The sequence below is a fragment of the Halosimplex carlsbadense 2-9-1 genome (assembly GCF_000337455.1).
Lineage (GTDB): Archaea > Halobacteriota > Halobacteria > Halobacteriales > Haloarculaceae > Halosimplex > Halosimplex carlsbadense.
Window position 1 is genome coordinate 1 of record NZ_AOIU01000025.1, and the last position, 47590, is coordinate 47590.

Annotated in this window: 55 protein-coding genes; 30 read left to right on the top strand and 25 right to left on the bottom strand. The window is 69.6% G+C overall.

All coding sequences use genetic code 11. From position 1 onward, the window contains the following. The coding region (locus C475_RS10315) for a hypothetical protein (protein WP_006883765.1) at positions 1-1003 on the bottom strand (1003 nt) is incomplete at its 3' end. Positions 1004-1131: 128 nt separating this feature from the next. On the opposite strand from C475_RS10315, the gene C475_RS10320 reads away from it, so the two are divergent. Next, positions 1132-1815 carry a hypothetical protein gene (locus tag C475_RS10320; protein ID WP_006883766.1) on the top strand — a complete coding sequence of 228 codons (684 nt, stop codon included), beginning with the start codon at positions 1132-1134 and terminating at the stop codon, positions 1813-1815. Here C475_RS10320 and C475_RS10325 read toward each other — a convergent pair. From C475_RS10325 to C475_RS10360, 8 genes are all read right to left on the bottom strand, one after another. Further along, a complete protein-coding gene (locus tag C475_RS10325) occupies positions 1812-2441 on the bottom strand; it encodes a HemK2/MTQ2 family protein methyltransferase (RefSeq protein ID WP_006883767.1) in 630 nt (209 codons plus the stop codon). The genes C475_RS10320 and C475_RS10325 overlap by 4 nt on opposite strands. Beyond that, on the bottom strand, positions 2438-3358 hold the full coding sequence (locus C475_RS10330; RefSeq protein WP_006883768.1) for a 16S ribosomal RNA methyltransferase A: 921 nt from the start codon (positions 3356-3358) through the stop codon (positions 2438-2440). The genes C475_RS10325 and C475_RS10330 overlap by 4 nt, the downstream gene beginning before the upstream one ends. After that, on the bottom strand, positions 3355-3939 hold the full coding sequence (locus tag C475_RS10335; RefSeq protein ID WP_006883769.1) for a DUF655 domain-containing protein: 585 nt from the start codon (positions 3937-3939) through the stop codon (positions 3355-3357). Before C475_RS10335 ends, C475_RS10330 begins: the two co-directional genes overlap by 4 nt. A 66-nt stretch (positions 3940-4005) precedes the next feature. Continuing rightward, the gene (locus C475_RS10340) at positions 4006-4362 is read right to left on the bottom strand and encodes an RNA polymerase Rpb4 family protein (RefSeq protein WP_006883770.1); all 357 of its coding nucleotides are present in this window, start codon (positions 4360-4362) and stop codon (positions 4006-4008) included. Continuing rightward, on the bottom strand, positions 4359-4649 hold the full coding sequence (locus tag C475_RS10345; protein WP_006883771.1) for a 50S ribosomal protein L21e: 291 nt from the start codon (positions 4647-4649) through the stop codon (positions 4359-4361). Before C475_RS10345 ends, C475_RS10340 begins: the two co-directional genes overlap by 4 nt. Positions 4650-4821: 172 nt before the next feature. Then, complete coding sequence (locus C475_RS10350; protein ID WP_006883772.1) at positions 4822-5088, bottom strand: elongation factor 1-beta; 267 nt, start codon at positions 5086-5088, stop codon at positions 4822-4824. A gap of 2 nt (positions 5089-5090) precedes the next feature. Beyond that, positions 5091-5270 (bottom strand): HVO_2753 family zinc finger protein, encoded by a 180-nt coding sequence (locus tag C475_RS10355; RefSeq protein WP_006883773.1) that lies wholly within the window; start codon positions 5268-5270, stop codon positions 5091-5093. Positions 5271-5356: 86 nt separating this feature from the next. Continuing rightward, positions 5357-5986, bottom strand: coding sequence for an FAD-dependent oxidoreductase (locus C475_RS10360; RefSeq protein ID WP_006883774.1), 630 nt, complete (start codon positions 5984-5986; stop codon positions 5357-5359). Between the two features lie 263 nt (positions 5987-6249). On the opposite strand from C475_RS10360, the gene C475_RS10365 reads away from it, so the two are divergent. The 11 genes from C475_RS10365 (at position 6250) to C475_RS10415 (ending at position 18225) form a co-directional block, all read left to right on the top strand. Then, positions 6250-8028 (top strand): 2-oxoacid:acceptor oxidoreductase subunit alpha, encoded by a 1779-nt coding sequence (locus C475_RS10365; RefSeq protein ID WP_006883775.1) that lies wholly within the window; start codon positions 6250-6252, stop codon positions 8026-8028. After that, on the top strand, positions 8025-8888 hold the full coding sequence (locus tag C475_RS10370; RefSeq protein WP_006883776.1) for a 2-oxoacid:ferredoxin oxidoreductase subunit beta: 864 nt from the start codon (positions 8025-8027) through the stop codon (positions 8886-8888). Before C475_RS10365 ends, C475_RS10370 begins: the two co-directional genes overlap by 4 nt. Before the next feature lie 319 nt (positions 8889-9207). Next, on the top strand, positions 9208-9912 hold the full coding sequence (locus C475_RS10375; RefSeq protein ID WP_006883777.1) for a DUF4129 domain-containing protein: 705 nt from the start codon (positions 9208-9210) through the stop codon (positions 9910-9912). A 31-nt stretch (positions 9913-9943) separates the two neighbouring features. Further along, positions 9944-10624, top strand: coding sequence for a DUF4129 domain-containing protein (locus C475_RS10380; protein WP_049930428.1), 681 nt, complete (start codon positions 9944-9946; stop codon positions 10622-10624). After that, the gene (locus tag C475_RS10385) at positions 10621-11235 is read left to right on the top strand and encodes a DUF7269 family protein (RefSeq protein WP_049930430.1); all 615 of its coding nucleotides are present in this window, start codon (positions 10621-10623) and stop codon (positions 11233-11235) included. The genes C475_RS10380 and C475_RS10385 overlap by 4 nt, the downstream gene beginning before the upstream one ends. After that, on the top strand, positions 11228-12595 hold the full coding sequence (locus tag C475_RS10390; RefSeq protein ID WP_006883780.1) for a DUF58 domain-containing protein: 1368 nt from the start codon (positions 11228-11230) through the stop codon (positions 12593-12595). The genes C475_RS10385 and C475_RS10390 overlap by 8 nt, the downstream gene beginning before the upstream one ends. Next, positions 12592-13092, top strand: coding sequence for a DUF7519 family protein (locus C475_RS10395; protein WP_152436384.1), 501 nt, complete (start codon positions 12592-12594; stop codon positions 13090-13092). Before C475_RS10390 ends, C475_RS10395 begins: the two co-directional genes overlap by 4 nt. A gap of 127 nt (positions 13093-13219) precedes the next feature. Continuing rightward, a complete protein-coding gene (locus tag C475_RS10400; RefSeq protein ID WP_006883782.1) occupies positions 13220-14449 on the top strand; it encodes a digeranylgeranylglycerophospholipid reductase in 1230 nt (409 codons plus the stop codon). Positions 14450-14602: 153 nt separating this feature from the next. After that, positions 14603-16414, top strand: a complete 1812-nt coding sequence (locus C475_RS10405) for a hypothetical protein (protein WP_049930432.1) — start codon at positions 14603-14605, stop codon at positions 16412-16414. 113 nt (positions 16415-16527) lie between these two features. After that, complete coding sequence (locus C475_RS10410; RefSeq protein ID WP_006883784.1) at positions 16528-17319, top strand: aldo/keto reductase; 792 nt, start codon at positions 16528-16530, stop codon at positions 17317-17319. Between the two features lie 159 nt (positions 17320-17478). Further along, entirely contained in the window at positions 17479-18225 is a 747-nt protein-coding gene (locus C475_RS10415) for a hypothetical protein (RefSeq protein ID WP_006883785.1), read from the top strand. A gap of 24 nt (positions 18226-18249) precedes the next feature. Here C475_RS10415 and C475_RS10420 read toward each other — a convergent pair whose 3' ends face one another. Further along, the gene (locus C475_RS10420) at positions 18250-18972 is read right to left on the bottom strand and encodes an acyl-CoA synthetase family protein (protein ID WP_006883786.1); all 723 of its coding nucleotides are present in this window, start codon (positions 18970-18972) and stop codon (positions 18250-18252) included. Positions 18973-19202: 230 nt separating this feature from the next. On the opposite strand from C475_RS10420, the gene C475_RS10425 reads away from it, so the two are divergent. The 5 genes from C475_RS10425 (at position 19203) to C475_RS10445 (ending at position 24996) form a co-directional block, all read left to right on the top strand. Beyond that, entirely contained in the window at positions 19203-20897 is a 1695-nt protein-coding gene (locus tag C475_RS10425; protein WP_049930434.1) for a choice-of-anchor I family protein, read from the top strand. A 205-nt stretch (positions 20898-21102) separates the two neighbouring features. Continuing rightward, positions 21103-21723, top strand: a complete 621-nt coding sequence (locus tag C475_RS10430; protein ID WP_006883788.1) for a YIP1 family protein — start codon at positions 21103-21105, stop codon at positions 21721-21723. Positions 21724-21809: 86 nt separating this feature from the next. Beyond that, positions 21810-22073, top strand: coding sequence for a hypothetical protein (locus C475_RS10435; protein WP_006883789.1), 264 nt, complete (start codon positions 21810-21812; stop codon positions 22071-22073). Positions 22074-22205: 132 nt separating this feature from the next. After that, on the top strand, positions 22206-24419 hold the full coding sequence (locus tag C475_RS10440; RefSeq protein ID WP_006883790.1) for a DHH family phosphoesterase: 2214 nt from the start codon (positions 22206-22208) through the stop codon (positions 24417-24419). 40 nt (positions 24420-24459) lie between these two features. Continuing rightward, on the top strand, positions 24460-24996 hold the full coding sequence (locus tag C475_RS10445) for a cupin domain-containing protein (RefSeq protein WP_006883791.1): 537 nt from the start codon (positions 24460-24462) through the stop codon (positions 24994-24996). A gap of 1 nt (position 24997) precedes the next feature. Here C475_RS10445 and C475_RS10450 read toward each other — a convergent pair whose 3' ends face one another. Next, on the bottom strand, positions 24998-25387 hold the full coding sequence (locus tag C475_RS10450; RefSeq protein ID WP_006883792.1) for a cupin domain-containing protein: 390 nt from the start codon (positions 25385-25387) through the stop codon (positions 24998-25000). A gap of 88 nt (positions 25388-25475) precedes the next feature. Next, positions 25476-25610 carry a hypothetical protein gene (locus tag C475_RS25135; protein ID WP_006883793.1) on the bottom strand — a complete coding sequence of 45 codons (135 nt, stop codon included), beginning with the start codon at positions 25608-25610 and terminating at the stop codon, positions 25476-25478. 127 nt (positions 25611-25737) lie between these two features. Between C475_RS25135 and C475_RS10455 the strand changes: the two genes are divergently transcribed. Next, a complete protein-coding gene (locus C475_RS10455) occupies positions 25738-27420 on the top strand; it encodes a tRNA uridine(34) 5-carboxymethylaminomethyl modification radical SAM/GNAT enzyme Elp3 (protein WP_006883794.1) in 1683 nt (560 codons plus the stop codon). Then, positions 27421-28080, top strand: a complete 660-nt coding sequence (locus C475_RS10460) for an RNA ligase family protein (RefSeq protein WP_006883795.1) — start codon at positions 27421-27423, stop codon at positions 28078-28080. It abuts the gene before it with no gap. Between the two features lie 38 nt (positions 28081-28118). Here C475_RS10460 and C475_RS10465 read toward each other — a convergent pair whose 3' ends face one another. After that, positions 28119-29057 (bottom strand): hypothetical protein, encoded by a 939-nt coding sequence (locus C475_RS10465; protein ID WP_006883796.1) that lies wholly within the window; start codon positions 29055-29057, stop codon positions 28119-28121. Between the two features lie 120 nt (positions 29058-29177). On the opposite strand from C475_RS10465, the gene C475_RS10470 reads away from it, so the two are divergent. From C475_RS10470 to C475_RS25325, 4 genes are all read left to right on the top strand, one after another. Beyond that, entirely contained in the window at positions 29178-29867 is a 690-nt protein-coding gene (locus C475_RS10470; RefSeq protein ID WP_049930436.1) for an MBL fold metallo-hydrolase, read from the top strand. A 76-nt stretch (positions 29868-29943) separates the two neighbouring features. Further along, positions 29944-32133, top strand: coding sequence for a ribosome rescue protein RqcH (gene rqcH / locus C475_RS10475; RefSeq protein WP_006883798.1), 2190 nt, complete (start codon positions 29944-29946; stop codon positions 32131-32133). Positions 32134-32200: 67 nt separating this feature from the next. Then, complete coding sequence (locus C475_RS23845) at positions 32201-32356, top strand: hypothetical protein (RefSeq protein ID WP_161625184.1); 156 nt, start codon at positions 32201-32203, stop codon at positions 32354-32356. A 63-nt stretch (positions 32357-32419) separates the two neighbouring features. Further along, positions 32420-32497 (top strand): DUF7577 domain-containing protein, encoded by a 78-nt coding sequence (locus C475_RS25325; RefSeq protein ID WP_394295279.1) that lies wholly within the window; start codon positions 32420-32422, stop codon positions 32495-32497. A 14-nt stretch (positions 32498-32511) separates the two neighbouring features. Here the strand turns inward: C475_RS25325 and C475_RS10480 are convergent, their stop codons facing one another. The 7 genes from C475_RS10480 to C475_RS10510 form a co-directional block, all read right to left on the bottom strand. Continuing rightward, a complete protein-coding gene (locus C475_RS10480; protein ID WP_006883799.1) occupies positions 32512-32925 on the bottom strand; it encodes a DUF5778 family protein in 414 nt (137 codons plus the stop codon). Between the two features lie 189 nt (positions 32926-33114). Further along, positions 33115-33309 (bottom strand): cold-shock protein, encoded by a 195-nt coding sequence (locus C475_RS10485; protein ID WP_006883800.1) that lies wholly within the window; start codon positions 33307-33309, stop codon positions 33115-33117. Between the two features lie 2 nt (positions 33310-33311). Further along, positions 33312-33506: a cold-shock protein gene (locus C475_RS10490; protein WP_006883801.1), complete on the bottom strand. Its 195-nt coding sequence runs from the start codon at positions 33504-33506 to the stop codon at positions 33312-33314. 2 nt (positions 33507-33508) lie between these two features. Continuing rightward, the gene (locus tag C475_RS10495; RefSeq protein WP_006883802.1) at positions 33509-33703 is read right to left on the bottom strand and encodes a cold-shock protein; all 195 of its coding nucleotides are present in this window, start codon (positions 33701-33703) and stop codon (positions 33509-33511) included. A gap of 67 nt (positions 33704-33770) precedes the next feature. Continuing rightward, positions 33771-36911 (bottom strand): FAD-binding and (Fe-S)-binding domain-containing protein, encoded by a 3141-nt coding sequence (locus C475_RS10500; protein ID WP_006883803.1) that lies wholly within the window; start codon positions 36909-36911, stop codon positions 33771-33773. A 511-nt stretch (positions 36912-37422) separates the two neighbouring features. Beyond that, positions 37423-38109: an RAD55 family ATPase gene (locus C475_RS10505; RefSeq protein ID WP_449404413.1), complete on the bottom strand. Its 687-nt coding sequence runs from the start codon at positions 38107-38109 to the stop codon at positions 37423-37425. Continuing rightward, a complete protein-coding gene (locus C475_RS10510) occupies positions 38096-38677 on the bottom strand; it encodes a HalX domain-containing protein (protein WP_006883805.1) in 582 nt (193 codons plus the stop codon). Before C475_RS10510 ends, C475_RS10505 begins: the two co-directional genes overlap by 14 nt. Before the next feature lie 214 nt (positions 38678-38891). Between C475_RS10510 and C475_RS10515 the strand changes: the two genes are divergently transcribed. Beyond that, positions 38892-39467: an MBL fold metallo-hydrolase gene (locus C475_RS10515; protein WP_006883806.1), complete on the top strand. Its 576-nt coding sequence runs from the start codon at positions 38892-38894 to the stop codon at positions 39465-39467. A 126-nt stretch (positions 39468-39593) separates the two neighbouring features. Here C475_RS10515 and dnaJ read toward each other — a convergent pair whose 3' ends face one another. From dnaJ to C475_RS10540, 5 genes are all read right to left on the bottom strand, one after another. Next, a complete protein-coding gene (gene dnaJ / locus C475_RS10520; RefSeq protein ID WP_006883807.1) occupies positions 39594-40754 on the bottom strand; it encodes a molecular chaperone DnaJ in 1161 nt (386 codons plus the stop codon). A 26-nt stretch (positions 40755-40780) separates the two neighbouring features. After that, complete coding sequence (locus C475_RS10525; protein WP_006883808.1) at positions 40781-41068, bottom strand: hypothetical protein; 288 nt, start codon at positions 41066-41068, stop codon at positions 40781-40783. A 222-nt stretch (positions 41069-41290) separates the two neighbouring features. After that, complete coding sequence (locus C475_RS10530) at positions 41291-41944, bottom strand: cupin domain-containing protein (protein WP_006883809.1); 654 nt, start codon at positions 41942-41944, stop codon at positions 41291-41293. A 69-nt stretch (positions 41945-42013) separates the two neighbouring features. After that, positions 42014-42613: a DUF5789 family protein gene (locus C475_RS10535; protein WP_049930440.1), complete on the bottom strand. Its 600-nt coding sequence runs from the start codon at positions 42611-42613 to the stop codon at positions 42014-42016. A gap of 61 nt (positions 42614-42674) precedes the next feature. Continuing rightward, positions 42675-42953, bottom strand: a complete 279-nt coding sequence (locus tag C475_RS10540; RefSeq protein WP_006883811.1) for a hypothetical protein — start codon at positions 42951-42953, stop codon at positions 42675-42677. A 134-nt stretch (positions 42954-43087) separates the two neighbouring features. Between C475_RS10540 and C475_RS10545 the strand changes: the two genes are divergently transcribed. The 6 genes from C475_RS10545 to C475_RS10570 form a co-directional block, all read left to right on the top strand. Continuing rightward, positions 43088-44851, top strand: a complete 1764-nt coding sequence (locus C475_RS10545; RefSeq protein ID WP_006883812.1) for a Rieske (2Fe-2S) protein — start codon at positions 43088-43090, stop codon at positions 44849-44851. A gap of 190 nt (positions 44852-45041) precedes the next feature. After that, the gene (locus C475_RS10550) at positions 45042-45650 is read left to right on the top strand and encodes a GAP family protein (RefSeq protein WP_006883813.1); all 609 of its coding nucleotides are present in this window, start codon (positions 45042-45044) and stop codon (positions 45648-45650) included. An 87-nt stretch (positions 45651-45737) separates the two neighbouring features. Continuing rightward, positions 45738-46265 carry a type IV pilin gene (locus C475_RS10555; RefSeq protein WP_006883814.1) on the top strand — a complete coding sequence of 176 codons (528 nt, stop codon included), beginning with the start codon at positions 45738-45740 and terminating at the stop codon, positions 46263-46265. 145 nt (positions 46266-46410) lie between these two features. Next, complete coding sequence (locus tag C475_RS24340; protein WP_006883815.1) at positions 46411-46617, top strand: DUF7331 family protein; 207 nt, start codon at positions 46411-46413, stop codon at positions 46615-46617. A 79-nt stretch (positions 46618-46696) separates the two neighbouring features. After that, positions 46697-47146, top strand: a complete 450-nt coding sequence (locus C475_RS10565; protein ID WP_006883816.1) for a DUF7322 domain-containing protein — start codon at positions 46697-46699, stop codon at positions 47144-47146. Between the two features lie 25 nt (positions 47147-47171). Next, the coding region (locus tag C475_RS10570; RefSeq protein WP_006883817.1) for a DUF7346 family protein at positions 47172-47590 on the top strand (419 nt) is incomplete at its 3' end.

The window sequence follows — 47590 nt, forward strand, 5'->3', positions numbered from 1 at the left end:
CCTCCGCGCGCTCGACGGCGCCAAGCGCCGCCAGCTTCTCCTCGAACTTGCCCGAGGGAAGGTAGAACGTCGGCGTGTTGATCGTCGCGTAGGCCGTCTCGAAGTCGACGCCGTGGGCGTTGTCGAGCGTCCACTCGACGCGCTCGGCGATCTCCGAGGCATCCTCGACGAGCGTGTTCTGCCCGTCGACGATCCCCAGCGCGATGTCGTCTTTGGCGCCGTACTCGCTGAGGACGTAGGCGTTGTCCTCGTGGTTGGCGACGAAGTCGAAGCCGACCGCGTCGACGTCGGCGTCCATGAGGTGGGCGTACACCTTCTCGTCGATGCCGCCGTCGCCGCCGTGGGACTCCCAGTAGGTGTGGGCGACCACGTCGGCGTCGGCCGCCTGTGCGACCGTGTCGATGGCCTCGCTGGCGCGCTCGTCGGCGCCGTCGCCGGGCGGCGACTCCAGCAGGGAGGGTTCGAGCAGGAACAGCGTCTCGACCTCGGGGAACCGCTCGGCCTCGCTCGCGAGGAAGTCGGCCAGCGCCGAGAGGAAGGCGCTCTCGTCGCCGTAGTGGTCGTCCGTCGCGAGCTGACTCAGCGTGTACGGCCCGGGCAGGACGGCGCTGAGCGACTCGTCGGTGAGCTCCGCGGTCGCTTCGAGGTCAGTCGCCACGTCACCGGTCGCGCTCAGGTCGCCGGTCACGACCGGCTCGCGGTAGAAGTTGTTGTTGTCGAAGTAGCGGACGATCCCGCGGGTCTCGACGGCGTCGGCGACGGCCAGCGGGTGAGTGAGCATGTCGTCCCACCGCAGCTGGCCCTCGACGACCAGGTCGAGGCCGGCGTCGGTCTGGAGGCCGACGACCTCCTCGCGCGCTCGGTCGTAGGCGTCGCTGATCTCTGCGCTCTCGTCGCCCGAGACCAGCCCGCCCTTCTGTCGTCCCTTCAGGTTCGCGAGTTCGTCTTTCGCCCAGTCCGGTACCGGAAACAGGCCGGGCGTCGTTGAACGTACCTGCGTCATTGGAACGCCCTACGAAATGACGCCCTATAATATTTCTTATCTCGTTTGATGCGCTGTGGTAATTTCCATCGCGGTCCGCGGCGGTTCTGGCCGGAAGCGTTATCGGTCACCTGCCTGGATCGAGAGCCGTGCGACCCCTCCGTCGACCCGGATCGAACGCCGTTCGCCTCTTCGGCGCGTTCGTCGCCGTCGCAGCCCTCGTCCCGCTGTTCGCCTATCAGTACCACATGTACGTCCACTACGAACCGCCCGGTGGCGTCGGTCACTACGGGCTGGTCGCGACCGCGTGGTTTCTAGGGATCGGCTGGGCGAGCGCCGCCGCGTGGGGCGTCGCAACAGCCTGGACCGGCCGGGTCCAGTCGCTGACGCCCGCCCGTGCCGTGATCGCGGTGATCCTGGCACCGCTCCCCGCCGCGGTCGACACGTTCCGGCGGCCGCTGACAGACGTGGCACCGCCGCCACGCATCGCCGAGTGGACGTCACCATCGGGCCCGATCGACGTGGTCGGGCGAACGCTCTCGAGCGTCGGATTCTGGCGGCTCGGCGCCGTCCTGTTTCTCGTCGCCGGCGTCGCCTGGGCTCGCCGCGAGCGCCGATGGCTGCGCGGAACCGCCCTAGCGCTCGTCTGCTACGGTGGCGTCCACGGCGCGGCCACCACGAGTGTGCTGCACGGGATGATATTCCGTCCGCTCGTCGCCGCGCTCCCGGGGTCCGTCCTGTTCATCCTCGGCGCCGTCCTGGCCGCCGACACCGGGCACCCAGACGCGGAATCGGGTGACGACTGGCCGCCCGGCGTGCGAGCGACCGACTAAGCCTCTGCGCGCTCGAACCGCATCACCAGCAGCGTTTCGAAGGGATGGGACTCGCTGGCGACTTCTTCACCAACGAGTCCGTTCGCCGCCGCCCGTTCCCGGACGGCGTCGGGGTCGGTCAGCGAACTCACGAGCAGGTAGGCCGCACCCGTCGGCCGCAACACGCGCGCCACGTCGTCGAGGAACGGGTCGATGGCCGCGCGGCCGTCCTCACCGCCCGATAGCGCGCGCTCCATCCAGTCGTCCCACTCTTTCTCGGGCTCCGTGGGCAGGTACGGGGGATTGAACGTCACCACGTCGAAGCTCTCGGCGTCGAACGCCCCCGTCAGGTCCGCTCGAACGGCCGGAATCCCCGCCTCGGTGGCCTGCCGACAGGCGTGTGGGTTCAGGTCCGTCCCGACCGCCTCGGCGCCCGCCTCACGCATCCGCGCGGCGACGTAGCCCGACCCCGTTCCAACGTCCAGCGTGCGGTCGCCCTCGCCGACGCGCTCGACGACGGCGTCGGCCAGCAGTTTCGAATCCTCCGCCGGCTGGTACACCTGCTCCATGTCGCGCTGTGCGGCCAGTCCCGGTTTGCCGTCGGATCCGTCCCCAGTTTCGTCCCCCGCGGACTGCTCTCCGCTCATTGGGGATCGCCGGGTTCGCCGACCTCGTACGCCAGCGTCGCCAGGTCCGCGAACTCCGCGGGCGTCACGTTGCCGGCGCGGGCGCTCATCAGGTCCTCGTCGGCCGCTTCGACAACGGCGTCGGGGTCACCCAGCCCGGAGATGTGGGCGGTGTTGCGGACGGCGTTGCGCATCGTCTTCCGGCGCTGGGTGAACACGGCCTTCAGGAACGCCATGAAGAAGTCCTCGTCGTCCACTTCGTAGTCCGGATCGCGGGGCGTCGTCCGCACGACCGCGCTCTGGACCGCGGGCGGCGGCGAGAACGCTTCTTTGGGGACCGGCTCGACCACCTCGGCGTCGGCGTAGTGGCCCGCGGTCACCGACAACCGGCCGTAGTCGTCGGTCCCCGGCTCGGCGGCCATCCGCTCGGCGAACTCCCGCTGGAACATGAGCACGAGCGGCCGCTTCTCCGGGAGCAAGCGGAAGGCCAGCTCGCTGGACGGACCGTACGGGAGATTCGAGACGGATGCGGTGAACTCGGGCAACTCGACTTCGAGCGCGTCGCCTTCGACGACGGTGAGTCGCCCGTCGTCGATCTCGGCGGCGAACTCATCGCGGAGGAACGCCGCCAGGTCGGGGTCGCGTTCGATGGCCGTCACCCGTTCGCCGGCGGCGAGCAGGCGGTCGGTCAGCGCGCCGGTCCCCGCGCCGATCTCCAGCACGTGCGAGAGGTCGACGTTCGCCTCCGCGGCGTACTCGGGCAGCCGGTCGAGCACGCGGTCGTCCACCAGGAAGTGCTGGTCGCGGTTCGGGTCGCCCCGGACGCCCGCCCGTCGGAGCAGGGCGTCGGGGTCGCGCGCTCCCGTTTCGGGGGCGTCGCGGCGGGGCGTGGCGCCGTTGCTCTCTCCCTCGCTTTCCCGCGTGCGCTCGCCGTTCATTCCTCGTCCCTGCGGGCGAACGTGCGATACTTCAGGTCGTCCTCGCGGATCTCCTCGAGGATGCGCTCGACGACGACCTCGCGGGGGTTGTGCAGCCCCTCGACGCGCTCGCCCAGGTCGTCGAAGCTCTCGAAGGGGCCGCGCTTGCGCTCGTCGAGGATCGAGTTCCGGAGTTTCTTCCCGATGCCCGGCAGGAGGTTCAGCTGGTGCAGGCGCAGTGTGATGGGCTGGGCGTCGTTGTAGAAGTCGACGAACCGGCGCTCTTCCTCGTCGACGAGGTCCTCGACGGCGTAGTCGAGTTCGGACTGGGCGCCGCCGGTGAGGTCCTCGTACTCGACTTCCCCGGTGCGCTCGATCGCGTCGGCCGCCCGGTCGATGACCAGATCGTCACCGATCGACACGTCGGCCTCGGGCCCGAGAACCACCTCGAACAGACGGAAGTCCTCGCGCCCGAGCGCGTAGACGAGGGGCTGTTTCTGGTACTGCGGGCGGTCGTCCTCTGTCCGACCGTGTGCGAGAAAGTCGAGGACGACGGCCGTCGGTCCCCCCGGATCGTCGTCGTCGCGCTCGGTGTCGCTCATGACAGACGAGTAGGGCGAGACGGAACTTAAACCCCCGCTGTCGGGCGCTTGGGAAACGGAGACCGGTCAGGCGTACCTGGCGACGACTTCGAGGATGGCGTCGAGTTCGTCGCCCGAGAGGGTGAACCGCTCCTGGGCGTAGATCGACCGCAGCTCGTCGCGGTCCCGCGGGCGCAGGTTCGCGATCTTGTAGGCGGTCGGCTCGTCGACCTTGTCGAGCTCCTGCAGCTCGGCGACGAACTCGCGGGACTCCTCGGGGTCGAGGACGGCGAAGCGGTTGACGTGCTCGATGGCTCGCGCCAGCTCGTAGCGCATCTCCCGGTCCTCGTCGGCGGCCCGCTCGCGTTCGAGCTCCTCGAGGACCACCTTGGTCTCGGCGACCGTCAGGTACTCTTCGCCGACCTTCTCTTTGAATATCGTCATGCCTGGCTGCGGAGGTGGGCGGACTTGACGATCAGCGTCTTCTCGACACTGCCGTCGGTGACGGCGACCTTGTAGGCGGCGCCCTGCTCGCCGACGACCTCGCCGGTTCGACCGTCGAACCGCGGGTGGTAGCGCCCGTCCGGGACGCTCGGGTCGATCTTCAGGTGGACCTTCTCGCCGGTCTCGTACTCGGTGACCGCTCGCTGGGGCGGCGACGTGCCGCTTTCTCGAGGCTTGTTGCGGAGCTTCTTGCGCGACTTCTTCTGGGGTCCGTTGGAGTTAGGCATTCGTGCGGTGTCGTTCTCCGGTCACGCTTATAAATCGCACGTTACGCCGTCGTGCCCGCCGTGCGAGCGGGCGGCGCGGGCGGTCGGTGGACCCCGAGCGGGCTGGCACCCCGATCGCGCGGGCCGGTGGCGCGGCTCGGCGGTCGAAGCTGCTGAAAACGCGAGCGAGGCGTTACAGGCGACCGACGTCGCCGACTTCGACGCTCTCGACGCCTTCGACGCCGGAGAAGGCCTCTTCGACGGCCTCGGTGCCGCCCGCCTCGTCCGGGACGACGACGGTCGGGAGCAGGGCGACGAGGCCGAAGGCCACGTCGTCGCGCTCGAAGCCGTTGATCTTCGCGCCCTCGGGCAGCGACGCTTCGAGGCGCTCCTGGAGCGCGTCGAGGTCGACCTCGGGGTTCTGGGGCATGACCTTGATCTGGGCAGCTACTTTCCCCATCGTTACGGCCCCATGAACCCGCAATCCGGGCACTCGTAGAGGTTGCTCTGTTTGCGGCACTTCGCGCAGCGGTAGATCTGCTGGCCGCAGTCGGGACACTTGAACGCGGCGGCGTTCGTGCCGGCGATGTTGATGCCGCACGAAACGCACTTTTGCTGGCGTTTCTGTTGGCTCTCGCTCATACCACTCCGTATCCTCTCACGGTTTTTAACCGTTGTCAAAGTCGCCGGCCGGCGCTCGACGGCCGCGGTGGGTGCGCTGTGGTCCCTTATCCGAAGTTCTCGACCTTCGCGGCCTCGGCGTCCCCGCCGGCCGCGGAGATGGCGGCGGTGGCGTCGTCGAGGAAGTCGGCGAACCCGTAGACGAACACCTGCGTGTCCTCGGTCAGTTCCTCGTCGACCGACGACGCCAGCGGTGACGACGGCGCGAGGACGGCCACGGAGACGCCCCGCTCGTTCAGCTCGGTCAGGCGCTCGTCGTGGATCGGCGCGGCGTCGCGGTAGACGATGGCGGCCGCCCCGCCCTCGTCGAGCGCCCGTTCGGCGATCCCGATCGCCGGCCCGACGCCAGGGCCGCCCGCGAGGATCAGTACCCGGTCTTCGCCCTCGTAGTAGGCGTCGCCGTACGGGCCCGAGACCGTGACGGTGTCCCCGGCGGTCAGGGCCGCCAGCTCCGGTCCGACCTCGCCCTCGGGGTCGATGCCGACTGTGATCTCGAACGTCCCCGCTACGTCCGGCGAGGAGATCGTGTAAAAGCGCGCCTCCTCGACGCCGTCGAGGGCGACCTTCACGAACTGCCCGGGCTGGGCTTCGAACCCGTCGGGCGTCTCGAAATCGATGGCGATGGCGTCCTCGCCGACCGACTCGACCGCGACGACGGCGACTTCGGTGTCGTCCATGCTCCCGTGTCGCGGCCGGCGGCGCAAGGTCCTTTCGTTCCCGGGCGGTTTCGTTCCCGAGCGCCGCGGCGCGAGCCGGGTTCGATGCGGTTGTTCGGCTCGCCGTTCCGACACCGCTCCGTTCACCATCGCAGGACGCGATCTCCGGACGTTCGAAACCGGCGATTTTCGCCCGTGCGTCCACTTTTCCGTCCGTCTCAGGGGGACCAGTTCCGGCCCATTACAGAAGTCTTTTTGCGGGGCGGGAGATACCACAATGCAGTATGCCCGAGGACCTGAACTGGGCCATCGGCGGTGAAGCCGGTGACGGGATCGACTCTACCGGGAAGATCTTCGCTCAGGCACTCTCGCGTGCCGGCCGTCACGTCTTCACCTCGAAGGACTTCGCATCACGGATCCGGGGCGGATACACCGCCTACAAGGTCCGGACATCCGTCGACCGCGTCGAGAGCGTCGTCGACAGACTCGACATCCTGATCGCGCTCACCGAGCGCACCATCGACGAGAACATGGACGAACTGCACGAGGGCAGCGTCATCATCTACGACGGTGAGCGCTCCACGATGCAGGACGTCGAAGTTCCCGACGGGATGATCGGTCTGTCCGTGCCGCTCCAGCGGCTCGCCGAGGACGCCGGCGGCGCCATCATGGCGAACGTCGTCGCGCTCGGCGCGGCCTGCGAAGTGGCGCAGTTCCCCATCGAGAACCTGGACGAATCACTGGACAAACGCTTCGGCGACAAGGGCGAGGCCATCGTCGAGAACAACAAGGAGGCCGCCCGCCTGGGCCAGCAGCACGTCCAGGAGGAGTACGACCACGACTTCGACTACGACATCGAGACCACCGACGAGGATTACGTGCTCCTCAACGGCGACCAGGCCATCGGCATGGGCGCCATCGCCGCCGGTTGTCGCTTCTACTCGGGCTACCCCATCACGCCCGCGACGGACGTGATGGAGTACATGACGGGCCGCGTCGAGCAGTACGGCGGCAAGGTCGTCCAGGCCGAGGACGAGCTTTCCGCGATCAACATGGCGCTGGGCGCCGCACGCGCCGGCGCACGTGCCATGACGGCCACCTCGGGCCCCGGTATCGACCTGATGACCGAGACGTTCGGTCTCGTCGCGACCACCGAGACGCCGCTGGTCATCTGTGACGTGATGCGTTCGGGTCCCTCGACCGGGATGCCGACCAAGCAGGAACAGGGCGACCTCAACATGACGCTGTACGGCGGCCACGGCGAGATCCCGCGGTTCGTCGTCGCGCCCACGTCGGTCTCGGAGTGCTTCTGGAAGACCGTCGAGGCGTTCAACTACGCCGAGAAGTACCAGACGCCCGTCTACCTGGTCTCGGACCTCGCGCTCGCCGTCACCGAGCAGACGTTCCCGCCGGAGGCGTTCGACATGGACGAGGTCGAGATCGACCGCGGCAAGGTCGTCGACGAGGACGAGGTCGACTCCTGGCTCGACGAGCGCGGCCGCTTCCAGGCGCACTTCCCCGCCGCCGACGGCATCAGCCCCCGCGCGTTCCCGGGCACGACCGACGGCGCTCACATGACCACCGGCCTCGAACACGACGAACTCGGGCGCCGGACCGAGGAGGAAGAGGTCCGTCTCGAGCAGGTCGAGAAGCGCCAGCAGAAAGTCGAGACCGCCCAGGAAGAGGAGGACTGGGACTACCGCGAGTTCGGCGACAGCGAGGCCGAGACACTCGTCATCTCCTGGGGATCCAACGAGGGCGCCATGCGCGAGGCGCTGGGTTTCCTGGAGGATCGCGGCCACGACGTGCGCTTCATTTCGGTACCCTACATCTTCCCGCGGCCCGACCTGAGCGAGGAGATCGAGGCGGCCGAGGACGTGATCGTCGTCGAGTGTAACGCCACCGGGCAGTTCGCCGACGTGATCGAGCACGACGTCCTCGAACGCGTTCAGCGCGTCAACAAGTACAACGGCGTCCGCTTCAAGGCGGACGAACTCGCGACGGAGATCGAGAACACACTCACGGGTGCCGACGCCGGCGCCACGGAGGTGGAGGCAGAATGAGCTCAGACGTTCGATTCACGGACTTCAAATCCGACAAGCAACCGACCTGGTGTCCCGGCTGCGGCGACTTCGGGACGATGAACGGCATGATGAAAGCGCTCGCCGAGACGGGCAACGACCCCGACAACACGTTCGTGGTCGCCGGCATCGGGTGTTCCGGCAAGATCGGCACCTACATGCACAGCTACGCGCTGCACGGCGTCCACGGCCGCGCCCTGCCCGTCGGCATCGGCGTCAAGCTCGCCAACCCGAACCTCGAAGTGATGGTCGCGGGCGGCGACGGTGACGGCTACTCCATCGGCGCGGGCCACTTCGTCCACGCCGTCCGCCGCAACGTCGACATGTCCTACGTCGTCATGGACAACCGCATCTACGGCCTCACCAAGGGCCAGGCGTCGCCGACCAGCCGTCAGGACTTCGAGACCTCGACGACCCCCGACGGCCCGCAGATGCCCCCGGTCAACCCGCTCGCGCTCGCGCTCGCCTCCGGGGCGACGTTCATCGCCCAATCGTTCTCCTCGGACGCCCAGCGCCACGCCGAGATCATCCAGAAGGCCGTCGAGCACGACGGCTTCGGGTTCGTCAACACCTACTCGCCGTGCGTGACGTTCAACGACGTCGACACCTACGACTACTTCCGCGACTCCATCGTCGACCTCTCCGAGGAAGACCACGACCCCCACGACCGCGAGGCCGCCAAGGAGAAGATCCTCGAGGGCGACAAGGAGTACATGGGCGTCATCTACCAGGACGACGACTCCGTCCCGTGGGAGAAACGCGAGGGCATCGACCAGGACATGTCCGACATCCCCGACGGCGCCCCCGAAGACGCGATGGACCTCGTTCGCGAGTTCTACTAACCCATCTAGTTTCCATCTTTTTGGCGACCGGGTTTCCTCAGTCGCTTCGCTCCCTGCGGGAACCCGGTCGCCAAAAACACGGGTGAAAACGGCCGGACAACTCGGTCGCTTTGCCTCCTCGCGTCCGGTGAACCGGCGCGGAGCGCCGGATGCTGACCGCGACCGCACCGTCAGCACCCGCACCGCCACCGCGACCGCACCGTCAGCACCCGCACCGCCACCGCGACCGCACCGCAGCCACCACCGCGACCGCACCGCCACCGCGAGTGCGTCCTTTCAGCCGGAAATCATTTGGCCGGTCGCCGTCTCAGTCGTCGACGTGCAGCGCCTCGCCACCGCGGCCGTCGCCCTTCTCGCACTCGTCGCGCTCGCGGGAGCAGCCGGCACGTTCGGCGCGGTGGAGGGTCCCGTCGTCTCAGATAATGGGACGCCGACGGGCCCGGCGACGCCCACCGAGTTGCCGCCCCCGACTGGCGCGCCGGGCGGCGCAGCCGATTCCGAGGTCCGGCGGGCCGCGACGCCCACGACGGCCGCAGCGGGCGACTCCGGCGGCGTCTCCCCGTTCGTCGTCCCCGCGGTCGGCGGCTCGCTGTTCGCGGCGGGCCTGCTCGTCGTCTTCCTGACCGGCCACGACGAGCGGGCGCCAGCCGTTCCCGACGATGGCGCCGCGGGCGAGGACCCGACACCGACCGTCTCGCCGGCGTACGACTCGCCCGAGGAGAACGCGGTCACGCGGGCGTGGCGGCGGCTCCGGGACCGGTCGGACGCCGACGAGACGGCGACGCCCGGCGACGTGGCGGCGCGGGCGCTCGACCGTCGAATCCCCCGCGAACCGGTCGCGACGATCACCGAGCGGTTCCGCGCGGTCCGGTACGGCAGGGAGTCGTCCGGGGACGACCGCGAGGAACCCGCCGTCGAGGCCGCCGATGCGATCGATTCGGGCGACGAGGTGGCTGGTCGGGCCGCCGAGTCCGACACGGCCGACGACGGGCCGCCCGATCACGACCCGGTCGACAGTCGGTAAAAACTTGTAGATGGGGCGAACACTCTCGCCCGTGAGACGATTCGCGACCGCCCTGATCGCCCTCTTCGCGCTGGTCGCGCTCGTGACGGCCGCCGGGTCGTTCGGCGGGACCGAACAGCCGACGCTGTACTCCGGAACGACGCCGACCGAGCCGATGCCGGTCGGGCCGCCCCCCGTCGCCGGCGGCGGCGAAAACAGCACGACCGCGACCGACTCGCGCGACGTGATCGACGACGAGACGCCGGTTCCACCCGACGAAAGCGGCGACGGTGACGGCGTCTCGACCCTGCTCGTCGCCGGCCTCTTCGGTGGCCTGCTCGTCGCCGCCGTCGTTGCCGTCCTGTTGACCGGTGACGACGCCAGAGCACCGCCGCGAGACGAGAGCGGGGGCGGAAACGGGCCGGACGGACCGCCCACACCGACCGTCGAACCCACCTACGACTCGCCCGCCGACAACGCGGTCGTCCGCGCGTGGCGTCGACTCCGTGAGCGCGCGGACGCCGACGAGACGGCGACGCCCGGTGAGACGGCGACGGCCGCCGTCGAGCGGGGCTACCCCGACGACGCCGTCGAGAGCGTCACTCGCGGATTCGAGGCGGTCCGCTACGCCCGGCGGTCCCCGACTGACGAACAGGAGCGCACCGCCGGGCGGCTGGCCGACCGGCTGGAAGCCCGCGACGACCGCGACGGCAACGGCGGTGGGAACGCGTGAGTCGCCGCCGTCGGGCCCTGCTGGTGGTGGGACTCGCGGCCGTCGCCGCCGGCGTCGTGTTGACGTTCCGGCCGGGGCTGGTCGCGTTCGACTGGGCGACGCTGGCGACGCTCGGGGTCTGGGTCGTCGCGCTGGCCGGCGTCGCGGTCGCCGCCTTCGAACGGTTCGAGAGCGACGACGCGCCGTCCGGCGGCCTCCCGCAGGTGGGCGAACGACCGGACTACGGCGTGCCCGGCGACGACCTCGCCGCGGCGGTCGCCGAGGTGGGCGCCGGCGAGCGCGACGTGGCTGACCGGGACCGCGTCCGCGAGCGCCTGCAGGTCGCTGCCGTCGACGCCCTGGAACGGTTCGCGGGCGACGCTCCCGAGGCGGCCGAGCGCCGGGTCGCCGACGGCTCGTGGACCGACGACCCCGACGCGGCCGCGCTGTTCGCCGACGGCGACGACGCCCACCACGAGGGCGTCGAACCCGACTTCGACCGACGGGCCGAGCGCGCCGCGGCGGCCGTCGCGCGGCTCCGAGACGGAAGCGACGGGGGCGAAGCGAGCGGTCCAGACGGCGGCGGTCGAGCCGGCGACTCGCGCCGTTCGGGGGGTGTCGCCGATGACTGAGACGACGGCCGCCGGGGCGGGCCTCGTCCGCGGGGAGGAGCGACTCGAACGGACCGGCCGCTGGGCGGGGATCCACGGGCTCGCCCTGGCCGCGACGGCGGTCGCCATCCTCGTCGGGAAGCCGGTCGCCATCCTCGCCGGCCTGAGCGGCGTCGGCTTCGCCGCCTACAGCCGGATCACGGACGCCCCCGAACCCGAACTCGCGGTCGAGCGCCACGTCAGCGACACCGAGCCCGCGCCGGGGGAGACGGTCCGCGTCACGCTCACGGTCGCGAACGAGAGCGGGGCGACGCTGCCGGACCTGCGGTTCGCCGACGACGTGCCGGCGGGCCTGGAAGTCGTCGACGGGACCGCGCGGCACACGACCGCGCTGCGACCGGGCAAGCGAGCCTCGATCGCCTACGAGTTCGAGGCCGTCCGCGGCCGTCACGAGTTCGACAGTCTCACCGTCGTGACCCGGGACGTGAGCGGCGCGAGCCGTCGCGTCGCCCGGACGGCGACCGACCGCTCGACGGTGGTCTGTCGACCGGCCTTCGAGGACCGAACGGTCCCGCTGGGCGAGTTGGCGACGCAACTGACTGGCAGCCAGCCCGTCTCGGCGACCGGTGAGGGGCAGGCGTTCCACTCGCTGCGGGAGTACCGGACGGGCGACCCGCTGGGCAGCGTCGACTGGAACCGCTTCGCCAAGGACGGCGAACTCGCCACACGGCGGTTCGACCAGCCCCGGACGGTGAAGGTCGTCCTGCTGGTCGACGCGCGGGCCGCCGCGTACGTGACCGCCGGCGACGGACGCCCGGGCGTCGACGCCTGCGTTCACGCCGCGGGCGCGCTCGTCGGCGGCCTCGCCGAGGCGGACTGTCACGTCGGACTCGCGGCGCTGTCGCCCCGCGAGTGCTGGCTCCCGCCCGCTTCCGGTCGGTCCCACCGCGAGCGACTGCTCGACGCGCTCACCACGCACGAGGCGTTCGGCTGGCGTCCGCCGGCGGAGAGCGAGGGCAAGACGGGCGACGCCGACGGCTTCGACCGGCTGCTGACCCAGCTGTCGGGGGATACGCAGGTCGTGGTCTGCTCGCCGTTCGTCGACGACCGCCCCGTCGAGGTCGCCCGCGCGCTCGACGCCCGCGGCCACGACGTGACCGTCGCCAGCCCGGATACGACCGCCGAGGACTCCGCGTACCGGCGCCTCGCGGCCACCGAACGGCGGGTCCGCCTCGACGAGTGTCGCCGCGCCGGTCTCGCGGTCGTGGAGTGGACGGAGGGTGGCGGCCGCGGCTCGTCCCGACCCCGCACCGCGGCGGACGCGGCCGCCGGAACCGAATCCCGTCTGGCGACCGACGGGGGTGACGAGCGGTGGCGGTGAGTCGCGGGAGCGGGACCGATCGGCGGCGCCCGCGGGCGAGCCACGCGCTGGCCGTCCTCGCGTCGGTCGCGGTGGTGGCGGCCGTCCGCGGGTCGACGATGGCGACGCTGGTCGGTCTCGTCGGTGCCGGCGCCGTCCTCGCCGGGCTGGTCCGGCGCTCGGAGCCGTCGGTCGTCGCCGGCGGCGCGGCGCTGTTCGCCGCGACCGTGCTGGCGGCGACCGGCCCCGCGTCCGCGGAGCGCGTCCTCCTCGGTGGGTTCGGCGCGGTGATCGCGGCGGATCTCGGGACATTCGGCCTCGGGATCGACCGGGACGCCGACCCGGCGGTGGCGACGACGCGGGTCGAGCTGTTGCACGCCGTCGGGAGCGGCGTCGTGGCGGTCCTGACCGCGGGCGTGGGCTACGCCCTGTTCGAGACGGTTCCCAGCGGCGGCTCGCTCGGCGTCGTCGCGCTGTTGCTCGGCGGCGTCGTGTTGGCGTGGCTGTTGCGGGAGTAGGTCCACACGTCGTCCGGGCGACGGGGTCGTCGGTGGAGCGCGCGGACCGCGTGCGCCGGGCGGAAACGGTTCACACGGGTTCGTCCCGTTCAGGAACGTTAATTACGCAGACGCCGGACCAATGTCTATGAGCGACCGCTTTGACGTGGTGATCGCGGGGGCCGGTCCCGCCGGAGCGCAGTGCGCGCGCGACCTGGCGGCGAGGGATTACGAGGTGCTCGTACTCGAGACCGAACCCGAGGCGGAGTTCCCGCGTCAGAGCAACAAATCGACCGCCGGAACGTTCCCCTCGATGATGGCGTCGTTCAACGTCCCGGACGAGGTCGTCATGAACTTCACCGAGACGGTCGTGCTGGAGTCGCCCAACGACCACTTCGTCCGCGACCAGCCCGGTGCGGTCCTGGAGTTCGCCGACTTCAAGCGGTGGCTCGTCGCCGAGGGCCGCGAGAACGGTGCGGAGTACCGCTTCGACTCGCGGGTCTCGAAGCCGATCGTCGAGGACGGCGAGACGGTCGGCGTCCGCTACGACGGACAGAAAGAGGTTTACGCCGACGTCGTGGTCGACGCGACGGGGCCGGCGGCGCCGCTGGCGAAGGACCTGGGCGTCACCGACCTGAAGCGCGAGCGCCAGGCCATCGGCGTCGAGTACGAGTTCGAGGGCGTCGAGGCCGACCACCCCGACTTCGCCGACTGCACCGACGCGATGATGCTCCGGCTCGACCACGACCTGGCCCCCGGCGGCTACTCCTGGCTGTTCCACACCGGCGAGGACACGGCGAAGGTCGGGCTCTGTTACATCCAGAACGACAGCCACCGCGAGTACGCCAAAGAGGGCATGGGGATCGACGACTACCTGGAGTACTGGCTGGAGAGCGACCCGCGCTTCGAGAACGCGACCAGGCTGGACGGCAAGCAACACCGCGGGTCGGCCCACATCCAGCAGCCCGGGAAGATGACCACCGACGGCTTCATCGCCATCGGCGACACCGTCCCCACGATCGACCCGCTGTGGGGCGAGGGCATCCACAAGGGGATGCTCTCGGCGCGGGCGGCGGCGGCGACGGCCGACCGGGCGCTGACCGGCACGGTCGACACCTCGGCCGAGCAGATGGAGATCTACAACACGCTCTGGCACAGCGACGTGGCGCCGAAGATGAACACGCGCCTGCTAATGACCGAGCTGCTGTATCTCACGCCGAACGACCGCTACGACCGGTTGATGGCCGACCTGCAGCGGGCCGACGGCGACACGCTCGCGAAGATCAACAGCGGCGACCGACTGGCGATGCGGGACCTGATCCACCTCGGCGACCTGCCGCTGATGGTGCGGTTCGCTCGCGAGCGACTGGGAAGCTGATCGCGACCGGCAGGCCGATTTTCGGCCGAGCGGTCGCGGGCGAACGGATCCGGCCCGCGACACGGCAGGCGTTTCCATCGGAGGGCCGACAGGATTTTACCACTCCGGGTCGCGTCCACGGGCATGGAACGGGAACCGAGTAGGCGACGATTTATGAGGGGTTGCTGTCTCGTCGGTGCGGGGGCGCTCGCGGCGAGCGGTTCGGTCGGCGGAGCGACGGCGAGCCGCCGACAGGAAGTGCCGCCGACGCGCTGGGACCGGACCTACGACAGGGAGGCGACTGCGGAGGCGAACGGGATGGCGCCCGCGTCCGACGGCGGGTTCGCCGTCGTGGGGACGGCCGAGTCCGCGGACGGCGGCGCCGCGAGCGAGATCTGGCTCTACAAGACGAGCGCCGCCGGCGAACTGGAGTGGCAGACGACCTTCGCCGAGCGCGGCGTCACGGAGGGGTTCGACGTGGCGGCGGTCGGGGACGGGTTCGTCGTCGCCGGCCACACCCACGAGGAGGGGTCGAGCGAGCAGGACGCGATCGCCGTGCGCGTCGACGGCGAGGGGACCGAACAGTGGCGGCGGACGTTCAACGCTCGGCCGGGGACGACCGATACGATGCGGGCAGTCACCGCGGACGAACAGGGACGGTTCGTCTTCGCGGGATGGACGAGTCGGTTCCGGGACGCCTGGGTGGTTCGGCTGACCGACGACCGGTCGATCGACTGGGCGGAGACCTACGGTCCGGGCGCCCGCAACCAGCTCCACGGGGTCGTCACCGACTCCGAGGGGGGCTACGCCGCGGTCGGCGAGACCGACGATACGGAGGACGACACCGCAGGGTGGGTCATCAAACTCGACGAGAACGGCACGCAGCAGTTCTCCCAGCAGTTCAAGAAGCGGTCGGACAGGGCGACCAACCCGTACGACGACTACAACGTCTTCCGCGACGTGGCGGAGACGCGCAACGGGTTCGTCGCCGTCGGCGCCAACGCTTTCGACCCGCAGACGAACGACCGTCGGGGCTGGGCGCTGGAGATCAATATCAACGGCGGCAAGCTCTGGGACAAGCGCGTCGTGTCCGACACCTACACCGTGTTGCGCAGCGTCACCGGTGGGAATCTGGAGTACTACGTCGCGGGCGAGACCGCCACGAACGGGAACGGCGACGACGCAAGGGGGTTCGCCGCCAACCTCGGTATCGAGGGCGAGACCAGATGGCAGCACAGCTACGGCTCGGGCTCCAGCGAGTTCTCCGCGTTCCACCTGACCGACGGGGAAGGGATGGTCTGTGTCGGAAGCACGGCCGAGTCCGCCGGCGGGAACACGAGCGGCTGGGGCCTGAAAGTCGGCGGCGAGGCGGTGGCCACTGCCACTCCGTCACCGACGCCCAGCCCTACTCCGTCTCCGACGCCCGCGCTCGACGACGGCTCGACACCGACGTTCACCCCGACGCCGACCGACGAACCGGGCGCCACCGACGAGATGGCCGGCGGCGACGGAACGACCACGTCCGCACCGACGCCGACGCGCTCCGTCGATCCGGGGACGGCGACTCCCGACGGCGGCGACGACGGCAGCGGGGCGACGACGACCGGCGGGAGCGGCGGCGGCGGGCTCTCGCCCGCGGTTATCGGTGTCGGTGCGGTCATCGTCGCCCTCGGGAGCGCCGGCGTGTTCTACAACCGGTTCCTCGGCGGCGACGGGGACGCGACCGGGTCCGACGGCGACGCCGACGGATCCCCGCCCGACGATACCGGCGGTGGCGGCGGCGATGGTGATGGCGGCGACGACCCGAGCGGGGTCGAGACCAGCGAACCCGACACCGACGGCACCGAGGAGGTCCAGGCCGCCCAGACCGTCGTCGAGAATCCGGACGACGACGCCGACGACGACATGCCCGGTGGGTTCGAAGCCGCCGACACGGTCGTCGAGTCCGGATCAGACGACGCGACGGACGACGAGCCCGAGAAGTAAGGGACGCTCCAGCGGCTGCTTCCGAAGTCGCAACCCATATCGGTCGCTCGTCCTCAGAGTCGCGTATGTCTCAGGACACCCACTCGCCGGAGCGTCCGGGTCGCGTCGACGGAATGCCGACGTTCGGGATCGGAACGTGGCAAAACGACGAGTCAGGGCAGTGCGCCGAGAGCGTCCGGACGGCGCTGGAAATGGGGTATCGTCACGTCGACACCGCCCAGATCTACGGCAACGAGTCGGCGGTCGGCGACGGGATCGCCGCGGCCGACGTGCCTCGCGAAGAGGTCTTTCTGGCCACGAAGGTGTGGATCGACCACCTCGACCGCGACGGCGTGATCGAGACCACGGAGGAGAGCCTCGACAAGCTCGGCGTCGACAGCGTCGACCTGCTGTACGTCCACTGGCCGTCGCGGACCTACGACGCCGCGGAGACGCTGCCGGCGTTCGAGGAACTGGTCGAGCGGGGCCTGGTCGACCGCATCGGCGTCTCTAACTTCGAACCGCACCACCTCGAGACGGCTCGCGAGGTGCTCGACGAGCCGATCTTCGCCAACCAGGTCGAGTGTCACCCGCTGCTCCAGCAGGACGAACTCCGCGAGTACGTCGCGGGGACCGACATCGAACTCGTCGCGTACTCGCCGCTGGCCCGCGGTGCGGTCTTCGACGTGCCCGAACTCTCCGAGATCGCCGAGAAACACGGCGTCAGCGAGGCACAGGTGTCGCTGGCGTGGCTCCGCGAGACGGGCGTGACGGCGATCCCGAAGGCCACCAGCGAGGCGCACATCCGCGACAACTGGGAGAGTCTGGACCTCGAACTGGACGAGTCGGACCTGGCGACTATCGAGGGGATCGACCGGACCGACCGACGGGTCGACACCAGTTTCGCCCCCGACGCCTGGGACTGACGGCGAGGAGCGACGGGCGCCCGCCGGCTCGGCTCGGGGTTCGACCCCCGTTTTTCGGAACCGTCGATACTGTCGTCGAGAAGACCTGTCGGGCGCGAATATCGATCGGCGGCGGCGGGCAACAGAAGAGGTATACAGGGCGCTGCCAAATTCCGGAACATGTCAGTCGGGAACCGGCAGGGGGTCGTCGAAGCGATCCGCTTCGACCTGAACAAGTTCCACGAGACCTGGATGGGGCTGCTCTACCCGCGCCAGCGCGGTGCGGGCGACACCGTCCTCGGGAAGTGGCAACCACAGACCACGCGCGAGCGGGTCACCTACACCGCGTGGGCGGCGCTGGGGGCGCTCGTGGTCGCGGTGCTGTATCCGCTCGCGCTGTTCGGCGTCGTCGTCCGTTTCCACGCGAGAAAGATCGACGTCTCGGTCGAAAAACTCGGCGCGGTCGGCGTGATACTGCTCGCGGTCCTCGTCTGGGGCGGCCTCTCGGCGCTGGTCGAGTTCCGGCTGGACTACTCGTCCCAGGCGACCAACGCCATCATCGCCGCCAGCGTCGTCGCCATCGTCTCGGCGGGGCTGGCCGTGGCCTTCCGCGCGATCGGCGGGCGGATCACGACGGTCGTCTTCGCGTACCCCTTCGGGATGACGGCTATCTTCCTCCCGCCGGTCGTCGCCGCGCTCGTCTCCGACGACGTGGCCCAGTTCAGCATCGTCTACGCCGACCAGATCGCCGAACTCGTCCGCGAGGAGGTCCTCGGTCCGGTCGGCCTCCGGAGCTACGTCGTCGACAGGTTCGACATGACGGAGTTCGCTTACGTCCTCATCTGGGTCGGCATCTCCGTCCCGCTGGGGTGGTTGCTCGGCACCACCGTCGCGCTCGCCGACTTCATCCGCCCGACCGGGGAGTAGCGGTCGCGCTTCTCCGACTCACTTTCACAGTACGTCGGCGGGGTCGATAGCCGTCGGCTCCGGGACGGTCGCCGTCTCGTCGTCGGTCGCGACGGCGACGGTACCCGTCGAGTCGCGGTCGACGAGGACCGTCCCGCCCGCGAGCACCGGCGCGAGCACGCCCGCGACGACGGTTCCCGGTTCGGAGAGCGGCGCCCGAACCGCCACCTCGTCGTCGCCGTCGAGACCGTACCCGTCGACGACCCGCTCGGCCGCCGCCAGCAGTCGCTCGTGGGTGAACTCCCCGTCGGCGGTCGCGAGGGCGGTGTCGGTCGGAGCGACCCGGTCGGGCGGACTGGTCGGGTTCTCGCTCCACATCTCCGCCTCGAAGTGGGCGAACTCGGGGTCGTCCGGTACGTCGCCGTAGACGAACGTCTTCGTCCCCGGTTCGGGGTCGTACGCGCCGGCGCGAGCCGCGGGGATGACCAGCGCCTTCGCCGACGGCGACTCACCGGGGTCGAATCGGGTCGTCGCGCCGAGGAGACTCGCACCGAACAGGGCGAGCAACGGCGAGGGCGTCAGCGAGTCGCCCGCGTCGACGGCGACGGTCGCGCCGCCGCGGACGCCGTAGTGGCGCAGGATGTTGCCCGTCTTCCAGGTGTTCGTACAGAACTTCTCGTAGCTGTACGACCCGGCCCGGCTGTCAGTCCGCACCGCGATGTCGTCGGTGCGCCGCTCGCGAGCCACGAGGTCCCCGATCACGTCCATAGCGGCGCTTCGGACGGTGTCGGCAAAAGGAGTCCGACACGGTACCGTGGGAGCGATCGTGTTCGTGTCGAGCGCCGGTGGTCCGCGGTTGTTGTGCGATAGGCTGGAGTCGGAGCGACCGCTCGGTCGAGGTGAGTCGTCACTGATGCCTACCGACCGATACTGGCGTCGCTATACGGCTATATGGAGTTCATATAAACCAATTTTCAACTAACCTGTAGCGTTCCTGTGTGGGACTCAACGATACTAACAGGCGGACGTTTCTGGGAATGGTTCTGGCGGCCGGTGTCGGGCCGGCTATCGTAGCGCGACAGTCCGATTCCGGCGCGCAGGCGTCGGAGATGGACGTCGAGGGCGCTCGGATCGAGCGGGTGGGACGGTACGCCACGGGCGAGGCGCTGGGCGGTGCGGAGATCGTTTCGTTCGACGCGGCGGAAAACCGGCTGTTCGTCGTCAACTCGAACGCCGGGCAGGTCGAAGTGCTCGACCTCGCCGACCCGACGACCCCCGATCAGGACGCGGTGCTCGAGGCGAGCGCGATCGCACAGCGGGAGACGACGACGCTGGACGCCGCGGGCGGCACCAACAGCGTCGCCGTCCACGACGGTATCGTCGCGGCGGCGGTCGAGGCCGACCCCGCGACCGACGACGGCGCCGTGGCGTTCTACGACGCGTCGTCGCTGGAATTCATCAACGCCGTCCCGGTCGGCCCGCTTCCGGACAAGGTGACCATCAGTCCCGACGGGAACTACACCGTCGTCGCGAACGAGGGCGAACCCGGGTCCGCGACCGACCCGGCCGGGTCGGTCAGCGTGATCGACATCTCCTCCAGCGTCGAAGCCGCCGAGACGTCGACGGCGACGTTCCGCAACTTCGACGGCGAGGAAGACCGACTCCGCGAAGAGGGCGTCCACATCGTCTCGGCGGACGACGGCTCCGCGCGGGCCTCGGAGTCGTTCGAGCCGGAGTTCGTCGCCGTCTCGCCGGACTCGTCGACGGCGTTCGTCTCCCTGCAGGAGAACAACGCCCTCGCGCGGATCGACCTCGGTGACGCGACCGTCGAGCGGGTCGACGGCCTCGGGTTCAAAGACTTCTCGCTGCCGGGCAACGAACTCGACGCGAGCGACGCCGACGGAACCAGTTTCCAGTCCTGGCCGGTCGAAGGCATGTACCAGCCCGACGCCATCGACACCTACGAGGTCGCCGGCGAGACGTTCGTCGTCACCGCCAACGAGGGCGACGCCAAGGACTTCGAGGTCAGTATACTCGGCGACCTCGACCTCGACCCCGACGGGTTCGAACTCACGGAGTTCCCGCAGGTCGACAGCGTCGAGGACCTCAAACAGCCCGTCCACCTCGGCAACATGGAGGTCAACGAGGCGGCGATGGCCGAGTTCGCCGACGAGGACGGCGACGGCAGTTACAGCTCGATCTACGCTATCGGCGGTCGGTCGTTCTCGGTCTGGAAGCCGACCGCGACCGGCGTCGACCTCGTCTTCGACAGCGGCGACGACTTCGAGCGCACTTTCGCCCAGCAGCGGCCCGAAGGCCACGTGAACCTCGTCGAGAGCGGTCCCGAGACCGAGAGCATCGAACTCGGCGCCGTCGGCGACCGGACCTTCGCGTTCGTCGGCCAGGAGAAGGGCAGCGGTATCGCGGTCTACGACGTGACGAATCCGACCGCGCCCGAGTTCCGCCAGATGGCGATCAACCGCAACTACGACGTGTCCGAGGACGACCTAGAGGCCGCCGCCGAAGCGGACCCCGACGGGGACCGCCCCGCACGGGCCGGCGACTTCGCCCCCGAAGGCGTCCACTTCGTCTCGGCCGAGGAGAGCCCTATCGAGAACCCCCTGCTCTGTGTCGGCTACGAGGTGAGCGGCACCGTCGGCGTGTTCGAGGTCGAGCCCGTCACCGGCGAGTGATCGGCTCGCCGACCGCTTCGACGCCGGGTTCGACACCGACGGCCGTGACATCGCGGCGGCTGGTTTCGCACCGGCGGACGACGGCGGCGACGCAGCGACGCGGCGACGCGGACCCCGCGTCGAGTGCGACGGTACGCAGCGGGCGGGAAGCGGCCTGCGAGACAGATGAGTAAGCGTGATTGCGACCCGCTCCGTACACCCCGCCGTGACACAGTGGGTCGAGAACCCGACGGGCGGGCGCGACCGCGGGGTCGCGGCGCTCGCACGCGCGTGGGCGGAAGTACTGGTCAGGCCCCGCCGGCTCTTTCGGTCGGGCGTGGCGCCGGGCGACCAGGCGCCGGCGCTGGTGTTCGCCGGCGCGGTCGTCCTCGTCGAGGAACTGACGCGCGTCGCGTCCGGGGCGGCCGCCTACCCGGTATTGAGCGGGCAGCCGGCCCTCTCGACGCTCCTCTTTCTGGCGCTGGCGGTCGTGCTCGTCGCGCCGGCGTCGCTACACCTCACCGCCGCGCTGCAGACGGTGATCCTCATCGCGGGGGCGCCCGAGCGCGCGGGCGTCAGCGAGACGGTACAGGTCATCGCCTACGCCGCGGCGCCGTGCGTGTTCGCCGGACTCCCGTTCCCGGGCGTCCGCGTGGCCGCGACCGCCTACGCGAGCGTCCTGCTGGCCGTCGGGGTCAGCGACGTGCACGACGTACCGCTGCCGAAGGCCGCCGTCCTGACGGCTGTCCCAGCGGCGCTCGCCTTCGGCTACGGCTTCCGCGGGTTCGCCGCGCTGTCGGAGTTGACCGGACTCACCTGGGCCGACGTGGCGGCGAGTCTCGCCTGAGTCGAGCGCGGGGAGCAGCCGCGCGAGGCGGCCGCACCGGTCATCGGACCACGGTCGTTTAAGCGCGCGCCGGTCGGATCGCCGGTATGTTCACGCTCGACCTGGACGAGTTCACGTTCGAACTGAAGGAGGGAGCGATCAAGCACGTCGGTCCGTCGAACACGTCGGCGACGGCGAAACTGTACGACGTGGAGGGCGCGGAAGTGCGGGAGTTCGGTGACAAGCGCGTCAAACTGGCGTTCGAGGACGACGAGGGCAACGAAGTGGAAGTCGCGCTGTTCCCCGAGGCGGCCGCGGAGGTCGCGCGCGGGATCGAAGCGCTCGAAGAGGACGGCCGCGTGTTCGAGTGAGTAGAACGGTCGGAATCGGCCTACAACGGTTTCTAAGGGCGTTTCAGCCGTGACGTCGGACGAACCGAGGGGCGGGCGGGTGACGGACGCGTTTCGACAACCGTTTTAGGCCCGGGGCATTTCTAACTGCCAATGGGTTCGTGTATCATCTGCGGGAAGTCTGTCGACGGTCGCATTTGCGACCTCCACGAGGAAGACGTCGTCTTCGAGTTCCGCGGGAACCAGCCCGACCAGCTGACGGTCGACCGCTACTACCGTGGAACCGTTGACGGGTACGCCGAGTTCGGCGTGTTCGTCGACGTCGGCGACAGCGTCACCGGACTGCTCCATCGGAGCGAGCTCGACCAGCGGCTCGAGAGCCTCGACTGGGAGTCCGGCGACACCGTCTTCGTGCAGGTACAGCAGGTGCGAGACAACGGGAACGTGGACCTGGGCTGGTCGATCCGCCAGGCCGAAAACGAGTTCCGCGGGACCCTCGTCGACGACCCCGATCAGGGCGCACCGTATCTCAAAGAGGACGAGTCGGGAAATGAGGACGCGGCAGCCGACGACGAATCGGCTGCCGACGCGTCCGACGACAGCGAGGAAACCGACGACACCGACGAGGCCGACACGGCAGCTACCGAAGACGCCGACGCGGCAGCTACCGAAGACGCCGACGTGACGACCGACGACGAGAGCGACGAGCAGGCCGAGCCGACCTCGACCGCCGACGCCGCCGCAGCCGAGACACCCGCCGCTACGACCGAGGCGGACGCGGGATCGGGCGACGGCGGGACGGCCGCCGCCAGTGGTGGCGCCGCCGCTGCGGTCGCCGAAACGGAGAACGAAGAAGCGACGGAGCCGAACCACGTCGCCATCGAGACGCTCGACGACCGGGTCGGCGAGACCGTTCGACTCGAAGGCGTCGTCGAGAGCGCTCGCCAGACGAGCGGGCCGACGGTCTTCGAGATCCGCGACGAGACCGACAGCGTCGAATGCGCCGCGTTCAAGGAAGCGGCCGTTCGCGCCTACCCGGAGATCGACACCGACGACGTGGTTCGCCTGGACGGCGAGGTCCGCGAACGCCGCGGCGAGCTGCAGGTCGAGACCGAGGCGCTGGTCAAACTCGAGGACGACGACCGTACGACCGTCGAGGACCGGCTGGCCGACGCGCTCACCGCGCAGGCCGAGCCCGACGCGGTCGACCCCATCGTCGCCGACGAGACGGTCGAGGCGCTCACCGACGACGTGCGCGACGTGGCGACCGCGGTCCGCCGCGCGGTGCTCGAAGAGCGACCGGTCGTGGTCCGCCACGCGGCGACGGCCGACGGCTACGTCGCCGGCGTCGCGCTGGAGCGGGCGACGCTCCCGCTCGTCCGCGACCAGCACGACCAGCACGACGCGGTCTATCACTACTTCGACCGCCGTCCGCTGGAGGAGGGCGTCTACGACATGGACGACGCGACGAAGGACGCGACGCGGATGCTCGAAGCCCGCGAGCGCCACGACGAGAAGCTGCCGCTGTTCGTCTTCGTCGCCGCGGGCGCGACCCGCGAGTCGCTCGACGGCTTCGAACTGCTGGACCTCTACGGCGCCGGCCGCGCGCTCGTCGACGACGTGGCGGTCGACCCCGAAGTCGACGAAGCGGTCGACGCCGCCGTCGCCCCCGACGGCACCGACGCCCAGGAGACGACGGCCGCGACCCTGGCCGCCAACGTCGCCGCCCACGTCAACGACGAGGTGCGCGAGGACCTCCGGCACCTCCCCGCCGTGAGCTACTGGGAGGACACGCCCGAGGCGTACGCCGACGCCGCCAGCGAGGCGGGCTACGACGCCGACGCGGCCCGCGAGGTCCGCGAGGCCGTCGCGCTGGAGGCGTACTACCAGTCCTACGAGGACAAGCGCGAGCTGATCACCGACCTGCTGTTCGGCGAGGGCGACGGCCCCGGCGGCCTCGCGGGTCACGTCAGCGAGCAGTTCCGCGAGAAACTCGACACGGAGATCGAGACCGCGGAGGCCAACCTCGACACCCAGACGCTCGACGACACGACGGTCGCCGTGCTGGACACCGACGCCTTCACCCACCGCTACGAGTTCCCGCCGACGGCGCTGTTGCTCGACGAGCTGCACCGCCGCCACCGCGACGACGTGAGCGCGGTCATCGGCGTCTCCGACGACGAACTCCACATCCGCAGCGACCACGCTATCGACGTGCGCGACGTGGCCGACCGCGCCCGCGAGTGGGTGCCCAATGCCGGGCTGACCGCCGCGTCCGCCCGCCACGGCAAGCTGGAGTACATCGCCGGCGAGCGCTCGGCCGTCCTCGACACGGTCATCGACGTCGTCGCCGACGAAGTCGCCTGACCGGCCGACCTTTTTGCCGTTCCTCGCCGTTCGCTCGTCCATGAGCGACGGCGACGCGACCGACGGCGGATCCGACAGCCCGGTCGTCTCCGAATCGGATCTGGACTGGGACGAGTACGACCACGGCGAGCGGCGGTTCCGTCGCAAGCGACTCGGCGCGGCCGGCGGCGAGGAGCTGGGCACCAGCCTCTACGAACTCGAACCGGGCAAGCGGACGTGGCCCCGGCACTACCACGCCGGCAACGAGGAGGCCATCTACGTCCTCGGTGGCGAGCTGACGCTCTATCTGGAGCGCGTCGCAGACGGGGAGGACGGTGAGGTGAGCGAACACGTCCTCGAACCGGGGGACTACGCGGCGCTGCCGAACGGGCCGGACCACGCCCACGAGGTCGAGGCGGGCGGCGACGAGACCGCCCGCTTTCTCGTGATCTCGACGATGAACGAGCCGGATCTGTCCGTCCTCGTCGAGCGCGACGTGGCGATGCTCTTCGCGGGCGGTGCGCCCGGTAACTACGACGATCGGTACCTCTCGAAGACCGTCGATCTGGACGCCGAAGCGGAGTACTGGGCGGAGTAGATTACTCGGCGTCGGCACTGCCCGGGTCGAAGACACCGCGGCGCAGCCCCTCGCGGACGGGGTCGTGTTCAGCCTCGGTCGGCGGCGGTGCGGTGACGAGCAGCGCCTCCAGGCGACCGCCGTCGTCGGCCTTCACGCCGCGGTCGACTCCCGCAGGGACCGCGACCACGTCGCCGGGAGCGACGGCGTGGTCGGTGTCGCCCTCGCGGACGACGCCGGTCCCCGAGCGGACGTGGACGACCACGTCGCTGTCGGGCGCGTGGACCGGAATGAACTGTCCGGGTTCGAAGTACCCGCAGACGGCTTTCAACTGGTCGCTCCGGAACGCCTCGCGGGCGATGAAGCTGTCCTCGTCGTACGCCCGTTCGGCGTCGAAGTCCGTCGCTGGCATCTCGTTCGGAACAACGGCACCCCGAGGAAAGGTCGCTGGGCCGAACCGGTTCGGTCACGTCGACGGACGGTCGGAAGACGATCGCGAGTCAGTCCTTGACTGCCCGGATCCCCTTCTTCGCGCCGTAGTAGGCCCACTCGGCGCTGTAACAGAAGACGCAGCCGCGGAACGTCGGTGTGGTCGGACCGTCCTCGGAGTCGCCGGCGTCGGCGGTAGCGGTCATGTGCGGAACGGAGGACTCGTCCGGCAAGAAGGTATCGTCGACGTGCGTCGCTGACAGGCCCGCCGAGGACCGCGCGATAGGCGAGCGACACGCTTATTCGCCGCAGGGGCCGATCCCTGACAACGCGATGAGCACCGAGACGCCCGACGCGGCCGACGCGGACAGCGACGAACCGGAGGCGTTCCTGCAGGCGTGCGAGGAGCTGGTCGACCGCATCCTCTCGGGCGAGATCGAGAAAGACGACGTTGAGACGGCGAAGAAAGAGGTCTGCGGGAAGTACTCCTCGCCGAAAGTGCCGCGCAACTCCGACCTGATCGACTTCGGGCCCGACGAGCGCCGGGAGGAACTGGCGGAGGTCCTCCAGCGCAAGCCCGTTCGCACGGCGTCGGGCGTCTCTCCGATCGCGATCATGACCTCGCCCCATCGGTGTCCCCACGGGAAGTGCCTGTACTGTCCCGGCGGTCCCGACTCGGAGTTCTCGTCGGCGCAGAGCTACACCGGCCACGAGCCAGCGGCCGCACGCGGCGTGCAGAACGACTACGATCCGTACGGACAGGTCCGCCTGCGGCTCGAACAGCTTCGGCAGATCGGCCACCCGGTCGACAAGGCCGAGCTGATCCTGATGGGCGGGACGATGACCGCCCGCAGCCACGACTACCAGGAGTGGTTCGTCAAGCGCGCGCTGGAGGCGATGAACGAATACGACCCCGAGGGCAACCCCGAACCCGCCGAGGACGAGAGCTTCGCACAGGACCCCGACGAGCGCGAGTTCAGCTACGTCGAGGACGTGATCGCCGAGAACGAGACCGCGGACGTGCGCAACGTCGCGACCACCTTCGAGACCAAGCCCGACTGGTGCGACCCCGAGCAGATCGACCGCATGCTCGATCTCGGCGCGACGAAAGTCGAGGTCGGCGTCCAGACCACCTTCGAGCGCATCAACCGCGAGATGCACCGCGGCCACGGCACGCAGGACGCCATCGACGCCAACCGCCGGCTGCGCGACTCGGGGTTCAAGGTCGGCTTCCACATGATGCCGGGCCAGCCCGGGATGTCCAAGGAGATGTGTCTCGAAGACTTCCGGCGTATCTTCGAGAACACGGACTGGCGGCCGGACTTCCTGAAGATCTACCCGACCCTCGTCGTCGAGGGGACGGTCACCTACGACTGGTACCAGCGAGAGGAGTTCGAGCCCCTCTCCAACGACGAGGCGGCCGAACTCGTCGCGGAGATCAAGTCGATGATCCCCGAGTACACGCGCCTCCAGCGCGTCCAGCGGGACATCCCCGCCGACTTCATCGAGGGCGGCGTCTGGAAGTCGAACCTCCGGCAGCTGGCTCGCCAGCGCATGGACGAACACGGCTGGACCTGCGACTGCATCCGCTGTCGAGAGGTCGGCCATCACGACGAGGAGCCCGAAGAGGTCACGCTCGACGTCGACACCTACGAAGTCGCGGGCGGCCGGGAACACTTCATCGGCTTCGAGGACCGCGAGAAGGGGATCCTCGTCGGGTTCTGCCGGCTGCGGTTCCCGAACGACCCGGTCCGACGAGAGTTGCAGGACGCCGCCGTGGTCCGCGAACTTCACGTCTACGGGAGCGAGGTGGGGGTGGGGCAGTCGGCCGGCGACGGGGACGGGAGCCACCAGCATCGGGGGTACGGCAAGCGACTCCTCGCGGAGGCCGAGCGACTGGCCGCCGACGCGGGCTACGGCAAGCTGGCCGTCCTCTCGGGTATCGGCGTCCGGCAGTACTACCGCGAGAAGCTCGGCTACCGCCAGGACGGCCCGTACGTCAGCAAGCGGCTGTGAGTGCGGTCGGCCCGGGGTCCCGAGCGCGAACGCGGCCCGTTCGTCCTGTTCGGGGAGAACATGGTCGCGCACACGCTGGAATACGACCGGGAGACGCCCCAGTTTCTCGGTTTCGACGTCTGGCAGGCCGAAGAGGAACGGTTCCTGCCGTTCGGGGACGCCGAGTTCGTGTTCGAGTCGATCGGGCTTCGAACCGTGCCGGTCGTCGAGCGCCGCGATGCGACCGCGTTCGGCGACGAGTACGGGAGGGGAGCGGATCTCGACTACGAGATCCCAGAGTCGGCCTACCGCGAGGGCCGCGCCGAGGGTGTCGTCCTCCGAAACGACGAGCGCGGAGCGCGCGCGAAAGTCGTCGCCGAGGCGTTTCGCGAGCGCCACGAGTCAGCCGACGACGAGCCCGAAACGGACACGGAGCGGCTGGTCGACCGGTACTGTACCGAACGCCGGATCGAGAAGGCCGCGCATCGACTCGTCGACGAGGGCGAGTGGGCGCAACTCCGCATGCCGATGATGGAAGACCTCCCGATGGCCGTCGTCGACGACATCTTCGCCGAGGAACACCGGGAGATCGCGAGGGAGGATTGGGAGATAGACGCGGCGGAGCTTCGGAGTCGGGTCAGTAGTCGGTGTGCCCCGATACTGCAGGACCGTGTCGACTGAGGCGGGCGGGGCAGTCGGAGTCGAACGCGTCGCGTGTCTCACTCCGGCGGCGGCGTCGCGCTCGGTCGCGTCACCGGTGGCCCGCGGTCGGTGAGGAACCCGCCGTAGTCGAGTTCCGCCCAGTAGAGCCCGCCGTCGTAGCGGACGAGCCAGTCCCCGTTCCCACCCTCATCCCGGACTGCCTCCTGGGCGCGGAAGCGTTCGACGACGCCCGCAAAGCCCTCGTCGTCGACGCTTTCGGCTGTGTAGCTGCCGCCGGTCGCCGACTCGACGACCTCGCGTTCGGCGTCGGAGAGCCCCGAGAGGGAGAACGCGTAGCGGTCGGTCAGGTCGGCGGCGAACGCCGTCGCGCTGTCGGCGACCCGGGTCGCCTCGTAGCGGAACGTCCGGAGGGAGTCCCGCTCGACGCCGTCGGTTGCGATCCGGTAGGTTTCGCCCTCGTAGACGACGGCGCCGTATCGCTGCCCGGGCACGAGCACGGACCGCCCGGCTTCGCGCTGCGTGTAGGCGACGGGGAACCCGAAGTCGAACCCCTCCTCCCGGTCCTCGCGCGGCCCGGCAAACAGCGGTTCGAGCGCGCGCCGGTCGACCGCCGGCAGGTCCTCGTAGGCGACCGCCTCGCCGCCGAAATCAGTCGTGTTGTAGTCGATCCGGATACCGCCGCCGTAGCCGGGGACGGTCCCGACCACCTCGTAGGAGACGTTGTAGTACGCGCCGTCGTAGCGGTACGCTCGGCCGGCGCGGACGAACTCGCGGCTGGCGTTGCGGGTCGTCGACCCGTTCTCGACCGCGGCGCGGACGATCCGGGCTTCTACCGTCTCGAAGGGGTCGTCGTCGCCGAGGTCGTAACTCGCCCGCTCGGCCAGACCGGCGTCGTCGACGGCCGTCATCGAGAGGCTGCCCGCGTAGCTGCCACAACCCGCCGCAGCCGCGGCGAGGGCGACCAGCAGCGTCGCGACAGCGAGCCGCCTGTCCATGCAGTTGTATCTCCCCGCTGTCAGGAGTGTCTTGTGGTGTCTGCGACGGCCGGCTGGGTGTCCGCCGAACGTCCGTCCGAGCGAGCGGCTTTTCAGTCACGGGAACTTCGACTCGTGTACATGCCGACGCGACTCGCCGAGGGGGTCTGGATGCTCGACCTCGGACTGTTCCCCCCGATCGCGACCAACGGGTTCCTGGTCGACGACGGGACCGTCACGCTGATCGACCCCGGTCTCCCCTGGAATCGCCCCTCCCTCGGCGCCGAGCTGTCGGAGCTCGGCTACGAGGTCGGCGACATCGACCGCGTGTTCCTCACGCACTACGACATCGACCACACCGGCGGACTCCGGGCGCTCGACGGCGCGTTCGACGGGCCCGTCTACATCGGCAGCGACGACCTCGCGCTCGGTCGCGGCGAGAGCGAGCCGAAGTGGCTCCACCACAAGGGGCTCTTTCACCGCGCCGCACGACGGCTTTTCCCGCTGCCCGCGCACATGGACGTCCGCGGCGTCGAGGACGGCGACGAGATCGGCCGGTTCACTGCCTACCACACGCCCGGTCACAACCCCGGTCACACGGTCTTCGTCCACGACTCCGGCGCGGCCTTCCTCGGCGATCTCACCTGGGAGGACGACGGCCGGCTCACCCCGCCGTTCTGGCTGGACTCCTACGATATGCGCCAGCTGACCGAGAGCATCAGGGACCTGAGCGAGCGCGTCCCGCCGTTCGAGGTCGCCGCGATGGGCCACGGCACGCCGCTGGTCTCGGACGGGCGGCGCGCGCTGCTGGAGTGTGCCGCGCGGGTGTGAGGAGTCGACTCGGCTCGCCCCCTCGGTGGAGCGGACGGTGCGACAGGCATTTGCCCCCGAGGGCGGACCGTGAGGTATGGACAGAAAGCGGGAGCTGACGAGCGTCGACCTCGCGGCGCTCGCCGGCGAGCTATCGGGCTACGAGGGCGCGGGCGTCGGGAAGGTCTATCTCTATCCCGATCGGGACCTGCTGCGGTTCCGGATGCGCCACTACGACCTGGGACGGACGGAACTGCTCGTCGAGGTCGGCGAGGACAAGCGAGTCAACGTCACCGACCCGGACCACGTGCCGGAGGCACCCGAGCGACCGCCGAACTTCGCGATGATGCTCCGGAACCGGATGCAGGGCGCCGAACTGGTCGACGTGTCGCAGTTCCAGTTCGACCGCATCCTCGAACTCACCTTCGAGCGCGACGACGAGACGACGACGATCGTCGCGGAGCTGTTCGGCGACGGCAACGTCGCCATCCTCGACGGCACCGGCGAAGTGATCGACTGCCTGGAGACCGTGCGACTGAAATCGCGAACGGTCGCGCCCGGCGCCCAGTACGAGTTCCCCAGCGCGCGGTTCAACCCGCTGGGCGTCGACTACGACGCCTTCGAGGCGCGGATGCGCGACTCCGACTCCGACCTCGTCAGGACGCTCGCCACGCAGCTCAACTTCGGCGGCCTCTACGGCGAGGAGCTCTGCACGCTCGCGGGCGTCGACTACAACGTCCCCATCGAGGAGGCGACCGACGACCAGTTGCGGGCGCTGTACGACGCGCTCCGACGGCTGGCCGACCGACTGGCCGACAGCGACCTCGACCCCCGCGTCTACTACGACCTCGACGACCCCGACGCGGAGGACCCGACCGACGACGACGGAGCGATCGAGGGCCAGCGCGTCGACGTGACGCCGATCCCCCTGGCGGAGTACGACGACCGCTACGGCGAGCCGTTCGACTCGTTCAACGAGGCGCTGGACGATTACTTCACCTTCGCCAGCGACGAGGACGATGAGGGCGGGGGCGACGCCGCGGGCGGCGACCGCGGCCGCCCCGATTTCGAGTCGGAGATCGCCAAACACGAGCGGATCATCGAGCAACAGCAGGGGGCCATCGAGGACTTCGAGGCACAGGCCGAGCGCGAGCGGGCGAACGCCGAAGCGCTGTACGCCAACTACGACCTCGTCGACGACATCCTCTCGACGGTCCAGGAAGCCCGCGCCGAGGACCGCTCGTGGGACGACATCGAGGAGCGCTTCGCGGAGGGTGCCCGACAGGGGATCCCCGCCGCGGAGGCGGTCGTCTCGCTCGACGGCAGCGAGGGGACGGTGACGATCGATATCGACGGCGAGCGGGTCACCCTCGCCGCGAGCGAGGGCGTCGAGAAGAACGCCGACCGCCTGTATCGGGAGGCCAAGCGCATCGAGGGCAAGAAGGAGGGCGCCGAGGAGGCGATCGCCCAGACCCGCAGCGAGCTGGAGGCCGTCGAGGAGCGCAAAGCGGAGTGGGAGGCCGCCGACGCCGGCGAAGCGGGATCGGGCGGCGACGAGAGCGAAGGAAGCGACGAAGACGACGACGAGCCCGTCGACTGGCTGGCCGAGCCGTCGATCCCGGTCCGCCAGTCCGACCACTGGTTCGAGGACTACCGCTGGTTCCACACCAGCGACGGCTTCCTCGTCATCGGCGGCCGGGACGCCGACGACAACGAGGATCTCGTCAAGAAGTACCTCGACCGCGGGGATCGGTTCTTCCACGCCCAGGCCCACGGCGGCCCCGCTACGATCCTGAAGGCCACCGGTCCGAGCGAATCGTACGACGACGACGTAGAGATCCCCGAGTCGAGCAAGTGCGAGGCGGCGCAGTTCGCCGTCTCGTACTCCTCGATCTGGAAGGACGGCAAGTTCGCCGGCGACGTGTACGAGGTCGGCTCCGACCAAGTGTCGAAGACCCCCGAGAGCGGGGAATTCCTGGAGAAGGGCGGCTTCGCCATCCGCGGCGACCGCACGTACTACGAGAGCACCGAGGTCGGCGTCGCCGTCGGGATCACCTGCGAGCCCGAGACGCGCGTCATCGGCGGGCCGCCCGCCGCCATCGAACCGAAATCGGAGACGACGATCACGGTCGAGCCGGGCCAGTACGCCCAGAACGACATCGCGATGCGGCTCTACCGGGAGTTCAAGGGCCGCTTCGCCGACGACTCGTTCGTCCGGAAGGTCGCCAGCGCCGACCGCATCCAGGAGTTCCTCCCGCCGGGCGGCAGCCGGATGGTCGACGACTGACGCGTCGCTCGACCCGGCGGGCCGCTCGCGGCGAAACCGTCTTGATAAACGAGTGGTAACGGCCGGCATGCTGTCTGCGCCGATGCGACTGCTCGCGGTCGCCGTCCTCGTCTTCGTCCCTGGGCTGTGCTTTCTCGCGCTGTTCCGACTCATCGACCGGATGGCCGACGACGGACTCGTCGCCCGCGTCGAACGCGGGGAGTTCGAGGCGGAGTCGCCCTGAAGCAGAGCCGCGAGTTCGATCGATCCCGCCGGCGTCGTCGCGGCTGCTCGCGACCGCGAGACAGTGGGCTGTCCGTCCTGCGGTGCCGAGAACCGGGCGGGGGTCGAGTACTGTCGGCACTGCCTGTCCGAGCTTCACTGACGAGGGTTCGATCGCTATGCCTGGGACTCGACGCCGACGGCGTCGTAGCCGCTCTCGCGGAGCGCCTCGACCAGCCCTTCCTGGTCGATGTCGGCCTCGTAGTAGAACACCACGTCGAACGTGCCTTCGCGGAGTAGCTGCTGGCACTCCCAGACGAACTCGTCGCCGTCGAGCGTCAGGCCCTGGTGCTGGTTGACACCGAACTCGCCGTCGTCGTTGCCGGAGTAGACGTACGTGTCGGTCGGCTCGATACCGGCGTGCTCGGCGATGTGGTTGCCGATCTCCAGGGTCGCCTCGTGGAGCGTCGGCTCCTGGTCGCCCGACAGGTCGGTGTGGACGATGACGCCGACGAGTTCGATCTCGCCGGGTTCGAGCAGTGCCTGGGCGCGCTGGTAGAGGTCGGTGTCGACGGCGTCTGCGTCGCTCATTGTCGCCACTCCGACGCGCTGGCTCTTGTGTCCCACGGTATCGCGCTGGGACGATCCGGGCGAGCGCGGCCGCTCGCCGAAGATATTCGGACGGTGAGCGATGGAGTCGCGGTCGAGCGCGACTCCTCGCGGACGGTGCCGCGGCTCACCGGTGAGACGACTGTGGTGGGAACCCACCAGGAGCCGCAGTTACAGGCGCTCGAGGTTCGTCGCGCGCGGGCCTTTGTCGGCCTGCTCGATGTCGAACTCGACTTCCTGCCCTTCTTCGAGGTCCGGACCGCCCACGTCCTCCATGTGGAAGAACACGTCCTCGTCGGCGTCTTCCGTGTCGATGAAGCCGTAGCCGCCGGTGTCGTTGAAGAAGTCGACCTCGCCTGTCGCCATCGTTACAGACGCTCCAGGTTGGTCGCTCGGGGACCCTTGTCGGCCTGCTCGATATCGAACTCGACTTCCTGACCCTCTTCGAGATCGGGGCCGCCGACGTCTTCCATGTGGAAGAAGACGTCTTCGTCCGCGTCGTCGGTGTCGATGAAGCCGTAGCCGCCAGTGTCGTTGAAGAAGTCGACTTTCCCTGTCGCCATTGTTACAGACGCTCCAGGTTCTCGGCGCGCGGGCCTTTGTCTGCCTGAACGATGTCGAACTCGACTTCCTGCCCCTCCTCGAGGTCAGGACCGCCGATGTCCTCCATGTGGAAGAACACGTCCTCGTCGGCGTCGTCAGTGTCGATGAAACCGTAACCGCCAGTGTCGTTGAAGAAGTCAACCGTACCGGTCGCCATTGCAGCTAGTTAGACGAGATGACTCTATTAAAGTCTGGCGGGTCAGCGTGAAATGTGTTACCGCACGTCACTCCTCGGGAGCGACCGCGTCGGCGAGCCGCTCGACGGGGTGGGGCGGCGATTCGCTCCCCTCGTGGTCGTCGAGCTGGGACCGGCAGGAGGCGCCGGGGGCGACGACTTCGTCGCCCGGACTGTCGTCGACCTGGTCGAAGAGGATCGACCCGATGGCCTTGCTCATCGAGTAGTGTTCGGCCTCGTAGCCGAAGCTGCCGGCCATGCCACAACAGCCCGAATCGAGGGCGTCGACCTCGTAGCCGGCCCGGCGGAGGACGCCGACGGCGTGGTGGTCCTTCTTCGTGGCCTTCTGGTGGCAGTGGCCGTGGTAGGTGAGCGACGCGGCCGGCGCGTCGAAGTCGATGTCCCCGTCGAGGCGGAAGCGGTCGACGTACTCGCAGACGCCGTAGGCGTTGGCGGCGACCGTCTCGGCGGCCGCCCCCGAGAGCAGGTCGAGGTAGTCGTGCTGGAACATCACCGCGTCGGAGGGCTCGACGACGACCAGGTCCCAGCCGTCGGCCACGCGGGGCGCGAGTTCGTCGACGTTTCGCTCGGCGCGCTCGCGGGACGTGTCGAGAAAGCCCTTCGAGTGGGCCGCGCGGCCGCTGGACGCCACGTCGTCGGGCACGTCCACGTGGACGCCCGCGGCTTCGAGGACGCGAACGGCGGCTTTCCCGGCCTCGGGGTGGCTGTAGTTGGTGTAGGTGTCGGGGAAGACGAGCGCCTTCCGCTCGGCCTCGGCCTCGGAGACGCCGGCCTCGCGGCCGGCGAACCAGTCGACGAACGACTCGCGCTCGAACGTCGGCAGCGCCCGCTCGCGGGCGATCCCCAGTACCTTCTCGGCGACGAGGCCGCTCCCGGGGAGCTTCTGCAGCCAGTTCGAGACGGGCGCTGTGGCGCTGCCCAGCGCGCTCAGTCGGTCGACGTTGGCGAACACGCGCTCGCGCAACGAGGTACCGTGTTCCTCGTGGTGGGCGTGTTCGACTTCCGCTTTGAGCTTCGCCATGTCGACCTCGCTGGGACAGTCCTTCGCACAGCCCTTGCAGCCGATACAGAGGTCCATCACCTCGCTCACGAACTCGTCGTCCGTCGGGTCTTCGGGGAGGTCGCCGCTCATCGCCTGGCGGAGCATGTTCGCCCGGCCCCGGGTCGCGGTGACCTCCTCGTCGGCCGCGCGGTAGGTCGGACACATCACGCCGCCGGTGGTGTCCTGGCCGCCGCGACAGCCGCCACAGCCGTGACAGAGCTCGACCATGCCCTGCATGCCGTTGTCGTTGTCCCAGTTGAGGTCGGGCTCGAACCCCGCGTCGAAGGCGTAGTCGGGGTCGAACCGCAGGTCTTCGGTCATGTCGACGGTGCGGGCGCGCTCGGGCGCCTCGCCCGCCTTCACGTCGGCCGCGTCGACGCCGACGACCTGGCCGGGGTTGAGCAGCCAGTCGGGGTCGAAGGTGGCCTTGATGTCGCGGAACAGGTCCCACACCTCCTCGCCGTAGAGCTTCCGGTTCCACTGGGTCCGGGCGCGCCCGTCGCCGTGTTCGCCCGAGACCGAACCGTCGTACTCGACGACCAGGTCGGTCACCGCGTCGGCGATGGACTCCATGGCGGCCACGCCGTCGACGGACTTCGTGTCGATCAGCGGCCGGATGTGCAGACAGCCCGGCCCGGCGTGGGCGTAGAAGCTCGCGTAGGTGTCGTGCTCGTCGAGGACGGCCTGGAAGTCCGCGACGAACTCCGGGAGGTTCGCCGGCGGGACCGCCGTGTCCTCGATGAAACTACCGTGTTTCGCGTCGGTCGTCCGCGAGAGCAGGATTGGCAGACCGCTCTTGCGCAGTTTCCAGAAGCGGGCGCGGTCGGCCTCCTCGTGGGCCTCGCGGGCCGCGAAGGCGCGGATCGGCGCGTCGGTCACGTCGGCTGCCCCCTCGGCGGGGGCGGTCTCGGTCGTCGCCGCGCCGACGAGGGCGTCGCCGAGTTGCTCTGCGGCCGCCGTGTCACCAACGCGGTCGGCGATCAGGTCGGCGACCCGCTGGCGGCCCTCGTCGTCGGTCTCGGCGTAGAACTCGACGAGCAGGACCGAGCCCGTGCCGTCGGGGAGTACCGAGTCGACCAGCTCGCCGAACTCCTCCGTGTCGGCGGCCAGATCCAGCAACACGTCGTCCAGCACTTCGACCGCGGCCGGGTCGTGGTCGAGGATCGGTTGCACGTCCTCCAGGGCGTCGAGCAGGGACTCGTAGGTGAGCAGCGCCAGCCCCTTCGTCTCGGGGACCGGCTCCAGCGAGACGGTCGCCTCCGTGACGATGGCCAGAGTGCCCTCGCTGCCGGCGAGCAGACGGGCGACGTTGACGGTCTCCCGTTCGCCATCCAGCGCTTCCCGGGCCTCGGCGACGAACGCGTCGAGGTTGTACCCCGAGACGTTGCGCTTGAGTTCGGGGAACGCCGCCTCGACGGCGTCGATCTCCTCGTCGACGACCCCGGCGAGTTCGGCGTAGATCCGGGCTTCCAGATCCCCGTCCGGGTCGGCCCGCTCGCGGAGTTCCTCCAGGGTCACCTCGCCGAAGCGGGTGACGGTCCCGTCGGCGAGGACGACCTCGCATTCCTCGACGTAGGCGTCGGTCTTGCCGTACTGCAGCGAGTGGGCGCCCGTCGAGTTGTTGCCGATGGCGCCGCCCAGCGCGGACTTGTCGCCCCACGCGGGGTCGGGTGCGAACTTCAGGTCGTGGGCGGCCAACTCGGCGTTCAGTTCGCCGAGGATGGCCCCGGGTTCCGCGCGAGCCAGGCGCTCGTCGGCGTCGACCGTGAGGACGCCGTCCATATGGCGAGTGAAATCGAGGACGACGGCTTCGTTGACGGTCTGACCCGCGAGGGAGGTGCCGCCGCCCCGGGGGAGCACCGGGATGGACCGCTCGGCGCAGTAGGAGACGACGCTCGCCACGTCGGCGGTCGACTCGGGGTAGACGACGCCGACGGGCGTCACCTCGTAGATGCTCGCGTCGGTCGCGTACAGCTGACGCGAGTAGTCGTCGAATCGCACCTCACCCGCGACCCGCTCGTCTAAGTCCGCGACCAGTCCCGGTCGCGCCACCGCGTCGGCCGCGTAGTCGTAGCCCGCCCGCGGGTCACCCGCTGGGTCGGACTCCGGCCGGTCGCTCGTTCCCATGCTCGACGACTACGCGACTCGGCGGATTAAACCCCAGCCATCGCTGGCGGGGGGCGGTTCGCTCGACGGGAGAATGGCGGCCGGAGGCCGCCGCCCGTCGCGATGTCAAAACGCTACTCGGGACCGAGTAGCCGTTCCGATGACAGCACCACGGTGGTGGGCCAGTGGTGTTGGTGGCTGCAGTGGCTGGCAGTGGCTAGTTAGCGCGCGATGCTCGCTGGTTCGGGGTCGTTCCCCGGTGGCTCGAACGTGCTCGGCCGGACGCTCTCTCACTCCGACCGTTGCACTTGCACATTTTGCGTTTTCGGACATAAGTCTTGTCTACAATGGGGTGGGATAGACCTAATATCGATTATTCGTACACAATTTCTCAGTACGATTGATCGCAAGGGGGTCGGTCACGCTCGCCGTGCGAATCGCCCCGGTCGTCGCGCGAGCGGTTCGGGGGAGAGAGGCGAACGGCGGCGCTCGAGCGGTAGCGGCGCCGCTGTGGTGACGGGCGGGAAATCGCTCAGAACTCCTGCCAGTCGGTGGGTTGGCCGGCGAGGCCGAGGACGCGGGCCTCGCGGCGGCCGTCTTCCTCGCGGATCTCGATCATACCGTCGAAGGCCTGCTTGATGACCTGCAGCGTCTGGTCGTCGTGGGCCGACGAATCGATGGTAAAGAGCCCGAGGTAGCCGGCGGAGTCGAACCGCGAGGAGAGGACGTGGCAGAACTTGAAGACGGTCTTGCGGTCCGTATAGGTGAGCATCGTCGACAGCGAGGTGAGCGCGAAGCGGCCGTTGTCGGCGCCGTTGTTGTGGAGGTACTCGAGGCACTCGGTGATCCCGATACCGATGCCGGTCAGGTCGCCGGGCGAGGAGACGTGGTAGACGTAGCTGCCGGAGGCGGTGGCCTCGCCGCGGCGGCTGCCGTCGCCGCGGCAGTCGACGACGCTGACCCGCGACTCGTCGGCCTCGGGCGCGCGGTCGAGGAAGTCTTCGAGGACGTTCTCGGCGCGGTCGCCGGTGGTGACGACGAGCGAGCCCTGGTCGCGCTCGGCGCCGTCGGCAAGCACTGACAGCGCCAAGTCCTCCTTGCCGCTCATCGCGGGGCCGGAGACGAGGATGTTCGACCCCGGGCGGACCGACTCCAGCGCCTCGAACTCGAGTACGTCGGTCAGGTCGTACATCGTCTCGGAATCACTACTCCTCGACATCGCTCAGTCCTCGCAGCGTTGCGATGAAGTCCTCGTCGTCGTCGATACCACCCAGCGTGCCCGAGAGGTCCTCCTCCAGTTCGTCGACCCGCTCGCGGAGTTCGAGGTACTCCCCGTTGTCGGCGAGTTCGGCGCTGCTTTTGGTCGCTTCGAGCGTCGCCTGTTTCTCGACCAGCGAGTAGTACTCCTGTAGCATGTCGTCGTAGGCCGACCGCTCCAGCAGGTTCTCCACCGTCTCGTGGAGCTGCTGGCTCCGAATCGGCTTACAGAGATACGCGTCGAACCCCATTTCGAGGATGTCGAAGTCCGGCTCGACCGCCGTCACCATGGCCACCCTGCAGTCGAGCTCGCGCTCTCGGATCCGCGCTAACACCTCGTCGCCGGAGAGACCGGGCATCATCCGGTCGAGGAGGACTACGTCGACCTCGTCGTCGAGTTCGGCCAGCCCCTCGTCGCCGCTCCCGGCCATCCGGACCTCGTAGTCGTCGGCGAGCCAGAGGTTGTACGTCTCGGCGACGTCGGGCTCGTCCTCGACGATGAGTACGACTGGCGTTTCCGATCCTGTCATCTGCTCTCTACGGCCTCGTTGTCGTTCATCACACATAGCCCTGTGGGTCCGAGTCGTTCGCGTGATAGCAGTAGGCGGCGGGATTTCCCCGGTTTCCTCGACCCCGCCGAGCCCCCGCTCGACCGCGGCGGTCGCGGCGCGGATCCCCTCCCCGATTCGGCCGGCCCGGTCGCGAATCGGTACCCTCACCGCCCCGGCGCGAGTATCGACCGTCGTGATCGCAAACGTCGCCCGCGGCCAGCAGGTCTTCACCAGCAACGCCTTCCTCGTCACCGGCGAGCGCACCGTCCTCGTCGACGCCGGCAGCGAGTTCGACGCCGCCGCCGAAGTCCGCGACCGCGAGGCCGCCCTCGACGCCGTCGTCCTCACCCACACTCATCCCGACCACGTGGGCAACACCGGCGCCCTCGTCGACGCCTTCGACTGCGACGTGTGGGGCTTCGACCCCGACCACGACCTCGTCGACCACGCCCTCGGCGACGGCGACACCGTCCAGTTGGGCGACCACAGCTACGAGGCGCTGCACACCCCCGGACACAAGGACGACCACCTCTGTCTCTACGCCGCCGGCCCCGAGGTCTGCTTCGCCGGCGACCTGGTGTTCGCCAACGGCAGTTTCGGCCGGACGGACCTCCCCGAGGGCGATCGCGAGGTCCTGATCGACAGCATCGAGTACCTCCGCGACACGGTCTCGCCGGAACTCGAAGCGATGCACACCGGCCACGGCCCCAGCGTCACCGACGACCCCTACGACCACATCGAGGCCGCGCTCCGGGCCGCGAAGTTCTGAGACGCCACTCGGGCCGAGAGATCCGTCTCCGAGAGCGTTCAGTACGAGCGTGCGGGCGGCGGTGCAGTGGCCCGCGTCCCCGAGTCCGCGCCTCGGGCGAGTCACGCGGGACGTCTCACCCCGTCGTCAGAACGAGTCTTTGATCTTCTCGAAGAAGCCCTGTCCCACGTCGACCTCCTCGCCGCCGGCCTCGGCGAAGGCTTCGAGGGCTTCGCGCTGTTCGGCGTTGAGGTCGTCGGGCGTGACGATCTGGACCTGGACGTATAGGTCGCCGTCGCCGCGCCGTCGGAGCCGGGGCATGCCCTTGCCGGAGAGGCGGAACGTCTCGCCGCTCTGGGTGCCCGCGGGCACGTCGAGTTCGACGGCGCCGTCGACGGTCGACACTTCGATGGTGTCGCCGAAGACGGCCTGCGGGAAGGAGATCGGCTCCTGGTGGTGGAGGTCGGCGCCCTCGCGCTCGAAGTCGGGGTGGTCGCGGACGGCGACCTCGATCAGCAGATCGCCCTTGGGCCCGCCGCGCTCGCCGGGCGCGCCCTCGCGTTCCATGCGGAGGGTCTGGCCGTTCTCGATACCGGCGGGCACCTCGACGGAGAGCGAGGCGTCCTCGCGGACGACGCCGTCGCCGCGGCAGGTCGAACACGTCTCCTCGTAGACGGTGCCCTCGCCCTCGCAACGCCGGCAGGTCTGCCGTTGCTGGACGCGCCCCATCGGTGTCTGCTGGGTGGTCGTGGTCTGGCCGCGACCGTCGCACTCGGGACACTGCCGGGAGTCGGTGTCCGGCGGGTGCCCCTGGCCGTTGCAGTCGGGACAGGTGTCCGGTCGAGTGACGTTGAGTTCCTTCTCGACGCCGTGATAGGCGTCCTCGAGGTCGATCTCCAGGGTGGTCCGCAGATCCTGGCCCTGGCGGGGTCGGTTGCCGCCGCGGCCGCCGCCGCCGCCGAAGAACGTCTCGAAGATGTCGGACATGTCGCCGAACGGGCCCTGGCCGCCGCCGCCCATGCCGCCCATCCCCCCCATGCCGCCGGCCCCGCGGCCGCCGTTGTCGGTGGCGCCGTGTTTGTCGGCCTCGACGTAGCGGTCGTGGCCGAGCTGGTCGTACATCTGGCGCTGTTCGTCGTCGGTGAGGACCTCCTTGGCCTTCTTGACCTGCTTGAACTTCTCCTCGGCGTCGGCCTCGTCGCTCACGTCGGGGTGATACTCCCGGGCTTTCTCCCGGTAGGCCTGCTGGATCTCCTCCTCGCTGGCGTCTCGGGAGACCCCCAGCACCTCGTAGAAGTCCTCGCTCATCGCTTGTGCCGGTGTAGAAGATTGAGCTACTTGAATAGAACGGGTTCGTCGCGGTCGGGCGCTCGGGCCGGCAGGCGCCCGGCCGGTCGCGGTCGCCCGCCGGTCGGGGCGCCTGCACCCGGGCGCACGCTGTCGGTGAACAGCAGCGCCTTCTGGGACTTCTGGACCGCGGCGTCGCCCCCGTCGCCCTCGGCCGCGGCGACGCCGGCACCGAACGCGGCGGCGGCCCCCACGGCGGCGAGCGCGCTCTTTTTCAGCACTGATCGACGCGATTCCTCTGGGGTGTCGAACGACAGGACGGAGTCGTCCGTCATCGAGAGCCTCCGTGTGCCGGTTGCGGACTCACGCCGAACAGTTCGGCGCCTGCCATCGAAACGGGTGTCCCTTCGTCACCCGGGCGTACACCCGCCGACAACAGGGGGACGGGAGAGGGATATACGCACCCGCCGATCGCGGCCGCGCCGTGGGCGCTATCGGACGATTGTCGGCCCCACCCACCGTTCGCCTGCAAGTCCGTCGATCTGTGGCTCACCTGCTCAGCCGCGAAACGGCGGCTCGTCGAACGCCGCCCCGCAGCCCTCGCAGGCCGCGACGACGACGTCCCCGTGCAGCGTGAGCGTCATCGCGTCGCGCCCGCAGTCGGGACACGGCGCGGGGACACGGTCGGCGTCGCAGTCTGGACAGCGAAAGGTGACCCCCTCACCGCCGGCGTCGAGCGCGAAGTCGGCCCCGCCGCAGTCGGGACAGCGGACCGGTACGCGAACGTCCGTCGTCTCGCGGGGCGCGCCGATTGCGAGCGCGACGAGATCGGACTCCCCGCGGTTGTATCCCGACTGGTACTCGCCGGGGGCGAACCGGATCGCTTCGCCGGCGTCGACTTCGACCTCGCGGCCGGTCCGCGCGTCACCGCCGGTGGCGCCGCTCCCGTCGTCGCGGTCGACTGCCGGGGCGTTCGGATCGCGACCGGGGAGCGTCTCGAACGTCGCGGTCCCGTTGAGGACGACGAAGACCTCCTCCTGGTCGGCGTGAGTGTGGAGGCCGCTCGGGAACCCCTCACCGGGCGGGACGCGGTAGCGGTTGAGCGCGACGCCGTCGGTGTCCAGCGGGTCGGAGAGCCCGCGGCGGTCGGTGCCGGTCGCCGATCCGTCGGCCGGTTCGTCGGCGAGGCCGTCGAACGCGACGCGTTCCATGTCGGTCCGTCGGCGCCGACCGGAAAATGTCTGTGGACGGCCGACTCGGTGGACCGGTAGGCGGCCGTTCTATACCCCGAGCCACTCGTCGTTGCGGACCTCGTAGCCGTTCGACCGACAGAACTCCGCAGCGCGGCGTCGCACGTCCCGGGACCCCGGGAGCGTCTCCTTCTCCCGGATCCGCTCGACGATCCAGTCGGTGATGACCTCGACGCCCTCGTCGTCGTCGTCGGCGTCAATGGCTTTCAGTTCCCGGAGCGTCCGCTCGTAGGCCTCGTACTGCGAGCTGCCGAACTCGGCCGACTGGTGGTCGTCGGCCGCCTCGACGACCCGCTTCATCGCCGCGGCGACGGTCGGCCGCAGGACCCGAATCCGGACTTCCTCGGGCGACTCGTAGGTCGACGCCGTCGACCGCGGGATCAGATCGCCCAGATCGTAGCTCCCCTCGCCGGACTCGACTTCGTGGGAGCCGAACGCTTCGATGACTTCGATCCCGGTCGCGGGGAACGACATCGTCTCCAGTTCCACGTCGAGGGCGTCCAGTTCCTCGTCGTCGACCGGCGGCTCGGTCTCGTCGCCGCGTTCGAGCTCCTCGAGCATCGCACGGGTTCGCTGTCGGTTCTCCTCGTCCCGGGCTTGCTTGTCTCGCCCCGCTCTGTCGTCTGGCATACTACGGACTTCGCGTCCGGCGCGGAAAACCCTGTGCCCGCTGGGGGCGCCCCCGCGCCGGTCACTCCGTCTCGGCCCGGTCGCCCCAGGCGTCTGCCGACTCGCGGCCGTCCGCGTCGAGGGGTTCCGCGCAGTACGCGCAGTCGGTCCGACCGGCGTCGGTCCTGGCGCCGCAGTGCGGATAGTTCGTCAGCGCGTCCGGGTCGGTGTCGTCGTACGGCGAGAGCCCGTAGTGAGCCCGGTGCTCCATCTTCACGTAGATGAGCCAGCCCGTGACCAGCGTCGTACCCGCTATCGCGACGACGATGCCCGCGTCGGCGAAGGCGTCGGCGAGGCTCACATCTCCGCAATCGAGACACGCGTCCATCAGTTTTCCCCGGTCCGGGACGGCTCCATTGGCCCCAGACGTGACACTCGAAGTTCAAAAACGACGTTCAGCGAACGCCTTTACCGACGGCGAGCGTTTCGTGCAGTATGGCAACAGAGTCCACGGACGGGCCGGACGGCTACGAGGAGGCCGCGGACCTGGCGACCCTGCAGGAGGACGGCCGGGCGGTGGCGACCGTCGGCGGCCACAGCGTCGCCCTGTTCCACCACGAGGGCGAGGTGTACGGGGTCGACAACCGCTGTCCGCACATGGGCTTCCCGCTCGCGAAGGGGAGCGTCGAGGACGGCCTGCTGACCTGTCACTGGCACCACGCGCGGTTCGAGCTGTCCTGCGGGGACACCTTCGACATCTGGGCCGACGACGTGCAGACGTTCCCGACCGCGGTCGACGACGGCGCGGTGTACGTCGACCCCGACCCGGAGACGGACGTGGCGCCCGAGGTCCACTGGCGCAACCGCCTGGTCGACGGCATGGCCGAGAACCTCTCGCTGGTGCTGGCCAAGAGCGCGATCCACCTCGACCACCACGGGGAAGGGTTCGCGACGCCGCTGGAGACGGCGGTCGACTTCGGGACCAAGTACCGGGCGGACGGCTGGGGCCGCGGCCTCACGACGCTCGGCGCGATGGCGAACCTCTACGACCAGGTCGACCACGACGAGAAACAGCGGGCGATGTTCGTCGGCGTGCGCGAGGTGGCGAGCAACTGCGCGGGCGAGCCCCCTAGATTCGACCAGTACGCGCTGGACAACGAGGACCTCAGCAAGGAGCGACTCAAGTCGTGGTTCCGGGAGACCTGCGAGGTCCGCGACTCGGACGGCGCCGAGCGCTGTCTGCGGGCGGCGACCGCGACCCTGCCGCCCGCGGACCTCGTCGAGATCACCGTCGCCGCCGCGACCGACCACCTCTACATGAACGGCAGTCACACGATAGACTTCGTCAACAAGGCCTTCGAGACGCTCGACCACGTCGGCTGGGAGCAGGCGCCGGACGTGCTCGCCTCGACCGTGGACACCATCACCGACGGCTCGCGCGCCGAGGAGACGAGTGCCTGGCGCCAGCCCGTCGACGTGGCCCAACTGTGTTTCGACGCCGACGACGAGATCCCCGACCTCGCCGCGGCGGGCGCCGAGAAATCGTGGGAGCGGCCCGACGACTTCGTCGACCGCCTGCTCGGCGACGATCCGCACGCCATCGACGAGGCACTCCGCGACGCTGTCGCCGCGGGCGCGACGACCGAGCAACTCGCCCACGCCGTCGCCGTCGCGGCCCTCCGGCGGGTCGCGCAGTTCGCCACCAGCAACGAGTTCGGCGACTGGAACACGGTCCACCACACCTTCTCGTTCGCCAACGCCGTCGAACGGCTCGCGGGTCGCACCGACGCCGACGCCCTGTATCGGGCGTGCTGGCAGGGCGCGATGTCGGTGTACCTCGACCGGTTCCTCAACCAGCCCGCGGCGCCGCTGCCCGAAGCGGGCGCCGGCGGGGACGACGACCCCGCCGAACTGCGCGAGCGCCTGCTCTCGACGTTCGACGAGCAGGGCCGCGTCGACGAGGCCGGGCGGATCGTCGGCCGGCACTTCGACGCCGACGGCGATCCCGACGCCCTGAAGCGGACGATGGCCGAGGGGCTCCTGCGGGAGGACGCGGGCTTTCACACCCTCCAGACCGTCGAGGGAGGGTTCGCGCAGTTCGAGGCCGCCGAGAGCGACCACGAGCGGCGGCTCGCCCTGATCGCGCCCGCGAGGTACATGGCCGCCCACTTCCCGACTCGGCGGGAGAACGAGCAGACGTTCGCCATCGCCGAGCGACTGTACCGCGGCGAAGCGATCCACGAGGCCGCGGACGACTGACGATCGGAACCGACTCGGCGGGCGGAACCGACTCGGCGGGCGGTTCCACTCGCCGATTTCGACTTGAGAGCGCCTGCAATAGCCTGATCTCGGTCGCACACACAGATGTGTGCGTGCGCTCACGCGTCTCGGGGCGGACGCACCAGCCCACGCCCGGAGCGGTGACGATCCGCCGGGGAGCGGTCGACGGATGAGTTTCCTCACGATACTGCCGCTCGCGGTCGTGATGGTCGCCGGCCCGCAGATCCTCTCGGCGATCTTCCTGGCGACGAGTCGCGAGTGGCGGCGCAACTCGGCGCTGTTCGTCGTCGGTGCCGGGCTCTCGATCTCGACGGTGATCGCGCTGGCGTACTTCCTCGGCATCGGGTCGCGCAGGGCCGGCGGCGGCTCGAATGAACTCCTCTCGACGGTGGTCCTCGTGTTGATCGTCGCGGCGATGCTATCGACGTTCCTCGGCCGCGAGGACTCCGAGCCGCCCAAATGGATGGGGAAACTGGAGCGAGCTACGCCCCGGTTCTCCTTTCGGCTCGGGTTCCTGCTGCTCGGCGTCTTCCCGACCGACATCATCACCTCGGTGGCAGTCGGGGCACACCTCGCCAGTAACGACCTCCCGCTGGTCGACGCGGCGCCGTTCGTCGGGTTGACGCTCTCGCTGCTGGCGCTGCCGTCGCTCGCAGTCTTCCTGCTCGGTGACCGCGCCGAGACGGTCCTGCCGCGGATCCGCGACTGGATGAACGACAACTCGTGGGTCGTCAACGAAGTCGTCCTCGCGTTCTTCCTCGTGTTGACGGTCACCTGATCCCCCGTGGCGCGACGGAACTCGTCTCTCCGACGACCGCCCGCGGGACCCCGACACCTAACTACCAGGCGCGAATGAGTTCGGGTAATGGCGAAGGGCTCGCAGGGACTGGTCGGCGACGAGCGCGGCGGCGTCGAGCGGTGGGTCGTCTGGCTGGTCGCGCTCGCGGTCGTGGGCGGACTCGCCGGCTCGGTGGTCTACCTCGACGACGAACTCCGACGCGACAGCCCCGGCGCCGACTTCTCGGTGTCGTTCGAGTCGGAGACGGGGACGTTGACCGTCGAGCACGCGGGCGGCGACGCGATATCCGACCGGACGACCGAGCGCCTCTCCGTCGTCGTCCTCGACGGCTCGACCGGGACGAACGAGGAACTCGCCTGGGTGAGTGATTCCCCCGGCGCGACCAAGCGTGGGGTCGGGTATCCGATACGGCCGGGGGACTCGCTGACGGTCGACGACCCCCGTGTCGACGCAGACGGCGACGGAAGCTATCTCGACGCCGAGCGGAGCGTCGGCTTCTACCTGGAGCCCGGCGACTCGGTACGGGTCGTCTGGACCGGCTCGATGCGCGGGACGACCCAAGCCGTGACGCTCGCGAACGCCACCCTGGAGTAGTCGAGACCGGTTTCGATGCCAGGTGAGCGCGCTCGGCGGTGGGCACTGAACGCCTTCGCTGCGCTCGCAGACAGCGCGGGACCGGGTCGGTGTCGGTGCAGGCAGAAGATACTTGTCACGGTGTGCCAAACCCGGCGGTGAAGCCATGACGGACCACGCGACGCGACCCGGCGAGGCGGACAGTGCCGAGAGCCAGCCGTCCGCGGACGTGCGAGTCGCGCCCGCCGACCCGGAGGGCGTCGCCGCCACAGACGCCTACGAGGTCGACGGCGGTGTGGTCCTCTTCGATACCGAGAACCCGCTCGCGTGGGTCGAGTCCGACGACGCCCTGTCGCTCGGACGGATGGTCTGAGACCGCCGGCTGCCGGTCCCAGTTCGCGGGTGCCGGGCGAGTGGGAATCCTTTTGCCCGCCAGCGCGTAACTCGCCGGTGTGTCCGAGGACGGCGCGGACGACGAGAGCGGGCTACTGGACGACCCCGAGCGCTTCGAGCACTCGCTCGGTCCCGACGTGCCTGAAGTCGACATCCCGACGGTCTCGATCCCGGGCGAAGACGAGGGCGAAGCCGCCGAGGACGAGGGCGCCGAACTCGACGACGACGCCGCGTTCGACACTGACGTCGACCCGGAGGTGAGCCGGACGTTCTGGCGGCTGGTCGCCGTCTTCGACGTGGCTTTCCTCGCGCTCGCGCTCGGACCGATGTTCATCTACTTCGAGGGCGACTGGAACGTCGGCGGCCCGCTGGTCGCCCTCGGTGCGGTCTCGTTCCTCTACGGCGTCCGCGAGTACCGCGCGTTCCGTCGATCCAGAGCGTCCGAGGCCGCCGCCGACGAACCGCGAGCGACCGACGACGCCGACACCGACGACGACCGGAACCGCTAACCCCGCGAGACCGCTACGGGCGGCCATGCGAACGGTCCGCGACGACACTGGTCGCCGTCTGGTCCTGTTGAAGGAGTCGAGCGACTCGTCGCTCGTGCGCGACCCCGAGACCGGGGAGCGCCGCCACGTCGCAAACGACCGGCTGGAGTCCGTCGACGGCGAGTCGCCGCTGGAGACGGCCAGCCGCGCCGTGCCCGACCCGGTCAGGGCCGTGGCGAGCGCGGTTCACGACGACCGCTCGCTCGGGCTCTTGCTGGAGATCGACGCCCGTTCGCCTGTCGACGTGCGGACGCTGACGGGCGCGGTCGACCTCTGCGAGAGCGACCTGCACGGCCTCCTCTCGGAGTTCCGGGCGGCCGGACTGGTCACCGAGACCGACGCCGCCGGCGTCCGCGGCTACGAGACGACCGAGCGGGCGAGCGAAGGGCTGGCCGCGATGCGCGG

What these genes read in the sequence shown, in the direction of transcription:
- C475_RS10325 (WP_006883767.1), bottom strand. Translation starts at nt 2,441, where the DNA reads ATGAGCGGAGAGCAGTCCGCGGGGGACGAAACTGGGGACGGATCCGAC.
- C475_RS10330 (WP_006883768.1), bottom strand. Translation starts at nt 3,358, where the DNA reads ATGAACGGCGAGCGCACGCGGGAAAGCGAGGGAGAGAGCAACGGCGCC.
- C475_RS10335 (WP_006883769.1), bottom strand. Translation starts at nt 3,939, where the DNA reads ATGAGCGACACCGAGCGCGACGACGACGATCCGGGGGGACCGACGGCC.
- C475_RS10340 (WP_006883770.1), bottom strand. Translation starts at nt 4,362, where the DNA reads ATGACGATATTCAAAGAGAAGGTCGGCGAAGAGTACCTGACGGTCGCC.
- C475_RS10345 (WP_006883771.1), bottom strand. Translation starts at nt 4,649, where the DNA reads ATGCCTAACTCCAACGGACCCCAGAAGAAGTCGCGCAAGAAGCTCCGC.
- C475_RS10350 (WP_006883772.1), bottom strand. Translation starts at nt 5,088, where the DNA reads ATGGGGAAAGTAGCTGCCCAGATCAAGGTCATGCCCCAGAACCCCGAG.
- C475_RS10355 (WP_006883773.1), bottom strand. Translation starts at nt 5,270, where the DNA reads ATGAGCGAGAGCCAACAGAAACGCCAGCAAAAGTGCGTTTCGTGCGGC.
- C475_RS10360 (WP_006883774.1), bottom strand. Translation starts at nt 5,986, where the DNA reads ATGGACGACACCGAAGTCGCCGTCGTCGCGGTCGAGTCGGTCGGCGAG.
- C475_RS10365 (WP_006883775.1), top strand. Translation starts at nt 6,250, where the DNA reads ATGCCCGAGGACCTGAACTGGGCCATCGGCGGTGAAGCCGGTGACGGG.
- C475_RS10370 (WP_006883776.1), top strand. Translation starts at nt 8,025, where the DNA reads ATGAGCTCAGACGTTCGATTCACGGACTTCAAATCCGACAAGCAACCG.
- C475_RS10390 (WP_006883780.1), top strand. Translation starts at nt 11,228, where the DNA reads ATGACTGAGACGACGGCCGCCGGGGCGGGCCTCGTCCGCGGGGAGGAG.
- C475_RS10400 (WP_006883782.1), top strand. Translation starts at nt 13,220, where the DNA reads ATGAGCGACCGCTTTGACGTGGTGATCGCGGGGGCCGGTCCCGCCGGA.
- C475_RS10405 (WP_049930432.1), top strand. Translation starts at nt 14,603, where the DNA reads ATGAGGGGTTGCTGTCTCGTCGGTGCGGGGGCGCTCGCGGCGAGCGGT.
- C475_RS10410 (WP_006883784.1), top strand. Translation starts at nt 16,528, where the DNA reads ATGCCGACGTTCGGGATCGGAACGTGGCAAAACGACGAGTCAGGGCAG.
- C475_RS10415 (WP_006883785.1), top strand. Translation starts at nt 17,479, where the DNA reads ATGTCAGTCGGGAACCGGCAGGGGGTCGTCGAAGCGATCCGCTTCGAC.
- C475_RS10420 (WP_006883786.1), bottom strand. Translation starts at nt 18,972, where the DNA reads ATGGACGTGATCGGGGACCTCGTGGCTCGCGAGCGGCGCACCGACGAC.
- C475_RS10435 (WP_006883789.1), top strand. Translation starts at nt 21,810, where the DNA reads ATGTTCACGCTCGACCTGGACGAGTTCACGTTCGAACTGAAGGAGGGA.
- C475_RS10440 (WP_006883790.1), top strand. Translation starts at nt 22,206, where the DNA reads ATGGGTTCGTGTATCATCTGCGGGAAGTCTGTCGACGGTCGCATTTGC.
- C475_RS10445 (WP_006883791.1), top strand. Translation starts at nt 24,460, where the DNA reads ATGAGCGACGGCGACGCGACCGACGGCGGATCCGACAGCCCGGTCGTC.
- C475_RS10450 (WP_006883792.1), bottom strand. Translation starts at nt 25,387, where the DNA reads ATGCCAGCGACGGACTTCGACGCCGAACGGGCGTACGACGAGGACAGC.
- C475_RS25135 (WP_006883793.1), bottom strand. Translation starts at nt 25,610, where the DNA reads ATGACCGCTACCGCCGACGCCGGCGACTCCGAGGACGGTCCGACCACA.
- C475_RS10455 (WP_006883794.1), top strand. Translation starts at nt 25,738, where the DNA reads ATGAGCACCGAGACGCCCGACGCGGCCGACGCGGACAGCGACGAACCG.
- C475_RS10465 (WP_006883796.1), bottom strand. Translation starts at nt 29,057, where the DNA reads ATGGACAGGCGGCTCGCTGTCGCGACGCTGCTGGTCGCCCTCGCCGCG.
- C475_RS10470 (WP_049930436.1), top strand. Translation starts at nt 29,178, where the DNA reads ATGCCGACGCGACTCGCCGAGGGGGTCTGGATGCTCGACCTCGGACTG.
- rqcH (WP_006883798.1), top strand. Translation starts at nt 29,944, where the DNA reads ATGGACAGAAAGCGGGAGCTGACGAGCGTCGACCTCGCGGCGCTCGCC.
- C475_RS23845 (WP_161625184.1), top strand. Translation starts at nt 32,201, where the DNA reads ATGCTGTCTGCGCCGATGCGACTGCTCGCGGTCGCCGTCCTCGTCTTC.
- C475_RS10480 (WP_006883799.1), bottom strand. Translation starts at nt 32,925, where the DNA reads ATGAGCGACGCAGACGCCGTCGACACCGACCTCTACCAGCGCGCCCAG.
- C475_RS10485 (WP_006883800.1), bottom strand. Translation starts at nt 33,309, where the DNA reads ATGGCGACAGGCGAGGTCGACTTCTTCAACGACACCGGCGGCTACGGC.
- C475_RS10490 (WP_006883801.1), bottom strand. Translation starts at nt 33,506, where the DNA reads ATGGCGACAGGGAAAGTCGACTTCTTCAACGACACTGGCGGCTACGGC.
- C475_RS10495 (WP_006883802.1), bottom strand. Translation starts at nt 33,703, where the DNA reads ATGGCGACCGGTACGGTTGACTTCTTCAACGACACTGGCGGTTACGGT.
- C475_RS10500 (WP_006883803.1), bottom strand. Translation starts at nt 36,911, where the DNA reads ATGGGAACGAGCGACCGGCCGGAGTCCGACCCAGCGGGTGACCCGCGG.
- C475_RS10505 (WP_449404413.1), bottom strand. Translation starts at nt 38,109, where the DNA reads ATGTCGAGGAGTAGTGATTCCGAGACGATGTACGACCTGACCGACGTA.
- C475_RS10510 (WP_006883805.1), bottom strand. Translation starts at nt 38,677, where the DNA reads ATGACAGGATCGGAAACGCCAGTCGTACTCATCGTCGAGGACGAGCCC.
- dnaJ (WP_006883807.1), bottom strand. Translation starts at nt 40,754, where the DNA reads ATGAGCGAGGACTTCTACGAGGTGCTGGGGGTCTCCCGAGACGCCAGC.
- C475_RS10525 (WP_006883808.1), bottom strand. Translation starts at nt 41,068, where the DNA reads ATGACGGACGACTCCGTCCTGTCGTTCGACACCCCAGAGGAATCGCGT.
- C475_RS10530 (WP_006883809.1), bottom strand. Translation starts at nt 41,944, where the DNA reads ATGGAACGCGTCGCGTTCGACGGCCTCGCCGACGAACCGGCCGACGGA.
- C475_RS10535 (WP_049930440.1), bottom strand. Translation starts at nt 42,613, where the DNA reads ATGCCAGACGACAGAGCGGGGCGAGACAAGCAAGCCCGGGACGAGGAG.
- C475_RS10545 (WP_006883812.1), top strand. Translation starts at nt 43,088, where the DNA reads ATGGCAACAGAGTCCACGGACGGGCCGGACGGCTACGAGGAGGCCGCG.
- C475_RS10550 (WP_006883813.1), top strand. Translation starts at nt 45,042, where the DNA reads ATGAGTTTCCTCACGATACTGCCGCTCGCGGTCGTGATGGTCGCCGGC.
- C475_RS10555 (WP_006883814.1), top strand. Translation starts at nt 45,738, where the DNA reads ATGGCGAAGGGCTCGCAGGGACTGGTCGGCGACGAGCGCGGCGGCGTC.
- C475_RS24340 (WP_006883815.1), top strand. Translation starts at nt 46,411, where the DNA reads ATGACGGACCACGCGACGCGACCCGGCGAGGCGGACAGTGCCGAGAGC.